At 58.7% G+C, this 57,671-nt stretch carries 39 protein-coding genes and 7 pseudogenes (2 of these 46 only partly in view); 18 read left to right on the top strand and 28 right to left on the bottom strand.

The window, feature by feature from the left end; translation table 11 throughout:
- Positions 1 to 1,146, top strand: partial view of an NAD(P)/FAD-dependent oxidoreductase gene (locus ACNJX8_RS09185; RefSeq protein ID WP_439360343.1) — the 3' portion only. The gene continues 120 nt to the left of window position 1, outside the view; only the last 1,146 of its 1,266 coding nucleotides appear in the window; the start codon falls outside the window, past its left edge; it ends in the stop codon at positions 1,144 to 1,146.
- 879 nt (positions 1,147 to 2,025) lie between these two features.
- Here the strand turns inward: ACNJX8_RS09185 and ACNJX8_RS09180 are convergent.
- The 3 genes from ACNJX8_RS09180 to ACNJX8_RS09170 all read right to left on the bottom strand — a co-directional run bounded on the left by ACNJX8_RS09180 (position 2,026) and on the right by ACNJX8_RS09170 (position 3,956).
- Positions 2,026 to 2,784 (bottom strand): amino acid ABC transporter ATP-binding protein, encoded by a 759-nt coding sequence (locus ACNJX8_RS09180; protein WP_439361857.1) that lies wholly within the window; start codon positions 2,782 to 2,784, stop codon positions 2,026 to 2,028.
- An 85-nt stretch (positions 2,785 to 2,869) separates the two neighbouring features.
- Positions 2,870 to 3,532, bottom strand: coding sequence for an amino acid ABC transporter permease (locus ACNJX8_RS09175; protein ID WP_439360342.1), 663 nt, complete (start codon positions 3,530 to 3,532; stop codon positions 2,870 to 2,872).
- 199 nt (positions 3,533 to 3,731) lie between these two features.
- Positions 3,732 to 3,956 (bottom strand): hypothetical protein, encoded by a 225-nt coding sequence (locus ACNJX8_RS09170; RefSeq protein ID WP_439360341.1) that lies wholly within the window; start codon positions 3,954 to 3,956, stop codon positions 3,732 to 3,734.
- 636 nt (positions 3,957 to 4,592) lie between these two features.
- Between ACNJX8_RS09170 and ACNJX8_RS09165 the strand changes: the two are divergent.
- Positions 4,593 to 5,260 (top strand): annotated as a pseudogene (locus ACNJX8_RS09165) (IS5 family transposase).
- Positions 5,261 to 6,587: 1,327 nt separating this feature from the next.
- Here the strand turns inward: ACNJX8_RS09165 and tnpC (ACNJX8_RS09160) are convergent.
- The 4 genes and pseudogenes from tnpC (ACNJX8_RS09160) to ACNJX8_RS09145 form a co-directional block, all read right to left on the bottom strand.
- Positions 6,588 to 7,543 (bottom strand): annotated as a pseudogene (gene tnpC / locus ACNJX8_RS09160) (IS66 family transposase); the annotation flags it as partial.
- Between the two features lie 134 nt (positions 7,544 to 7,677).
- Positions 7,678 to 9,330, bottom strand: coding sequence for a class I adenylate-forming enzyme family protein (locus ACNJX8_RS09155; protein ID WP_439360340.1), 1,653 nt, complete (start codon positions 9,328 to 9,330; stop codon positions 7,678 to 7,680).
- A 638-nt stretch (positions 9,331 to 9,968) separates the two neighbouring features.
- Positions 9,969 to 10,280 carry a hypothetical protein gene (locus ACNJX8_RS09150; RefSeq protein ID WP_439360339.1) on the bottom strand — a complete coding sequence of 104 codons (312 nt, stop codon included), beginning with the start codon at positions 10,278 to 10,280 and terminating at the stop codon, positions 9,969 to 9,971.
- Positions 10,281 to 10,526: 246 nt separating this feature from the next.
- The gene (locus ACNJX8_RS09145; protein WP_439361856.1) at positions 10,527 to 10,778 is read right to left on the bottom strand and encodes an acyl-CoA dehydrogenase family protein; all 252 of its coding nucleotides are present in this window, start codon (positions 10,776 to 10,778) and stop codon (positions 10,527 to 10,529) included.
- Between the two features lie 435 nt (positions 10,779 to 11,213).
- Here ACNJX8_RS09145 and tnpB point away from each other — a divergent pair, with 435 nt between their 5' ends.
- The gene (gene tnpB / locus ACNJX8_RS09140) at positions 11,214 to 11,567 is read left to right on the top strand and encodes an IS66 family insertion sequence element accessory protein TnpB (protein ID WP_439360338.1); all 354 of its coding nucleotides are present in this window, start codon (positions 11,214 to 11,216) and stop codon (positions 11,565 to 11,567) included.
- Positions 11,568 to 11,618: 51 nt separating this feature from the next.
- Positions 11,619 to 13,026 (top strand): annotated as a pseudogene (gene tnpC / locus ACNJX8_RS09135) (IS66 family transposase); the annotation flags it as partial.
- A gap of 139 nt (positions 13,027 to 13,165) precedes the next feature.
- Here the strand turns inward: tnpC (ACNJX8_RS09135) and ACNJX8_RS09130 are convergent.
- Genes ACNJX8_RS09130 through ACNJX8_RS09120 form a run of 3 tightly spaced genes read right to left on the bottom strand, consistent with a single transcriptional unit; the run spans position 13,166 to position 16,328 of the window.
- Positions 13,166 to 14,167: a tyrosine-type recombinase/integrase gene (locus ACNJX8_RS09130; protein WP_439360337.1), complete on the bottom strand. Its 1,002-nt coding sequence runs from the start codon at positions 14,165 to 14,167 to the stop codon at positions 13,166 to 13,168.
- Entirely contained in the window at positions 14,164 to 15,090 is a 927-nt protein-coding gene (locus tag ACNJX8_RS09125; protein WP_439360336.1) for a tyrosine-type recombinase/integrase, read from the bottom strand. Before ACNJX8_RS09125 ends, ACNJX8_RS09130 begins: the two co-directional genes overlap by 4 nt.
- A complete protein-coding gene (locus tag ACNJX8_RS09120; protein WP_439360335.1) occupies positions 15,087 to 16,328 on the bottom strand; it encodes a tyrosine-type recombinase/integrase in 1,242 nt (413 codons plus the stop codon). The genes ACNJX8_RS09125 and ACNJX8_RS09120 overlap by 4 nt, the downstream gene beginning before the upstream one ends.
- A 123-nt stretch (positions 16,329 to 16,451) precedes the next feature.
- Here ACNJX8_RS09120 and ACNJX8_RS09115 point away from each other — a divergent pair.
- A pseudogene (locus ACNJX8_RS09115) lies at positions 16,452 to 16,604 on the top strand (transposase domain-containing protein); the annotation flags it as partial.
- Positions 16,601 to 17,413: a plasmid pRiA4b ORF-3 family protein gene (locus ACNJX8_RS09110; protein ID WP_439360334.1), complete on the top strand. Its 813-nt coding sequence runs from the start codon at positions 16,601 to 16,603 to the stop codon at positions 17,411 to 17,413. The pseudogene ACNJX8_RS09115 and the gene ACNJX8_RS09110, both read left to right, overlap by 4 nt.
- A gap of 28 nt (positions 17,414 to 17,441) precedes the next feature.
- Here the strand turns inward: ACNJX8_RS09110 and ACNJX8_RS09105 are convergent.
- The 5 genes and pseudogenes from ACNJX8_RS09105 to ACNJX8_RS09085 all read right to left on the bottom strand — a co-directional run.
- A pseudogene (locus ACNJX8_RS09105) lies at positions 17,442 to 17,576 on the bottom strand (acyl-CoA dehydrogenase family protein); the annotation flags it as partial.
- A gap of 146 nt (positions 17,577 to 17,722) precedes the next feature.
- Positions 17,723 to 18,862 (bottom strand): annotated as a pseudogene (locus tag ACNJX8_RS09100) (acyl-CoA dehydrogenase family protein).
- Positions 18,863 to 19,319: 457 nt separating this feature from the next.
- Positions 19,320 to 19,607 (bottom strand): DUF3892 domain-containing protein, encoded by a 288-nt coding sequence (locus tag ACNJX8_RS09095; protein ID WP_439360333.1) that lies wholly within the window; start codon positions 19,605 to 19,607, stop codon positions 19,320 to 19,322.
- Positions 19,608 to 21,154: 1,547 nt separating this feature from the next.
- The gene (ectB, locus tag ACNJX8_RS09090; protein ID WP_439361855.1) at positions 21,155 to 22,426 is read right to left on the bottom strand and encodes a diaminobutyrate--2-oxoglutarate transaminase; all 1,272 of its coding nucleotides are present in this window, start codon (positions 22,424 to 22,426) and stop codon (positions 21,155 to 21,157) included.
- Between the two features lie 551 nt (positions 22,427 to 22,977).
- A complete protein-coding gene (locus ACNJX8_RS09085; protein WP_439360332.1) occupies positions 22,978 to 24,276 on the bottom strand; it encodes an MATE family efflux transporter in 1,299 nt (432 codons plus the stop codon).
- A gap of 2,016 nt (positions 24,277 to 26,292) precedes the next feature.
- Between ACNJX8_RS09085 and ACNJX8_RS09080 the strand changes: the two genes are divergently transcribed.
- Positions 26,293 to 26,718: a GNAT family N-acetyltransferase gene (locus tag ACNJX8_RS09080; RefSeq protein WP_439360331.1), complete on the top strand. Its 426-nt coding sequence runs from the start codon at positions 26,293 to 26,295 to the stop codon at positions 26,716 to 26,718.
- Between the two features lie 223 nt (positions 26,719 to 26,941).
- Here ACNJX8_RS09080 and ACNJX8_RS09075 read toward each other — a convergent pair whose 3' ends face one another.
- The gene (locus tag ACNJX8_RS09075; protein WP_439362069.1) at positions 26,942 to 27,262 is read right to left on the bottom strand and encodes a hypothetical protein; all 321 of its coding nucleotides are present in this window, start codon (positions 27,260 to 27,262) and stop codon (positions 26,942 to 26,944) included.
- On the opposite strand from ACNJX8_RS09075, the gene modC reads away from it, so the two are divergent.
- The 3 genes from modC (at position 27,144) to ACNJX8_RS09060 (ending at position 32,732) form a co-directional block, all read left to right on the top strand.
- Positions 27,144 to 28,316, top strand: a complete 1,173-nt coding sequence (gene modC, locus ACNJX8_RS09070) for a molybdenum ABC transporter ATP-binding protein (protein ID WP_439361854.1) — start codon at positions 27,144 to 27,146, stop codon at positions 28,314 to 28,316. The two genes, ACNJX8_RS09075 and modC, sit on opposite strands and share 119 nt — an antisense overlap.
- A gap of 825 nt (positions 28,317 to 29,141) precedes the next feature.
- A complete protein-coding gene (locus ACNJX8_RS09065) occupies positions 29,142 to 30,416 on the top strand; it encodes an acyl-CoA dehydrogenase family protein (protein WP_439360330.1) in 1,275 nt (424 codons plus the stop codon).
- A gap of 1,878 nt (positions 30,417 to 32,294) precedes the next feature.
- On the top strand, positions 32,295 to 32,732 hold the full coding sequence (locus ACNJX8_RS09060; RefSeq protein WP_439360329.1) for a hypothetical protein: 438 nt from the start codon (positions 32,295 to 32,297) through the stop codon (positions 32,730 to 32,732).
- Between the two features lie 341 nt (positions 32,733 to 33,073).
- On the opposite strand, the pseudogene ACNJX8_RS09055 reads toward ACNJX8_RS09060, so the two are convergent.
- The 3 genes and pseudogenes from ACNJX8_RS09055 to ACNJX8_RS09045 all read right to left on the bottom strand — a co-directional run.
- Positions 33,074 to 33,216 (bottom strand): annotated as a pseudogene (locus ACNJX8_RS09055) (porin); the annotation flags it as partial.
- Positions 33,217 to 33,843: 627 nt separating this feature from the next.
- Positions 33,844 to 35,244: an aminotransferase gene (locus tag ACNJX8_RS09050; RefSeq protein WP_439360328.1), complete on the bottom strand. Its 1,401-nt coding sequence runs from the start codon at positions 35,242 to 35,244 to the stop codon at positions 33,844 to 33,846.
- Between the two features lie 10 nt (positions 35,245 to 35,254).
- Positions 35,255 to 36,733, bottom strand: a complete 1,479-nt coding sequence (locus ACNJX8_RS09045; RefSeq protein ID WP_439361853.1) for an NAD-dependent succinate-semialdehyde dehydrogenase — start codon at positions 36,731 to 36,733, stop codon at positions 35,255 to 35,257.
- A 190-nt stretch (positions 36,734 to 36,923) separates the two neighbouring features.
- Here ACNJX8_RS09045 and ACNJX8_RS09040 point away from each other — a divergent pair, with 190 nt between their 5' ends.
- Entirely contained in the window at positions 36,924 to 37,400 is a 477-nt protein-coding gene (locus tag ACNJX8_RS09040) for an Lrp/AsnC family transcriptional regulator (RefSeq protein WP_439361852.1), read from the top strand.
- 413 nt (positions 37,401 to 37,813) lie between these two features.
- On the opposite strand, the gene ACNJX8_RS09035 is transcribed toward ACNJX8_RS09040, so the two are convergent.
- The gene (locus ACNJX8_RS09035) at positions 37,814 to 38,641 is read right to left on the bottom strand and encodes a Crp/Fnr family transcriptional regulator (RefSeq protein WP_439360327.1); all 828 of its coding nucleotides are present in this window, start codon (positions 38,639 to 38,641) and stop codon (positions 37,814 to 37,816) included.
- A 713-nt stretch (positions 38,642 to 39,354) separates the two neighbouring features.
- On the opposite strand from ACNJX8_RS09035, the gene ACNJX8_RS09030 reads away from it, so the two are divergent.
- The 3 genes from ACNJX8_RS09030 (at position 39,355) to ACNJX8_RS09020 (ending at position 43,821) form a co-directional block, all read left to right on the top strand.
- Positions 39,355 to 40,224: a MurR/RpiR family transcriptional regulator gene (locus ACNJX8_RS09030; RefSeq protein ID WP_439360326.1), complete on the top strand. Its 870-nt coding sequence runs from the start codon at positions 39,355 to 39,357 to the stop codon at positions 40,222 to 40,224.
- Positions 40,214 to 41,524 carry a glutamine synthetase gene (locus tag ACNJX8_RS09025; RefSeq protein WP_439360325.1) on the top strand — a complete coding sequence of 437 codons (1,311 nt, stop codon included), beginning with the start codon at positions 40,214 to 40,216 and terminating at the stop codon, positions 41,522 to 41,524. The genes ACNJX8_RS09030 and ACNJX8_RS09025 overlap by 11 nt, the downstream gene beginning before the upstream one ends.
- Before the next feature lie 1,292 nt (positions 41,525 to 42,816).
- Positions 42,817 to 43,821, top strand: coding sequence for a phosphotriesterase family protein (locus ACNJX8_RS09020; protein WP_439360324.1), 1,005 nt, complete (start codon positions 42,817 to 42,819; stop codon positions 43,819 to 43,821).
- Positions 43,822 to 44,680: 859 nt separating this feature from the next.
- Here the strand turns inward: ACNJX8_RS09020 and ACNJX8_RS09015 are convergent.
- From ACNJX8_RS09015 to ACNJX8_RS08990, 6 genes are all read right to left on the bottom strand, one after another.
- Positions 44,681 to 45,211, bottom strand: a complete 531-nt coding sequence (locus ACNJX8_RS09015; protein WP_439360323.1) for a hypothetical protein — start codon at positions 45,209 to 45,211, stop codon at positions 44,681 to 44,683.
- Between the two features lie 178 nt (positions 45,212 to 45,389).
- Positions 45,390 to 46,049 carry an isochorismatase family cysteine hydrolase gene (locus tag ACNJX8_RS09010; RefSeq protein ID WP_439360322.1) on the bottom strand — a complete coding sequence of 220 codons (660 nt, stop codon included), beginning with the start codon at positions 46,047 to 46,049 and terminating at the stop codon, positions 45,390 to 45,392.
- Between the two features lie 247 nt (positions 46,050 to 46,296).
- Positions 46,297 to 47,007: a hypothetical protein gene (locus tag ACNJX8_RS09005; RefSeq protein ID WP_439360321.1), complete on the bottom strand. Its 711-nt coding sequence runs from the start codon at positions 47,005 to 47,007 to the stop codon at positions 46,297 to 46,299.
- 1,071 nt (positions 47,008 to 48,078) lie between these two features.
- Positions 48,079 to 48,513 carry a hypothetical protein gene (locus ACNJX8_RS09000; protein ID WP_439360319.1) on the bottom strand — a complete coding sequence of 145 codons (435 nt, stop codon included), beginning with the start codon at positions 48,511 to 48,513 and terminating at the stop codon, positions 48,079 to 48,081.
- Positions 48,514 to 48,953: 440 nt separating this feature from the next.
- Positions 48,954 to 49,382: a hypothetical protein gene (locus tag ACNJX8_RS08995; protein ID WP_439360318.1), complete on the bottom strand. Its 429-nt coding sequence runs from the start codon at positions 49,380 to 49,382 to the stop codon at positions 48,954 to 48,956.
- A gap of 9 nt (positions 49,383 to 49,391) precedes the next feature.
- Entirely contained in the window at positions 49,392 to 49,880 is a 489-nt protein-coding gene (locus tag ACNJX8_RS08990) for a S1/P1 nuclease (protein WP_439360317.1), read from the bottom strand.
- 441 nt (positions 49,881 to 50,321) lie between these two features.
- On the opposite strand from ACNJX8_RS08990, the gene ACNJX8_RS08985 reads away from it, so the two are divergent.
- From ACNJX8_RS08985 to ACNJX8_RS08970, 4 genes are all read left to right on the top strand, one after another.
- Positions 50,322 to 51,485, top strand: coding sequence for a hypothetical protein (locus ACNJX8_RS08985; protein ID WP_439360316.1), 1,164 nt, complete (start codon positions 50,322 to 50,324; stop codon positions 51,483 to 51,485).
- A gap of 663 nt (positions 51,486 to 52,148) precedes the next feature.
- Entirely contained in the window at positions 52,149 to 52,931 is a 783-nt protein-coding gene (locus tag ACNJX8_RS08980; RefSeq protein ID WP_439360315.1) for a TIGR04255 family protein, read from the top strand.
- Positions 52,932 to 52,935: 4 nt separating this feature from the next.
- Positions 52,936 to 53,517 (top strand): helix-turn-helix domain-containing protein, encoded by a 582-nt coding sequence (locus ACNJX8_RS08975; protein WP_439360314.1) that lies wholly within the window; start codon positions 52,936 to 52,938, stop codon positions 53,515 to 53,517.
- A gap of 3 nt (positions 53,518 to 53,520) precedes the next feature.
- Positions 53,521 to 54,336: a hypothetical protein gene (locus tag ACNJX8_RS08970; RefSeq protein WP_439360313.1), complete on the top strand. Its 816-nt coding sequence runs from the start codon at positions 53,521 to 53,523 to the stop codon at positions 54,334 to 54,336.
- Positions 54,337 to 55,170: 834 nt separating this feature from the next.
- Here ACNJX8_RS08970 and ACNJX8_RS08965 read toward each other — a convergent pair.
- Both ACNJX8_RS08965 and ACNJX8_RS08960 read right to left on the bottom strand, forming a co-directional pair.
- The gene (locus tag ACNJX8_RS08965) at positions 55,171 to 57,228 is read right to left on the bottom strand and encodes a hydantoinase/oxoprolinase family protein (protein WP_439360312.1); all 2,058 of its coding nucleotides are present in this window, start codon (positions 57,226 to 57,228) and stop codon (positions 55,171 to 55,173) included.
- A 2-nt stretch (positions 57,229 to 57,230) separates the two neighbouring features.
- On the bottom strand, positions 57,231 to 57,671 hold the 3' portion of the coding sequence (locus ACNJX8_RS08960) for a hydantoinase B/oxoprolinase family protein (protein WP_439360311.1). It continues 1,230 nt past the right edge of the window; only the last 441 of its 1,671 coding nucleotides appear in the window; its start codon lies beyond the right edge, outside the window; its stop codon occupies positions 57,231 to 57,233.

Genomic DNA, 57,671 nt, shown 5'->3' with positions numbered 1-57,671 from the left:
CTGGACGGCGCACAATCTGTCGGACAGGGATGTAGCTTTGGCAACGCAGGCGTGATCGCATCAAGCGCATTTCCCTTCAGCGCTCATTATCGCATGGCCGACCTTCCAGCAATGTTTTTAAAGCCGAGTTCACCTGCCGCCCTCGATTGGGCCTCAGCTCCGCGCCTCCTGCCATGGGCTATCCAATATGCCAAGGCAACTCGACCGGACATTGTTCGGCGCGACACGGGCCTACTTCATGAACTCTGCAGGGACGCGCTGAAGTCGTACGAACAGCTACTTGGCGCTGATCTACCGCCCATCAATAGATGCGGCTACCTCATCGTGCATCATGCTCCTTCCGAACTTTACGTAGCAGCGCGTCTCAACTCAATTCGTGCGTCCCTAGGCGTGGACGTCCGAATAGTTGCTGGCCCAGATCTTGTCGAGCTGGAGCCTGCCGTCAGCAACGTAGCGGTCGGTGCTACTTTTTTCGACGGCGCGGTTCACGTCCAAGATCCAGCAGCATTCGTTACCAGTCTCGCGGACGTGTTCACGCAACGCGGCGGTCGCATCCGGTGCGATCGAGTCGAAGGCCTGGAAAGCGGGGGAAAAGGAAAGGTGAACGTCAGAGGTGCTCGCGCGCACTACTCGCCGGCGGCCGTGGTCCTCGCGGCCGGAGCGCACACAAACCAACTTCTGGCTGGGTGCGGTCATCGCATTCCGCTCGCTGCCGAAAGAGGGTACCATTTGGAGCTGGACATCGAGCCTGAATTTATCTTTCGGCCAATTGCACTACAAAACTTGGGCGTGATACTTGCGCCCAGTCAACTCGGAGCCCGAATTGTTGGCATCAGTCACTTCGGCTCGCCAGGTTTGCGAGCGCGGCCAGGACTGCTATCTTCGGGGCTACAACGTCTGCGCAGACTGTTTCCCATGCTCAGACCCCGGCCCGGGTTCGAGGTTTGGAGTGGAGAGCGTCCGACTACACCTGACTCCTTGCCGATCGTCGAGCGGGTCCCGGGACATCGCTCTATTTTCGTGTCCTGTGGTCACGGACACCTAGGACTGACGTTAGCTGCCGTTACAGCGCGGGTCACTGCCAACATAGTTACTGGCATTTCGTCCAACTATTCGAGCCAGCTCAGCTCAAGGCGCTTCGCTTGAAGTGAAAGAGGCCGTAAACGGTAACGCAAGACACATGACAGACCTTGCAAACAATGGCCGTGGCCGCACGCTCGAGGGTAACATTGTGGCTTAGACGACGAGAAGCGCAGCCGCTTTTCCGACAACCAGTACTCGGAGTTTCCGGAGAATCACTAGGCAGATATTTCGATCGTCGATCTATGCCGCAATGATTTGATTTAAGTGGAAAGCGAAGTTCGGCGGAATGCTGCGGGATCTTACGTACGCCGCACGCAACCCTCACGGGCCGCCACCTTCACATCGTCCCGAGCATCTCCCTTGATCACATCAGCTCTCTTCGCGGCAACCATGATCGTGGCCGCATAGGTGTTGGCTGATGGCACACTCGGCATGATTGAGGTGTTGATTACCCACAGACCGGATTGATGGCGGAGTGTTGCATGATCTTACGCGCGATCTGCATGCTGGCCACCGCTCAGTCGCGGTCGGCTTGTGTCGAGAGGAAATCCGGCCCGATAGAACCGATGAGTTGATATGAATTGATCGCGCGGCAGCCCGGCATCGGTCACGATGTACCGGTGCCGACCAGCGCAATGGCATTGAACGCCCCCTACGATTTTGAGGCATTCAGATGCCTCCGCGTTTGCACGCTTGAGCGCAACCTGCCACTCGAGCTAAGAGTCGATCTGCCGCACACTAAGAGCGCAAGCTGCATGCCTTTCTAAAAAGTCAGGCAAATTGACTCATTGCGCAGTCAGGGGTCCGAGGTGATTCTTAGGACTGCCGCAAGCCCCCAAGGACGTGCAAGCTGGCTTTGCGCACTATCGCACGAACTACAACCAAGGCCCATATCAGACCCTATCAGATGGACAGTTTAGTTATCCAGGCACGTAGCCAGCCTCAGGGGTTCAACGCAGACCGTAGAAATGACCGCGTGCGCGCGGATTCGGGATTGCGGAAGATCTTGTCCGGGGAACCATGTTCGATAATGCAGCCCGAATCGAAGACAGCAATGCAGTCGGAGACCTCACGTGCGAACCGCATCTCGTGCGTAACAATCAGCAGAGTCACCTTGCTCTCGTGCGCTATGTTGCGGACCACATCGAGAACTTCCCTGGCAAGTTCAGGGTCCAGCGCTGAGGTGATCTCGTCAAGGAGGAGTATCTCGGGATTCAGAATCAGCGCTCGCGCGATCGCGATGCGTTGTTGCTGGCCCCCAGAAAGCTGGGCAGGATACGCGTGCACTTTGCTGTCTAAGCCCACCATCCGGAGGTAATCAAGGGCGCTCTTCTCAGCATGTTCTCTGGAGTTCTTCAACACGGTCATTGGCGCCAAGACCAAGTTCTGCAGCACGGTCAGATGCGGAAACAAATTGAATTGCTGGAACACCATGCCGCACCGGCGGCGGATACGCTCCTCCTGCGCGCTCGAGATCGGTCTACCAGCCGCATCGAGGAGGATGCTCTCACCGAAAATCCTTATGTCGCCACTGGTAGGCTTATCGAGAGCCATCGCCAGACGTAATACCGTCGTCTTTCCTGAACCGCTCGGGCCAATCAGGCCAACCTTCTCGCCGGACCGCACTTTCAGGTCGAGATCGACCAGCGCGCGGTGAGCTCCGAAGGATTTAGAGACTTTTTCGAATTCGATAGCCCACATCGCCTGCTGCGATTGGGATGCGGATTCATCTGCCGCTACTCCGTCCGACGCTCCAGCGGTTATCAGCGCGAAGTGTTCTGCACTATTAGATTCCATATTGCTCGACATGTACGTCCTTGAATCGTGAAAGGAGATAAAGCAACGGCAGATTCATGCCAAAATAGATGAGACCTGCTAGGGTGAAGGGCTCAAGGTAGCGGAAGCTCTCGTAGCCGAGCACGTTGGCTTGGCCCATTAGTACCGGTACCCCAATCGCAAAAAGCACTGCCGTTTCCCGAAACATGCCGAGTACATAGTTGAGAAGGGCGGGGATGGAACGCTTGATCATCAAAGGAACAAGCACACGTTGCCATGTAGTATAGGGGCTTAAATGGAGCGCCACACACGCATCGCGCAGTTCAGGCGGGATCGTAATCAGACCGCCTCGGTACGCCTCTGAGCAATACGCGGCGTAGACAATGCCTAATACGCCAATTCCAATAGGTATTGCCGGAAGGGTAATTCCCACCTGCGGCAGGGCATAGAAGACAAAATACAGCATCACAAGGCTTGGCACACCCCGGAAAAGCTCGAGCCAAAAGCGCACCAAGCTCCGAGTAAGCCTGTTACTCGCACTCTCCAGGATAGCAATGAGCAATCCAACTGTGAGTGCAATCGCCGAGCTCGCGAGCGTCACCACCACGGTGTACCAAACTCCTTCCAAGAGGCTCGGCAGAATCTTCAGGACAAAGCCCCAGTCCCATGTCATGCGACGATTCCTGCACTGGCATCCGTTCCAAGAACGGCGTGGACCGAGAGGCGCGCGGCTCGCAACGTACGGTTCAGGGGCAGAACCCACTCACGCGCGCTAAAAGCGGCGCCGCAAAGAACGGTCAACACATCACCAGCCTTGGTGAGTTTCGCGGGCAGTTGGACCATATTAACTCCGTTCCTAATCCTGTACTTCTCTAGAGCTTCTGCAGCGTTCGCCGAGGTTGAGCTGATCCGAATGAATCGCGAAAGGCGCCGTCCTTCCTTTCGAGGTAAGACCCAAATACCGGTAATTGTTTGTGAACCACTATCTCGCCGCCTTTCTGCTCCGGATCACGGATGCTGAATTGACCAACGATTAACGCTTCCGCCCGACCGATGACCGTCGCAACGCCCGCCGAATGGACAGGAACGATCATCATTGGGCTGGGTTTTACCTCCCCTAACTAGTGTAGGCGGACTCACCCGGCGGCACCGCGACGTTGATATCGCGACGGGCGACATCTGCAAGGCTCGTAAGATGCTTCGGATTTGCGGCAGGAGGTATAGTCCGATTTGGCGTAAATAGGGCATCGAAAGCAACGCTACCTTACAGCGTTCTTCCGTGATGTGAGGCCGACGCCATCAAACTGTATGCCGGCCGTCCAGGCACCGAGGTGACAACAGGTCTCTCCGGTTCTGCAAGCGTTGGGAACGAATACCCGGCCAATATGAACAGCAGGACCAACAACAAGGACCTCGGTGCGAGGGCACAACGCCTACCTCGCCTTTCGATCAGGATCATTTTCTGCCTTCGATGCTAGCATATTCTCAAGGCATCATTCTCAATTGAAATGAACATGCACAACCCACCAATTCTGCCAGCAAGCATCTTCCTGATCCTTGGCATCGATGACACTCTTACGACTAGCGATTGCAGGCTTGTCGATTCTAAACCGCGCGGCTGACGAGTTTTAGCTGCGTGTCAGGAGGGGTAGGGGTTAGGTGTTGTGGATTCTAGCGATTCCCTTTTTGAGGCCAATCAGATCTAAGACTTCTTTTGGGAGGTGGCCTTAGGTGTGACGGATCGTTTGCTGCTGAGCGCGGCGGCCTGAAAGCGCATGGCGCCACCATTATAGGCCCGGCCTGCCCCGAAGGTTCGACCGGGCGCGGCAACGGATGTTCGTGGACGGGGTGCTTTGGATCGTTCGTACTTGCTCTCCTTGACGTGATCTTCCGGAGGCGTTTGGGACTGGAACAGCGTGTTCCGGCGCTTCGGTCGATGGAGCATCAAGGCTGTCTGGTGGCAGATCTTCGAGGCGATGTCCGACGATACGGACTTCGAATATCTGACCATCGTTTCCGCAATCGCCCGCGCGCATCAGCACGCCCCCGGGGCGAAAAAAGGGAGTCTGAAGATCAAGCTTGGGCGCTCGCGCGGTGGCTTGAGCACCAAGATACATATGGCCGTTCGCGGCTTGGACTTCCCGGTGCCCTTTGCACTCACCGTAGACCAAAAGGGCGATGCACGGCGGGGCGCCAAATTGTCGAGGGATTGCCTGCCGCGATCGCCGACGCCGCCCATGGCACCAACCAGCTGCGCCAAACCATTGCTCGCCCAAGGCGCACTCGCTGTCATGCCAATAAAGCTCGAACAATTCCGCAGCGTCGCAACCCGTTTCGAAAGACTAGCCGGCACTACCCTGCAGTCGCCACTCTCACAGAATCATTCCTATGGACGCGATAACTGGTCCACACAGCGTGGTCCGGGTCGGTTCGGTGCGGGAAGACGAGCGACTACTCTTGACTACCCGCCTTCTCTTTCAGTCCTAAGCTAGACGCCTTGCCGGCCGTCGCAATGGCTCGTACCTTTCATCCGACTATGCGGGCATCCGACCGATATCGGGCTCGTGACACTCCGCCTTCCCTGATCTCCTCGAAGAGCCGAGTTCCCGACGATATCGACTTCGTGGCTCATGTGCTCGAAGTGATAGACCCGGATAAACCCATCCTCGATCAACATTTCATCGAGATGTCGCACAGCCAATCGTCGTCTTTACGATAGCGTTCGCGCCTCGGTGAACGGTGGTGACATGATGGTGATGTGCATGGCCGCTCGGGCGGAGCTCGCTGATGTCAGCGTACAATTTCCAGTGAAGAAGCTCGTCGAGCCGACATGCCGGTAGGTGGCGATGCAAGCACGGACAATCGGCTTGCGGCTCGACGCCGCTATTTTGCTGTTTGTGCTGACTGTTGAACAGTGCGGAATGATTCTAGCCAGTTTTCGGTAGGCCTACTGACGCAGCGATCGTCGTCCTAGTTTCATTCGGCGTAGCCTAGCGTCTCACCACGTCTTAATGAAGGGCGAGTAGCGTGCTCATTTGGCTGAGGACCGATTTGACCATAAAGCCGATCACTTCGTTGGCAATCACGGTCGCAGGAGGCAGTTTACCACGGCAGCCTGGGCGGTGATGCGCGGCCGGCGGACGTCCGTCCGGGACCACCAGATAATCTGCACCGCCGCCAATACGCCAAACGGAATGATGTCCTGCAGCGCGCGAAAGGTGAGCCTACCTAGCGGCAGACTATATCTCCTTAAGGATGTTTCCGGCAAGATAGTTGCCACTCATCCTCCAAAATGCCTCTCGAAGCGCCGCTGTTCCTCGCTCGCAGCCTGGCAGGAAGTCGCTCGCCTTCTCATACTGCCGAGCAGCCGGACCCTCACATCGCCGTTCGCGACCCCGCCAGTTCCTACAGCAACTCGGGCAGTCCCAGGAATGATTGGCACTGGCAATCGCATCAGCGGAAACCGTTTTTCAGACGCGAACGGTATCACGTGGCGATCATCCGAACGAACATGTATCGGCAGATCAGTCCGCCGCGCTCCCACGGCTCATGACCCAGCCAAATTACATTCTTGCATGCGATCCAGCCGCAAGCCTCCGAGGAGAGACGCCTTGCGGTGGGACCTGATGGTTGAGAATTGTACGTTTGGACGTACGCATACGACGAAGGCCCCCTGGTTGCCGCGTACGCGCGGGCGTGGCGAGCTGTATGATAGCGTTGGGTGAAGGTCAGGCGGCTTGCTGATCGTCGGGCTTGCCGGCTTGGCACAGAAGCTTCCATTCCCAGGGAAGCAGTTCGTGCAAACGCGAAGCGGGAAGATCGGCGATCCGGGCGAGGACGTCGGCGAGGCAGGCTCAGGGGTCGACATCGTTAAGACGACAGGTCGTGATCATCGTCAGCATGATGGCAGCGCGGTCGGCGCCGCGTAGGCTGCCGGCGAAGGTCCAGTTGCGCCTTCCCAAGGCGCGCAACGCTCTTACGGCGGCGTTGTTGCTGAGGCAGATCCTGCCATCGTCGAGGAAGCGGGCAAAGTCGGCCCAGGGCCTGAGCATGTAATTCATGGGTTTCAGGACCTCGGAGGAGCGCGAGAGGGTTTCTCGCTCGCGCAGCAGCCAGTCGTGCATGTCATCGAGCAGCGGCTTACTTCTCTCCTGGCGCACGGCACGCCGCTCGTCGGCGCTGCGGCCGTTAATGGCGCGCTCGATCTCGAACAACACATCGAGGCGTCTGACAGCCTCCAGTGCGATCGGGGAGACCGGCTTGCCCTTGCGACCTTCCCTGGCATTCTTCTCGATGTCGGCCAGGTCGAAGAAGCCCCGCCGCGCATGGGCGAAGCAGAATGCCGGCGTGATCGGCATCGCTTTCTTTGCGGGTCGAACAACGGCTCGAAGCCGCTATAGCAATCGGCTTGCAGGATGCCGGCGAAGGCAGCCAGATGCTTCTGGGGATGCTCGCTCCGTCGGTCGCTCGAGGCGCAATAGACCGCCGCCGGCGGCGCTGGCCCACCATAGGGCCGGTCATCCCGCACATAGGTCCAGATCCGGCCGGTCGTGCACTTGCCCTTCCAAGATGCGGATGGTGGTGTCGTCGCCATAAGGCGCTCGGCTGCGAGTACATGACGCTCGATCAGCTGGAAGAGCGGCATGACGGCGAAGGTTCCGTGGCCGACCTGGTCGGCCAGCGTCTGCCGAGCCCCCCGCACGCGGGTATATGGCGAGCCACCTCACTTCCCAACCGCTGATGTCGAATGGATCGCGGGGACTCGACGGCGGTGGTCATGCTGGACCTGTTCATCGCGTTCCGAGCTGAGGGGCAGCCTCAGCGCCAGCGCTTCTCCTTACTGTCATAGGAGCCGGAAACCGGATCGCTGACGTTGACTAACTCACGTTTAGTAACTTTATTGCTTGAGGTGGTTCTCGGAAGTGCCGTAGTGAAAGCGATGTATCGGGGCACCTTGAATGCAGCGAGGCGAGTACGAGCATGCTCGAGAACTCGCTCCACCGGCAAATCGGCTGGAGTGAGACCTTCCTTCAGCTCCACGTAGATCTTGACCTCCTCGCCACACTCGTCATCGGGAACGGGCACTGCGGCCACATCGGCGATCTCAGGGATATCGCGTATGATGGCCTCCACCTCGTGCGCGGAGATGTTCTCGTCAGGCGCGCGCCGAATCATGTCCTTCTTGCGCCCCATGAACCAGTAAAAGCCCAGTTCGTCCCGACGCAAAAGATCACCCGTCTTGAACCATTCGCCTTCGAAGGCGGCAGCATTCGCTTCCGGTCTATTCCAGTACCCTTTGAAGATCGCACGTCCCTTCACCCACAGCTCGCCGACTTCGCCGGGCGGCGTGGGGCCACCATCCTCGTTTATCAATCGTAGCACTCGAAAAGGCGAGCGAATCCCGACCGAACCGGAGTCGTCCATCTCTTCGATGTCGGGCATCATAATACCGTACCCGATTTCGGTCATGCCGAACCCGCCCATGCTACGCACTCCACATTGCTTCCGGAATTTCCGTACCGTCTCAGGACTCCAGCTGTAGGGTTGTCCGACCTGCTTGAGGCTCGTGAACGACCGGACAGCCACCGCTGGACGGCGAGCTATCGACTCGGGAAAAAGACACGACTCGATGCCGTACTTCTCGATCCAGCTGATGAATTGTGAGGCGTTGGGTTGCTGAGCTAAGTACAGCGTGCCGCCTTGTCGATAAGCCTTCAGAAGATGCCCTCGCGCATTGCCATAGAAGAAAGGCGATGCAGAAAGATACCTGCTGTATGGCTGAAAGTCGCAGTTAGCCGCCGTGTACGAGGTAACGCTCAGATAGTCATGCGTCAACATGCAACCCTTCGGAAAGCCAGTCGTACCCGATGTGTAAGCGATGATCAGTAGGTCATCGGGTCGAACATCCTCGTCCACCGGCAGGTGCTCCACGCCCTCGACCAATTGGTCGAGAGTAGTAGCGCCCCAGGTGGAGGGTTGTCCGACAAGAATCACTCGCTCCTTGGCGAGGTCCTGAGGCCACGGATCCATCGCGGAGAACACTGCCCATGCCGACTCATCGACGATCGCGAATTTCGCCCGCGTGTCACTCATAACGTATTCGATCTCCCGCGGCGTATAGAGCATGTTGACCGGGACCATCACCGCACCGAGCTTTGCAAGCGCGAACCACAAGATCGGAAACTCGAGTCGATTGGGGAGTACCACGCCAACTCGATCGCCCTTGCGCACTCCGAATGCGCGCAACGCATGCGCGTATTTGTTGGAGCTGCAGTCCATCTCGGAGTAGGTCGCGCGTTCGCCACGCTCGAAGACGTCGAGAACCACCGTTGATGCGTGCGTTCGCGCACGCATTGAAACCAATTGCCCAACTGTGGTGCTTTCAAATGCGGATTCCAGCGCTTCGATCCTGCGCAAAGCATTTGCTACGCGGTCGTGTAGTTGGCTTCGTGAGGAGTTTGCACGGGCCATCGTAGGACTCCTTGGGAGTTCAGGGGAAGGACGAGTCAGCACGCAGGCGCAACTCTTGAGAGCCCGCTGCGACAGCAGAACCAGCACCGGCCTCGCGCCTGCCTTACTGGCACGCTTAAGGACGGCACGACCGCGAATCACGCGCGCCGGAACTTGTGTCAAGGCGCAACTGTTTGGGTGTCTCGCGCAAAGGACCGACTATGGCTGCCATTGCTCTTATCCTGTCGTTTATGAGGTTCTACACAGTCCTATCGTTTATGAGCTTCTGCACAAGCTACACAGCTAACAAGGATCAAGACACTACCTATTCTGATAAGGGACTATTGCATCGACTACCGGGATAAGCGGCGTTGGCGTGATATCAGCTCCCCAACGACGGCAGCGCTATGAGCGGCAGTGGGCTCGATGTGGACTGCGGCTTACAACTGATGATGTTGCCGGCCAGCCGACGAGCTGGCAACCGTACGACCTTTCTTTTACCGAGCATCAGTAATAGCATGGTTCGCCACTCGCGACTAGAAACCTACTTCCATGTTGGTCATGACGGAGGCTATTGCTTCACCGATATTGGCGCCTCAGCGTGGCTTGCCACATCTCGGCGAACGGAACCTCAATCTGTCTATGACCCAGTCAGCAACCTAAGGGGCGTCGTCACTCATGTCCCTCACGGATGAGGCCGCCGAGGGCGGTGAGTCGACGCAGGTGATGGTCGGCATCGCCGAACGTGAGTCGATCATGGTGACGCGATTGAATAGTGCCCGATGCGGTACTCCATCGTCATCCCGACCCCGCATGGAGCTGGATCGACTCACAGCCGATCGTCTTGCCGACTGGCCGATCTGCGCCTTCGCCGCTGACAGCGCCGGCTCCCGCGCTATCTGGTCATTTGCGCCCGCCATCATCGTGGCGTACATGGCCATCGAGCGCGATTGCTCCAGTTCGACGAACATGTCGACGGCCCGGTGCTGCAGTACCTGGAACGAGGCGGATCGTCGCGCCGAACTGCCTGCGGGTCTTGAAATAGGCAGGGGTGATCACCTGCATTTTCAGCGAAGCAGCCGATCGCTTCAGCGCAAAGGGCCACAACGGCCTCGTCTGCTACCCGAGCAATGACCGGAGAGGCACTCGCCGGATGGCCAATAACGTGGTCTGCTTCGGCACGCACGTTATCCATCGTGATCTCGGCTGCACGTAGCCTATCTTGGGTCTGATAGCCGCGGCGTAACGCCAGGTGCATTGCCTTTAATCAGGAAAAGCCCGACTCCGTCCTTATCGCGCGCTGTACCGGCCGTCCACGCCGACACGACGATCTTGTCGGCTGCCGCGCCGTGGAGCACGAGGCTTTTCATGTCGTTGAGTGTCCACCCGTCACCATCTTTCGTAAGCGTGGCGTTGAGGCCCTTGAGAATTTTTGTACTCAGTCCTGAGAGCACCGCTAGAAGAGTCATCTTCTGCAAGGGTGCTCACAATGGACGACCATTCGGACGACATAAGACGACCGTTGTCACCGCGTATCGAAGTGTACGCAGGCGCAGGTCGAAAGCGCTGGCCGGACGATTTGAAGGCACAGATTGCCTCGGAAAGCCTCGAGCCGGGGCGATTGTCACAGATGTCGCGCGTCGCCATGGGTGCCGGCCCCAGCAGGTGCACGACTGGCGGCGCCGGGCGCGTTTGGGCCAGTTGGTGCTGCCGGCTTCGGCGGACACGCTGTCGTTCGTACCGGTGGTGTCGGAATCGGCGCTACCGGCGGCCGCAGAGCCCACCGGGTCGCCGGAAGCAGCCGTAGTTACGGTTGAGCTCCAGGGTGCACGAGTGGAGGTGCGGGGGACGCCTGGCCTTGCTGTGTTGAGCGATGTGCTCCTGGCACTGCGACGGACACGTTCATGCTGACGATGCCCGCGAGCCTCATGATCTATGTGGCGACGCAACCTGTCGACTTCAGGAAGGGTGCGGAGGGCTTGGCGCTGCTGGCTAAGGAGACGCTGGGCCATGACCCGATGAAGGGCGTGGCGGTGGTGTTCCGTGCGAAGCGCGCCGATCGGGTGAAGATTGTCGTCTGGGATGGCAGCGGCCTTGTGATGTACTGGAAGCGGCTTGATGGCAGTAGCTTCAAATGGCCTCCCATCGTGGCCGGCGTGATGCGGATGAATGCGGCCCAGCTGTTAGCACTTCTGGCCGGCATGGATTGGACGCGCATGCACGCGCCTCGAATCCCGCAGCCAAAGGCGCTTGCGTAAAAAAACAAATCATCGCTGCATCGAGGCGCGAAGCATGGCAAGCTCGGGTCAATGAGTGATTTGCCCGATGAGCTGCCAAGCGATCCAGCCGAGTTGCGTGTCTTTGCCGCGGCTCTGCTGGATCGCTGCGCCAGGCTCGAGCGGTTGCTCAAGCTTGCGAAAGATGCGCAGTTCGGTCGGTCCTCGGAAAAGCTGGACGCTGATCAGCTACAGCTTGTTCTGGAGGACATCGAAGAAGCCGTCGCGGCTCTCGAAGCAACCGAGGATCGCGCCAATCCCAGAGTTTGCGAGAAGAGGACCGCCGCGCGCAGGGTCAATCGTGGCAAGCTGCCCGAGCATTTGCCGCGCATCATCGAAACCCTGATGCCCGCTGCAACCTGCTGCCCGTGCTGCGCAGGCGTCCTTTTTGAGATCGGTCACGATGAGAGCCAGAGGCTGGACGTCGTTCCGGCCCAGTATCGCGTCATCGTCACCCGCCGGGCCAAGCTGGCCTGCCGCGCCTGTCACGGCGTCGTCCTCCAGCACGCCGCGCCCGAGCGACTGATCAGGGGAGGATTGCCCACCGAGGCGCATGTGATCGACGCGAAGTATCATTGGCATTTGCCGCTTTACCGCCAGGCGCAGATGCTTGCGACGCACGGAATAGCGCTGGACCGTTCCACGCTCGCCTTCTGGGTCAGCTATGCCGCCCAGGAATTGAAGCCCCTATGGCATCGTCTGCGCGAGCTTCTGCTCACCTCCTCGAAGCTCTGTGTCGATGAGACCCCCGCACCGGTGTTGGATCCGGGACGCGGCAGGACCAAAACCGGCTACTTCTGGGCGCTCTCGCGCGATGACAGGCCCTGGGCCGGACCTGACCCACCTGGGGTGGTCTATGCCTATGCACCGGGCTACGGCGCCCTGACTTGCGCTTGCTCGAGGGCTATCGCGGCATCATCCACTGCGACGGCTATCAGGCTTACAAGACCATGACCCGAGAGACGCGTGCGGACGCCCTCTCCGGGACGCTCGCCTTCTGCTGGTCGCATCTGCGGCGCCAGTTTGTGAAGATCGAGCGGGAGGCTGCGCTGGCGCCAGCTCCGGTTGCCCGCGAGGCCCTCGAGCGCATCGCCCAGCTTTACGCGGTCGAGAAAGCGCTCCGCGGCCGAGCGGATACCGAGCGCCGTGCTGGCAGGCAGGCGCATGCCCGACTCTGGCTACAGCCTCGAAGCAGTGGTTTGAGGCCAAGCTTGATCACCTTGCGCAGAAGAGCGACACGGCGAAGGCTTTGCGCTATGCGCTGCGGCATTGGGAGGGGCTGACGCCCTACCTTGATGATGGTGGGCGCATCGAGATGGACACCAAGGCTGTCGAGCGTGCGACGCGGCTGATCAAGCTCAACGCCAAGAACTCTCTTTCTGCCGGTTGCGACGAAGGCGCCGAGAATTGGGCGTTGCTGGCTTCGCTCATTGAGACCTGTCTATGCCGCACTCGGCATAAGGCCGTTTATGCCGCCCGCCGAACTATGCCGAACGGATTTGGTCTGGCACGCCGTTGTCACGCTGGCACCGTCGATCGCGTGCAGGGCAGCCCCATTCCATTCGGCATAGTCTGGTCGTTCAGAGCGCCTCGAGGAAGGCGAGTAGGCGGTCGTTCGGCTGGAAGCGGGTTCGCTTGCCGCGCTCGTACGGCTTGAGCTTCGCCAGGGCAGCTTCCTTGAGGGCGAGGTGGGCGTGCAGGTACATCTGCGTCGTCTCGACCGATTCTTGACCGAGCCACAGCGCGATCACGGAGCAGTCGACGCCGGCTTGCAGCAGTTCCATCGCAGCGCTGTGCCTCAGCACGTGCGGTGACACGTTCTTGGCCTTCAAAGACGGGCAACTCTTGTGAGCGACACGAACATGCTTTCCCAGCAGGGACTGGACGCTGTCGGCACTGAGCCGGCCCCCATGCACGTTGGGGAACAACGCTGTTGCTCCTTTCCGCAACGGCTCCTTGAGCCATGCCTGGAGCGCACACCGAGCCAGCGTGGTCAGCGGAGTGGTCCGCTCCTTCCGCCCTTTACCGACGCATCGTACGTGTGCACCAGACCCGAGGTGGACGGCATCTCGGTCAAGGCCAGTCAGCTCTGAGAGGCGCAAGCCCGTCTGGGCTGCGACCAGCAGCAAGGTGTGATCGCGGCGACCAAGCCACGTCGTTCGATCGGGCGCGGCGAGAACCGCCTCGATCTCGGGGCGCGTCAGGAAGTGCACCTGTCGCTTGTCATGGCGCTTGCTCGGTATGGCGAGCACGCGCTGGATCAGCGCACTGTGTGCCGGTTCCTCGAAGGACACGAACCTGAAGAAGGATCTGATGGCGGTAAGACGCAGGTTACGCGTCTTCGCGCTGGCGCCGCGCTTTACCTCGAGATCGGTGAGGAACGCGCTTATGAACGTTGCATCCAGATCGGCGAGCGTCAGGGCCGATGGAGACTTCCGCAGCCGCTCCTGTGCGAACATGAACAGCAGCCGGAACGTGTCTCTGTAGGAGGCGATCGTGTTGCCGCTAACATTGCGCTGGCGCATGAGGCGCTCGGTGAAGAAGCGCTCGATCAACGTGGCGACGTTGCAGGCGGGCTTCATGGCGTCACCTCCCATCGCCGATCGAGACGCCGCGCCGCTTCTTCCATCAACTCGGGGCAGGCCGAGAGATACCAGTAGGTATCGCGCACGCAGGCGTGGCCGAGGTAAGTGGAGAGTACTGGGAGCTGTTGCTCGACGTCCTTGCCTTCGCGATACCAGTCGAGCAGCGTCCGGATGGCGAAGCGATGACGGAAGTCGTGCACGCGTGGCCCGGTACGATCACCTGGGCGCCGCAGCCCGATCTCTCTGGACAATCGCCAGAAGACGCGATGAACGTACTGGTGCAGCAATCGGCCTCCTTGTTCGGCAACGAAGAAGGTCGAGCCGCAGCGTGATCCGAGCAGCGCATCACGCCGCTGGGCGTAGTCGCGCAGCGCGGTTCTCGTCGTCGGATGCAATGGCACGAGCCGCGACTTGCCGAACTTGGTCAGCCGGACCGTCAGCACGCCGGCGTCGAGGTCGACGTCATCACGCTCCAGGCCCATCGCCTCGGATATACGCATGCCTGTCACCGCGATCAGCCCGAACAAGGTATGGTAGGTCCATCGGCGCAGCCCGTCCGCTGGCGGCAGAGCCAGCGCTGCCGTCAGCAGCGCATCGATCTCCGCGTCGCTGTAGACATATGGCTTGGCGCGCTTCCATCCGGGCAGCATGCCGACGGGCGACACCTCCGTTCTCGGATCAAAGTTGGCGACATGGCGCGCGAACCCGCGCACGTCGCTCAATCGCAGCGTCCAGGATGCATGACGATCGGGCGGCAGCGTTGCCCATTCCAGTGCCAGCTTCGTCGTGATGACCCTGGCTTTGCGCTTCTCCATGAAGGCGACGAAGTCGGCGAGCCGACGGGTCTGGTGCTCGTACTTGTATCCCAACCCCTTGCGCATGCTCAGGTACTTATCGAGTGCGGAGCGCAGATCAGTCATTGCACACCTCCCGGCCAGGGCAGGCTCAATGTTCTCAGCGCATCGATGTCGACCTTCGCGTAAATCCGGGTGGTGTCGTGGTTCTCGTGCCGCAGCAACTGTCCGATCTCCGACAAGGTCGCGCCAGATCGGAGAAGCTCGGTAGCGAGACTGTGTCGGAAGATATGGGCGCCGCGGTGGGCGCAACCTTCGATTCCAACGCGATCGAGAGCGACCTTGGCGATCATGGTGATCGCGCATCCGGAAGCAAAGCCGACGTGTGGTGCGAGTGTGCGGACGAACAGCCGTCGGCACGACGACTTTGGGCGGCCATTGCGCAGATATGCAACGATAGCCGCGCCAATGTCGGGCGGTATCGGCATTCGTGCACGCTGTCGGCCCTTGGCGCGAACGAGTATCTCGCTGGCGCGCCAGTCGATATCGTCGAGGGTGAGCGTCGCGACCTCGTCGGCCCGCAGGCCGAGCTTGGCCAGCAACAACAGAATGGCGTAGTCGCGCCGTCCCATCACCGTCTCTCGGTCGCAACCGTCGAGAGCCTTCCGCACCTGAGCGGCAGGCAGATAGGTCGGTAGAGTTGCGAGCTTCCATCGGCGCATCGATGGAACGCAATCCGCCAACGGGCGCGAGTTCAGCCCCCGATGGTGGAGGTAACGGAGAAAGGCACGCAACGACCAGCACATCGCCTTGCCTGTTCCTGGGCTCCAATCCTGGGCGTGGCGCTCAACGTAGCGGATCACGTCCTCTTGGCTGATCTTGCACACGGCGCCGGCGCCGCCGGAGCACACCTCGTGCAGGAACCTGCGGATGACTGGGAGATGGCGGACGATGGACCTCGGGGCCAAGCCGCGCTCTGATCGCAGGTAGGCATCGAACTCCTTGAAGATCCGTTCGTGCGGGGTGAGAGGCGGCAGCACCAACGGCGCGATCGCGCCTTCCTCGCGCAGCACCGACAGCCATCGCTTGAGCGCAGCTCGGTCACCGGGTTGGATAGACCGCCTCCCGCCTCGATGTCGGAGGTACCGCTCAACGACCTGCTCATCGAGATCGACCAGCTTGTAGCGACGGCCCGCGATCCAACTCAGGAGCCCGCCAACCACGTTAAGGCAACGCCACGTACCGCGCCGAACGAGCCTCTCTTCGACGAGACGAGCGGCGTAGCGCTCGACGAACTGTCCGTGCGGCCCGCTTCTGAGAAGCCGGTACAGCCGGCTTCTGCGCAAGTACTCTTCAACTTCCATCTTCCTGTTCTCCGCTGTTGAAAGCGGAGGCACAGAACGAACTATGCCGAACCGACCAAACGCCGGTCAGCGAGAAATCTGGGGAAAACGACCCGACTCGGCATAGTTCGGCGGGCGGCATAAACCTGTAAGCTCAATGGCGTCAGTGCCGAGCACTGGCTCGCTGACGTTCTCGCCAAGCTCGTCAATGGTTGGCCTGCGGCGCGACTGGACGAGCTGCTCCCTTTGGCGTCGATCTACACGATGCATGCACACGATCCGAGGCTGGCGGCATGAGCCTGAACACGACCGCGGTCCGGATCAAGGTGACCCTCAAGGACGTGAAACCGGAGGTGATGCGTCGCCTTGTCGTACCCGTCACCCTGCGCCTTGATCGGCTGCATCTGACGCTTCAGGAGGCATTCGGCTTGACGAACAGTCACCTTTTCGAGTTCTTCGCTGGTGAGGTCCATTGGGGGATTCCCGACACCGACAATGATTACGGCCACCAGCCCATGGATGCCAGCAAAGCGCGGCTTTGCGATATCGTTCGCGAGACCGGCGCCAAGACGATCCACTATCTCTATGACTTCGGCGACAGCTGGGGCCATGTGATCAAGCTCGAAAAATGGTTCGACAACACGACAACGGGGGGACTTCCCCTCTTGCTCGAGGCCACCGGCCGTTGTCCTCCGGAAGATGTCGGCGGTGCGTCAGGCTATGCCGAATACCTCGACGCCGTCAGCGACCCACCCATCCGGAGCACGAACAAAGGCGCCTCTGGGGCCCCGAGCAGTTCGATCCCACGTCGTCGACCGGAAGGCGCTCGAGGCCGCCGTCAACGCATTGTCGGAAATATGGAAGCCGCGTCGGCGCACCATACGCTCAAAATAGACGTCAAGCGCCAATCAAATGGGCCTCAGAGCTACGCTTACCATCTTTCTCCGCCCGCTCTCGACAACAGAGAGATCGTAGCGGGACTGCGGCTCGACACAGGCGAATGCGAGCTTCAAACGGCCTTCTGCGATCGCCGGGATCAGTCCAGCCATTTGCGCTTCGCTTGCGCCGTGTCGCAGAACGCCGCGCCCTGCCAAATGCCTCCATGACGATCATCGACTCGACCGCGGTCCTGCCGAACCCACCGTATTGCTCGGGAAAGGGCAGCGCCAGAAGCCCGAGCTCGGCATGGCGCGCCCACATCCTCTCGCTGAGGCCCGGGCCCTCGGCCTGGTACTTCCGTCGGTCGTCGTAACCGTAGCTGTCGAGCATCAGCCGCTCGACGCTTTCCTTCAGGAGCCGTTGCTCCTCGGAGAGATCAAAGTCCATGTCACGGATGCTCTTGAAAACAATGCTATCCCTGTGATCGTCGCTTCGCAGAGCGGCCGTTCCCGTGTTCGCGAACTGATGTGCGAGCGTCAGAGGCCGAGGGCCGCCCTTGCGATGATGTTCTTCTGGATCTCATCGGAACCGCCATAAATCGATACTTTTCGCGCATTGAAATAGGAGGGTGCGATCCGGCTCGTACGGCAGGGCATAAGGACCGACCACGTCCATCAGAAGCTCCGACGTCGCCTGCTGAATCTCCGCTCCCTTGATCTTGAGAATGGAGCTTGCCGGATCCTGTGTGCCATTTTGCCGTTTCGATTCGTTTGCGAGCACGCGAAGCTGTGTGATCTCGAGCGCCTTCAGCCGGATCTCGACTGCGGCGAGCTTTTCGCGGAAGTGGACCTGGTCGATCAGCCGCCCGCCTCCTGCACGAACGCGTGAGGCGAGGTCCTTGATGCGCCGGATGCGCTCCTTGGAAACGCCGACGGCGGCGATGTGGAAGCGCTCATTGCCGAGCAGATATTTCGCATAGTCCCAGCCACGGTTCTCGTCACCAAAAGATTCTCGGCCGGCACCCGCACGTCGCCAAAGAAGACTTCATTGACTTCGTCGCTGCCGTCAATCAGCTGGATCGGACGAACGGTGATACCAGGCGACTTCATATCGATCAGGAGGAATGAAATGCCCAGCTGCTTCTTCGCCTTCGGATCCGTCCTCACCAGGCAGAAAATCCAGTCCGCATATTGTGCGTGCGTTGTCCAGGTCTTCTGGCCGTTGATGACGTAGTGGTCGCCGTGTCGCACAGCCCGCGTCGTGAGCGAAGCGAGATCGGAGCCGGACCCGGGCTCGGAGAAGCCCTGGCACCACCAGTATTCCAGCGTGATCATGCGCGGCAGGAAGCGCTTTTTCTGGACATCGTTACCGAAAGTGTAGATGACCGGTCCCACCATGTTCATGCCGAAGGCGAGCGGGGCCGGCGCCGGAGTCTGGCTCATCTCTTCGGTAAAAATGTACTGCTTGACCGCGCTCCAGCCGGTGCCGCCATGTTCGACCGGCCAATGCGGCACGCCCCAGCCCTTGTCGGCAAGTATCGGCGTCCAGCGCACCAGATCGTCCTTGCTCGGGTGGGCGACAAGCTTTTCGCGAATATCAACCGGAACGGCGGCGCGGAAGAATGCCCGGACCGTCTTATGGAAAACCAGTTCGTCGGCAGTTAAATTCAGATCCATCGTTGCTGCCGCGTTAAAGGGTTTCTTAAAGATACCTGCAGCACCCATGCCGCCGCCGATTACATTCCGATCGGATACGTTGCAGCATCCAGACCTGCCTTGCCCTTGGCAGAGTTTTCGGTCGACATAGATATGGCGAGCCGAAATCGCTTCGATGTTGGCAGTTATCAGGAAGGGCCAAAAACGTGGTCACGACAAGATGATGCCTAGGGAATGGCGCCTGCGCCTTCGCTTGCGAACCCGACACTGATCTGCAGCCCGATCAACACAAGACGCGACGTGATTCTCTTGCTGAAACAGCCGCGTCAGATCGTGAACACCGCGCCTAGCTTGCCGAGCAATGACATTCTGAAGCGCGACGATCGAATGCTCTGTTCACCAAATCCCCCGCTTCTGAGCTCTCGTCCCGCGGTCCGATCGGCAGTCCGCCGTCGATGATCACCAGTCAGAAAGCCGGTCACCCACATCCCTTCAGCGCAAGCAGATTGTCCTTCCATATACCATCCGCGTGGGTTTGCAGAAATTTATTACCAGCAGCGCTGGTACGCACGCCGACCCAGGCTGCCGCCCCACCTTCCGCCGTGTAGAAGCGGTGCGAGCCCTCCTCGATGAACCGAACCACGTTCGGAACCGTATCCTTCCAACGCCCTAAGCTGTCCGGCCTGGGACCTCCCACATGCGTGATGTGCTCGTGTGGGCTGTTACGGTCCGGCTTATTGACACAATCAATCCTGTAGTCAGCCATTGCTTGTCCTCTTTCATAAACACCCGTCGGAAGCACGGGGCTAGTGATTTCCATGCGGTCACTGGACCGCAGTACTCCGGGCTGAATGGCGGGGGCTCGACCCTAAGCTGCAAACCGTTTCACGCCGCCGCCTGGACAGGCTGTCCCGCCCATCGAAATGCACAGCCGAGCATTGCTGCACTCCTGCCCAAAGCCTGAATCTCAATGAAAAGGCGGCAGAGCGCCTGACCCAGCCGCCCCGCTCGACCACTGCGCCGGACACGCAGCAGTGTCTCGATTCGGCGAGCATCGGCCCAGAACAGCTGAATGCGCCCAACCGGACAAAGAACCGGCACGCAGCAGCCGGACAGAGAAAGTCGTCATGGCGAGAGACATATCATCCGATGCATTCGCCAAGCTTTCGCTTGGACGGCCATTGATTTCGTGCCGCGCCGTCGTTCGATTCAGCCGACGCACATTTTGTCTGCATCTCAGCTAGTCGAGCTCGACGACCCGGCAAAGGGACAGGCTGCACGTAACGTACAGGCCCGTTTCTTGTCTCGTGATCTGTATCGTAAATGCACCGTTTTCGTCCGATACGCACCAACGCCAGATCCTGAACCCCTCCGGCGGCTTGTCTCCTCAAAAGGCGACGCGAGCCGAGGCATGTCAGTCACGCGCTGCACCGTTCCCCAGAAGCACTGGCCGTTGCTCTGCGCGAGTGGATTGTCGAGCGAGCCCGACTGATGCAGCGCCTGCTATCGCGCAAAGAGATGCGGTTCGGTTGGCGAGAATGCGTGCGGCAGCGTTAAGGCCTGCCTGTCTTGGCGGAGGCCTCATGGTCCAGTCCCATCGCGCCGGCGAACCGATTGCCGTGATCATCCAGGCATTCTCATAAGAGAGCAACAGCATCGAGCTGCCGGGCTCTGAAAAAGGTATCACGCGTACCGAGTAGTCAACGCGCACAAGTCAACATACGTAGCCACGAGCCAACGTCGCAAAGCAGATGCCGAATACCAGTCCCGCCATGATCCTCGGCATACCGCTCCACTATGATCGCCTCGCGCCGAGATCCCTAACAGGCGACCTTCGCGGTCAGCTTCCTCGCGCTAGTACGATCCAACTGCAATGTCATGAGGACGGGTATGTACGGCCGGGTCAACACGTAGAACGTTTTGGGATTAGAGACGTTCGGCAAAGTTGCTGCGCGAATATCATACAACGAACAGCCTGCAGAGCCGTTACCTCTTTTCCCGTCGAGGCTGTCATTCAGACGTCATAACCTGACCTGATTGGCGACCTCGGCGGCCCAACGTTGGATATTAGTTTCCCGCGAGCGAGGGGTCCAAGATCAACGGGACTTATGAAAGTCACACCTTTCGAACGCCTGGTGACTATTATCGCAGCTTGTTATCGCACTCTTGAAGAAACGGGGGGACTTACAGTGAACCCGCCAGCCACTTCATTGCTGCACGTTATCCTGTGTGAAGGATCGCATCGCCGGCGCGAACGCCAACTGCGGCGGATGGCATGCTCCCCACGTCTTTTCACTACCTGAGGAACACTCACTAGTTGGCTAAGTCTGACCTGGCCTCCCTCAACGCTTCCGCCAAAGACACTTCGAATATGTCAATGCCCTGTTTTAGCGTCTCCAGATCGATCGTGAGCGCAGGCAAGAACTTTATGACCTGATCAATGGGCCCGCATCGCTCGAGCATCAACCCCTTCTCGAAGGCCTTGCGGGTCGTCGCCTCCGCAATTTCGGCTCTTTGACAATCAAATCCAAATGCCATGCCTCGTCCTCGAACAGCAAAACCGCCTGCATGCCGGGATGCAATGGCCTCAAGCCGGCTCCGCACAATTTCCCCCATACGCTGCACTTCCTCCGCGAACGTTTTGCTGCGCCAATAACTGTTGATCGCCGCGGTAGCGGATACAAGCGCAAGGTTGTTTCCCCGGAACGTGCCCGTGTGTTCTCCTGGCCGCCACGCGTCGCGCTCCTCCTTGATCAACAACATCGATAGTGGCAGGCCGTACCCGCTGAGTGATTTCGACATGACGACAAGATCCGGCGAAAGCCCTGCGAACTCAAAGCTGAAGAACTCGCCCGTGCGGCCGCACCCCATCTGGACATCATCAACTATGAAGAGCGCACCAACATCTCTCGCTATGGCCTGAACCGATTGCAACCACTCCTTGCCAGCAACATTCATTCCCCCTTCTCCCTGCACAGTTTCGACGAGAATGGCAGCCGGAGCATCGATACCACTGCTCTCATCGAGCAACACCTTACGTAGGTAGTCTGCCGTATCAAGGGCATGTCCAAGATAGCCGTCATAGGGCATGAAAGTCGCGTCAGCCAAGGAGACGCCACTGGCCCTTCGATAGAAAAGATTGCCCGTCGCGGCCATCGCCCCCAGACTCATGCCATGATATCCACGCGTGAATGAAATGACATTCTTACGTCCCGTGATCTTGCGCGAAAGCTTTAGAGCCGCCTCGACGGCATTGGCACCTGTTGGTCCCGTGAACTGGAAACGGTAGCGCAAGCCCCGTTCGCGAAGTATGGCAGAATTAAAGGTCTCCATAAATTCGCGCTTCGCAGGAGTGGCCATGTCAAGCCCGTGAACGACGGCATCGGACGCCAGATACTCGGTGATGGCAGCCTTGATCAGGTGATTGTTGTGACCGTAATTCAGAGCCCCTGCACCGGAGAGAAAGTCAATGACCTTCCTGCCATCTTCTGTCAGCATGACGGATCCGCGCGCCCGGCTGAAAATGGCTGGTAGCGACAATGGGTATGAACGCACATTCGATTCCAGGGCTTCGAAAGCCCGCATGCCACATGGCTCGCCAGTCACTCGACCCAAGATCGCCTCCGCAAAAGGTTGTTCGTGACAAGCACGCCCCGCGGCTTTCGCGAGCTGCGGACATAGCGAGCCGAACGCGCGCACGTCTGGCAAGACTGATGTTACGCGAAGCGTGTGTCCCGGAACGGGGCCACTCAGATATCTGAACAGCGGGAACAACAAACCTGCCAGTACTGGTAGTTGCTGGTTCTTCAGAATGCTCAATGGTGTCCTGTCATATAGACGCGCGGAGTCCGCCCCGGAAAACTCCGGTTTCGGCGCCTGAATAACGAGTCTCCGAAATATGATATCTGGCGCCTTGAACGCGCAGCTGGTGGCAATCGTCAACGTGGAAGGTATTGAACGCCGCTTGTTGTTGTCCGTCTTCGAAAATCACAGGAATGAGACTGTCCGCGGCGGCCGGTCTGACGGTAACCTCTGTCTGAGGAGGGAAACCAGGCCTTGTTTGAAGGATCGGATTATTGGCCCTGAAGGACGCATCTGTTTGCGAGAATTTGGAAACGCAACACGACGAGTCCCGCTTAGATGGTGGTCCCGGTCGACAGGCCGATCCAGATACCAACAATGCCAAGTCCCATCTTCAAACCAAGCAGGTAACTGAGAGAGAAGCCAATCAGCCAGTAAGCAATCCCAATGAAGAGGAGCGGCACCCGCGTGTCTTTCAATCCACGCAGACTTCCCGTCGCAATGAGCTGCGCGGCATCCGTGATAGAAAAGCTCGCACCGATCAAAAGTAGTTTTGCAGCCAGTCCGATTGTCGTCTCGGCCTCGCCCTGCGATTCATCCAGGAACAATCCGGCAATCTCAAAACGCGCGGCGATCACGCCGAGCGCCAGTATCGCGGCGATCACGACACCAAGCAGAATCGGAGCCAGACCTGCGCGCTTGACGCCGGAAAGGTCGTGGCGGCCAACCGCGTGGCCGACGCGCACGGACGCCGCCATGCTGATACCGAAAGAAATCATGGACAGGATCATGGTCACCTGAAGAGCGATCTGATGAGCAGCGAGTGCGCTGGTACTGGTCAGGCCGGCCAGGAGCGCCGCTGCCGAGAACACCCCGACGCCCATCAACGAGGCCATCGAGATCGGAGCTCCAATCACAACCAGTTGCCGCATGACGGGCCAATCAAATTGCGAAAAATGTGCAAGTAGGTTGTAGTCACGGAAAGGACGACGCATTATCGCGAACCACAGAATGGCTAGGAACGTCACACAGTTCACCAAGGTGGTCGCGAGCCCGGCCCCGAACAACTCAAGACGGGGGAACCCGAGCTTCCCGTTTATCAGCAACCAGGCTAGAAGAGCATTGATGGGAATCGCCGCGAGCGTGATCCATAAGACGGGCTCCGGCCGGTTGACCGCGCCCATGAAACCGCGGAGAGCTAGAAAACCCAGGGTCGGCGTCACGCCCCAGGCCAGTCCGAACAGATATTGCTGGCCGAGCCGCGCCGTATCGGGCGCCTGGCCGAAGGCCAGCAGTATTGGTTCTGCGCGCGACGCAAGCGCCATGATCGGTAACGACAGCATCATCGCTGCCCATAATCCCATGCGTAGCGAGCGGCGTACCACGGCGAGATTATTTGCCCCAAACGCTTGTGCCGCCAATAGAGCAATTGGCGCCAGCAGACCCGAACCGAAGGTGAACGCAAGGACGTAGATTCTGCTGGCCAGCGCTGCCGCGGCGACCGCCTCCGCCCCGAGGTACCCGATGATCGCGAGATCCGTTGTCATCATGACGATCTGGGCGATCTGGGTCAGCCCCATCGGCAATGCCAGTTTTGCGGTCTCGCTGAGCTCGACGGCAACGTGGTGGCTCATCCGTCTTATCCGTAAAAGCGGCGAGGTCGATACCGGCTTTTTTTTCGGCTATCTTGTGCATGGAAACTATTGCTGCCCGGTTTACCTCGAGCGATACCCTTTCTCGAATTCGAAGGTTGCGACTTGCGATACAACCCCGCGAAGTGTTGAGGCAGATGGCGCGTCACGAGGTGCGCCAGAACCCGGACGTGCTGTTGAGCTTAGGTCAGGTGCATCTTCCAAGTGACGAGATATCTCCCTGCTGTTGCCCGGCGCTCATGCCATCGCATCGGCGCATGTCAGGCGCGAGGAATGAGGGTCGCACACTAGGCCAGTCGATCACCGGGATCGCGCCTTGAATCGGGTACGAACCGCGACCCGGAAGTGGGCGATCACGGCAACGGAATCTATGCGGCCACTAACCAGGACGAGAAAGCATTGCGCCGGTCGACTTACCAAGCGATGCGACGAAAACTGACGGGCAATATTCCTATGAACCATCACTTGAACTTCTTGGGCCGCGATGCCGAGTAGCATCTGGATGGCATATTCTCTTCAAAGCTCGTGCCAAATGCGCGAGCCTGAGTTGTCACGACTATTTGCGAGCGGACGTGTCGCGACCCCAACAACGTCGCCAATCCGACTGTCCCGATATTGCAGTGATCACTCGACGGTAGGTTCGGGAGTTCGTCCACTCCGCGCTGATCGTAGATTCTGCAATTGCCGACCAGCCATCCGTGGCGAGCCGATGGCACGGCGGCTGTCGAAAGATCGAGTACCAAAGAGATGTAATCTAACGCGATCGCACCAAGCTGCCGCAGTGCGAGCAGATTCGAAACCGGGGTCGACGGATGACGGCGTGGAGCATTCGCCATCGGCTTCCCCGGTTTTCTATTAGCCAAAATTTTTGGCCGATCGCCACGCCCAGCGTCATGCTAGGTAGTGTGAAACGCGATACTCGACTGCCGCACGGCTGCTATCCTGGATGCTGCCAAAGACATGAAAACTGATGCGCGCGCGCCACACCGGCTGTATCAGTATCACCTGTTTGCCCCCCCCATTTCGCCGGGTCGCATCGCCCTACCCCCTTAGGATCCGGGCTTGGGTTGCGCCGAGCGCTGAGCTCTCGCCAAAATGGTCCAGTGTGCCGGGCCGGCAGGAGGCGATGAGCTCTACAATTTCTTGGAGGAGAATGCGGGCCTCGGCTTGGCAAGAAGCTCGTCAAGACAGAAATCCATTGGAATGGACCTGCACTACGAGGCTGGCAGGAAGGGCCCTATGCCAAGAGATAGCCACCCTGCCAATGGAAGAAGGTTGCCAGCCTTGATGTATTGGGCTTTGCTTGCTCTCTCCGCCGTGACTACAGCAATCCTTTTCGCTCGGCTGCTTGGGCTCCACGTGCAATAGCTGATTGGGACAGCTCCATCTCCTTCCGCAGCCCTGAACCTTGGTACCGGTCCAAGCCTTAGACCAGCCGTGACTGCCGCACCCATGGCTCCTTCCGCAACTACTTTTGTGTGAACCCGATTGCTGACACGAGCCCCCTGACCGGATCAACCAATGTATGGAACACTAGAACTCGCACGCCCATTCCCGTCTAAGCTACCGCTCACGACGCGTGACATCACATCAATCAACTAGCCAAGCCTCCGGTCTAACGGGGTCGACTCCACCAGTCATTCTTCTCTGACCGAATTCGGATTGCGGCGCGGACTCGCACCCTGCAAGCGGTTCCGCCGGCTTGAAGGAACGACCTCTTTCAATGTGCATACGTCCCCAGCAGCGGACACTTGGTCGAGAACTGAATTGTCGGCTTTGCATCCGTCATAGTTCATTTCCAAGCGTCAAATCTGAAACGCGCTCGCGACTCTGCGGACTATTGATCTTGGTAGTTTCAGAGCTTGGCTAGCTCTGTAATCTGCCCAATGTCACTAACCAACATTGATGATGTTCTTCGAAGATCAAGCGTAGTGGAGCGTGATCTTCATGCGGGATAAGCCACGCTCTTAGAAAGGTCGTGACAATGGGGGAGGCGCAATGCCGAACATTCTAGTGACAGACATAGTTCCGCCTTCCATCGTAACGGCAATCGAGGGACGCCTTGACGATCCCGATGTTGTTATCACCAGCACCGGCGACAATCGTCCGCTTGCTGTGGCGTTGCAAGATCCCAAAACTCAACACGTCGTCGGAGGCGCGATCGGACTTTCGTCAGTCGGGTTGCTATTCCTGGATGCACTCTTTTTGCCAAAGCCATTCCGCGGAAAGGGCTTAGGAACGATGGTCTTGAAGGAATTTGAAAACGAAGGCCGACAACGTGGCTGCCGATGGGCTTTCCTCTACACCATCAGTCTTTCAGGTTTTTACTCTCGAAATGGATGGAAGGCTCTCGGGCGAACACCTTGCGACCGACCCGGAGCATTTCGGACTTTCATGACCAAGAGCTTGGAAGCATGTTCATAGGTCATCATCCATGTTCTCCACCAAACTGCCGACTGCTCGACTCGGAGCTCAAGCGCAGTCGGAGCGGGGGCAGCCCGCCTAACGAACGTCGCGGGGAAGACATTTCCTTTAAAGTTCAGTGTAGGCGCGACCTGCGGTTATATCTCAAATGTCCATCTCGTCACTGTTCTACGTCCACTTTTGGGCATCAAATCGTGCACGCCACGCCCCCTCGACAATGTGCCTATTTCATCAGATCAGCAATGCGCACGATATCCTCGAGCGGCTCGCGGATTGCTGGGCTGATTGCGTCTCCGTCGGCAGGGGTGTCGCGCGCTGCAGGGCCGACGGCGATGGTGATATCCGCATTTGATTCGTCCTCCGCGTAATCTGATCGAGTGATAGAGCGCGAGTACGAGCACATGAGAATAGCACGGCCTGGCTTTATTGAAGTCGCCTTTAGAGGTTCCCTCGCGGATACTCCGCTCGATGCCGAATTCAGCGTGCCGGCCAATGGAATAACGGCCATTTCAGGTTGCGGCAACACAATGGTCGCGCGCTGCATTGGCGGTCTCGAGCGTGTGCCAACTGGATTCTGTGCCTTGGATGGGGAGGTTTGGCAGGACGAAGACACTTTCCGCCCGCCGCGTCTGCGTCCCATAGGCCATATTTTCCAACGGCCGATCCTTTTTTCAGATCTATCTGTCAGGCGTAACTTACTTTACGGCGCACCAACATTCGAACCGAATCCGATAGAGCTTGATGCGGTAATTGAACTGCTCGATCTGGCGCCGCTGCTTGACCGTTCTCCCTCACTTATTTCCGACGCCGAGCGGCAGCGTATCGTCATTGGCAACGCGTTATTATCCCAGCCTCGACTACTTGTGATGGAGGAGCCGCTTGCCGGGCTCGATCGCTCTGGCAGGCGCGAGCTTCTGCCATTCCTAGAGCGATTGCATGAGAGACTCACGTTGCCAATAATCTATGTCAGCAATGACATGGCTGAGATAGAACGCCTGGCCGATCATCTAGTCATGATGAAACACGGCATGGTTACAGCGGTTGCGCCGTTGCATGTCCTGCAGAGCGACCTTGCGTTGCCGCTTGCCAGACGCCAAGAAGCCGCCGTCAGTCTTGATGCCGTCGTCAGCGGCTATGACGAGAGCTATGGACTGCTCGTCCTCGTCTTTAAGGGTGCGCGCCTGTTGATCCCAGGCAAGCCACTTGCACCGGGCACGCAGCAACGGCTTCGCATCGCGGCCTGCGACGTTAGCGTCTCGCGTGAGGACCCGCGCGGGAGCTCGATACTCAATGTGTTTCCGGCCCGCATCAAGGCCTCGGTGCCGTTCGGCGGCGCAGAGGTCACGTTACTCCTTGCACTCAAAACCAGTGGCTCCGACGCGCACTTTTTTTTATCGCGTGTTACGCGCCGTTCCTTTGATGTGCTGGAGCTCGAGAATGGAATGGACGTGTTTGCCCAAGTCACGGGCATCTCGCTCGTCCCGACTTCGGAAGGACTACTGCGAGAGCTGCCAACTTACACGAGAGAGGAAGGTCCTGCACCAAAAAGCAAGGGATGGTTGAGTCCATCAACATCTGAGGGCGGCATAGCCTTCTAAGATGAGCGGATAGATGAAATACGCCACCGTTCCCGCGTGGACGGCGTCCGGACGTGGCGGATCCAGTAGCCGGATCTCAGGCCGAACTTCAGTACTTAGATGAGAGCTGTGGTCCGGCCTACCAAGGCCGGCAGTATCGCTGAGGAATGCAGTGGCGGTAGACTCCGCGACCAGAACAGGACATGGCCCGTCTATCGCGATGGTGCGGCGAAACGCTCAAGCCCGACTCAATTCGATCGGCGCGGCTACCAATTGCGATTCATCCGAGCCTCCAAACAGAATTAGAATTCCGACAGTGAGTGGATACTGGCCTGTCTCGTATCCTTGGTCCGTCAGATGTGATCGAGGTCCCATCATTGTTGGCGGGCTCGCTCCGGCGTATCCAGGCGAGCTTCAGGTCCGCAATCCATCGCCCCTGCGGATACCGCTGCCGCAGGCGGATACCAGTGCTGAACGGGCGCCATCAATGGGCGCCTTCGATGGCGGCTCTCCAATGGCCGCCTTGCTACGCGCATTAGGAGTCCTGTGCTCGTGCAACGTCCCACTGCCGGCTGCAGCACGAAACGCACGTTCAAGGTGCGGCAAATACGTTGCCGGGCACGCACCCTCTCTGGTGGCTTCAGGGGTTTCCCTTCCAAGATTGAACGCAATGCATCGAATCGAAGATGCTGGGACAGAGCAGTGCAGACCGGAATGTCAAGGGATTAACCCGTCAGCTGTCGTTTCGGCGGCTACCATGAATATTGATATAGCGGCTTTCCAGGCGGGAGCCCGAGCGTCCCCCTCGCCTCCCGGCAGGCCCTATTCGAGATGAGGAGCTGAATCATGACCATCGCCGCACCGATCCGTTGCACCAACTACAGCCTCAACCCGGGTGACGAGCTGAACGACCTTCGCATGTCCGAGGGCGTGCGGCCATTGTACGAGCGCGTGCGCAAGTTCATCCGCGAAACCGTGGAACCGATTTCCGCCGAGCTCGAGAAGCTTTCCGAGGAGACAGCCGACCGCTGGAGCTTCACGCCGACGCAGCTCGAGATGATTGAAAAAGCGAAATCGAGGGCGAGGGCGGAGGGCTTGTGGAATTTCTTTCTGCCCAATGCACACACTGGCGAGGGAATGAAGAATCTCGACTTCGCGTACATCGCCGCCGAGCTTGGCAAGGACCTGCTTGCACCTGAGACCCTGAACTGCGCGGCGCCCGATACCGGCAACATGGAGGTGCTGGAGCGTGTCGGCACGCCGGAGCAGAAGGAGAAGTGGCTGAAGCCGCTGCTCAACGGCGAAATTCGGTCGGCTTATGCCATGACCGAGCCAGACGTGGCCTCATCGGACGCCAGGAACATCTCGACAAGCGCAAGGCTTGTCGGTGACGAGTGGGTGATCAACGGCGAGAAATACTTCATCTCCGGCGTAGGCGATCCGCGCTGCAAGATCATGATCGTGATGGCGAGGACCAACCAGGATGCACCGCCCAGCAGGCAGCATTCGCAGATTCTTGTGCCGAAGGACACGCCCGGCGTCGAGATCCTCGGACCCATGCACGTCTTCGGGCAGGACCACGCGCCGCGCGGCCACATGCACCTGCGCTTCAACAATGTCCGGGTACCGAAGGTAAATATCCTGCTCGAGGAGGGCCGCGGCTTCGAGATCTCGCAGATCCGCCTCGGTCCGGGCCGTATCCATCACTGCATGCGCGTCATCGGCAAGGCTGAGAAAGCACTCGACATGATGGTGCGCCGCGGGCTCACCCGCGAGGCCTTCGGCAGGAAGATTGCCCGTCTCGGCGGCAATCTGCAAATCATCGCGCAGGCCCGATGCGAAATCGAGGCCATGCGGCTGATGGTCCTGAAGGCCGCGAGGGCCATGGATGTGCTCGGCAACAAGGAGGCGCGTGTCTGGGTCAGCATGATCAAGGCCATGGTACCGGAGCGTGCCTCCCGAATTATCGATCAGGCGATCCAGATGCACGGCGCAACCGGCATTTCGAACTGGACGCCGCTCGCCGAGATGTACACGGATGTCCGCCAGTTGCGCATGACCGACGGTCCCGACGAAGTCCACTGGATGGTCGTGGGCCGGCACGAACTGAGCATGGAGTAAAGGACGACGCGCGGACGAATCTGACCTGCCACGCACGATTCTTTCGGGATGCTGTCTTGGCGGGCGCAAGGAAGCCGCCTCACTCAACGCCTGTCAGGCACCAGACCTGCCCTTTGTGGGCGAAGGGTGGTTCAGGTCAGCGCCTTTCGGCTTTAGCGGTATGAGAACGCGTTCGCGCGTCGGGAGCAAAGCTTCAAGAGCTCCAGGTCGACAAGAAAGCTCGCGAAGGTGAGCGGATGCGGCTTTACCGCTCTTGGAAAGGCATCCTGGACAGTTGAACGTCCGCATCCTGCACCTCGCGGAATTGGGCTTCCGCCACGCGTTCCTGCGTAATCAGATGCTTCACTCTGAAGCAGTCTGCTTAACGATGATTTGCCCGCCAGCGGTCCTTGCAGGTCGTATTCGCAAGCATCCCGTTGCCCTTTTGCGCAGGAAACGCCCTGTCGCCAATAAGCAGCGCATGAGGGAAATATAAAACCGCGCCGGTTGTTCGCTTCGATGCAGACCTGGGCAGTGCTCGCCCTCAAAGATATCTTTCTCAAACTCGTCGCGGCAAACCCCGCTGTGGCAGCACTAAGCTGTTGCGCCTTCGTCTTCGAGCACGAAGGTAAATACGGCGAGCGCGCCCGTACAATCGGGATCAATCAGCACCGACTACGAACCACCGGGCCGATCAGGCGGCATTTGCTCCGCGTGCCGTCCGCGCCCCGTTGTTGTACCAGACCGCGCGAAATGCCCGGTGCGCCGAATGCGAGTCGATGCACAGCTCGAAACGCTGGTCCGAAATTTCCGCTTCGCTCTGTGAACGTACGCAAACATCCGGGACCGAAATTGCCTCGGAATGCACGGGCCGGCCTGATGCGAATGCGTTCCCCACGTATAAAGCCCGCGATAGTGCGTACGGGCAAATGGCCATTAGCCGTTATGGGCCGAGACGAGGTTAGCGCGGGTCGGGGCGCGTTAGCGACCAGAACGTGGCCAGCGCACCGGCCGCCCCCAACCCTGCCCGGCCCTCGATCTTTGTGGGTCCTTGACAGCCCGCGTTCTGGAAACGAGCTTTTTCCTATTTGAAGGCTGAAGGATGACCGTTCCGTTCGCCAAACCGACGTAAAGCCCGACCGTCCCAAAGATGGAGGAGCCGCGCCCGTTCTCCGAATTCTGGATGGCGCGCGGCCTCGTCCTATTGGACGATCTGGTGATCACAAGGAAAGCGCGGATGTGATGGAGCGGGTCCTCTCGGCCCCAGCATCGATGCTCGCCGGACAGTCGCATTTTACGGCGGCTGGATGAGAAACGGGCGAAGCGACCGCGATACCGTCGAAATGTTTGGGGGCCAAGGTGTTCGAGGTGAACCCAGTCAAAGTGCGAATTTCGTGCCGGGATGGTCTAGAGAGCGAATGCGGCCCTACGTCGATTAGCGCGACGAACCCCCGGTGCTGCTGCTGGAGAGCCTTTCCCGGTAAGAGCGGGCACGGGAACGGTGCCTTGCTCAAGCTGGGCGACAATCGGGTCGCTCCCGCGCTGGCGAATGTAGTGACGGGATCGGGATGATGAAGTCATGGTCTGCCCTTTCTCAAAGGCCGCAGGGGATGTGCGGCCTCAAGTTAATCTGCCGGAGCGGAAGCGAGCCGTTTGTCGCAGGCTGGGCGGGAGCGCACCGGCGAAGCCGGCGCGGCGCTCCACGAGCAAAAAAAGGTCGTGAGGAAGCGGGCGGCTCCGGACAAGCCACGGCGCTCCGACAGATTAACTTTGAAGTCGCTCCATGAGGCCATGCCAGATGCACTTCCCCACAATCGCGCGACTGAAATATCGCACGGGATTTGATCGCGCTAACAGGCGGGGGTATCTTAAGGCAAAGCAAGCAATAGGAGACGCTCGATGGAGCACGAAGAATGTCCCTTTAAATGGGGAGACCGGGTCAGCCACAAGCTGTTCGGCTTTGCCACCGTGAACGGCGAGCCAACAGCCGTTAGTGGGACTGATGCCACGCTCCGCAGAACGGTGCCCAGGGGCTGGACTGTTCCGGTTGAGTGGGATGACAAGGGCCGGGCGCCCACTCGTATAGTCAGTGACCACCTCACCAAAATTTCCTCGCCCGATGCCAAGGGTGTTCAGTACTGGCACCACGAATGGCAAAAACGCGTGAACGTGCTCGCGGAACTGCGGCGCAAGACCGACGCGGCTATGAGCAAGAGCTTTCGCTCAACCCCATCGATAACCTGCGACGATCTGACCGAGTTGTTTGCCCAGGAGCAAACGGCATCGAAGGACCTGCTGGAATTCCTGCGCCAAGATGCTGACGGCGAGCACCAATAACTCAATCGCAAACGTCTAAGCCGTTGGAACTAAACCATGCTGCCCGCGACAGAGGAAGAAAAAGAATACGTGACTTCGTATCACCTGTCGCAATCGCCTGATGGCGCGACCGTTCACGTGAGTGACGGGCGTTGGTGGATCATCACCAACCCGATCAGTCCTCATTCGCAAGAGCGGTTTCCGTTTGCGGATCGGCAGGCATTCCGGCTCGGTGGCCGAGCGCGAAGACTACGATGACAACCCTTTAGTTTACGCGCATCGCGATCGAGCATGTACTACCGAAGGTGCCGCTCACGAGGCCAGAAAGAGCGCGTTCGTGGCCAAGCCCCGCCTGGACATGCGAGGTAACCACCTAGCTTGATGCAGGTATCTGTGCAAGAAATATAGTAGAAGCCGGTTGCATACAGGGAGCACGTCTTCACCTACTCGATCGCTTTGCCTTCACCGGAAGATCGGCGGCTTGCGCTCCAGCGCTGGCGAACATTGCCGCAGAACAAGACTCTTCGTCAGTTTCATTGATGGACCTCCAGGTTGCGAAAACATGCGCCCCGCTCCGTACGATCCGCCGTGCGCCCTCATTGCAACGGGTGCTTGACGGAACGAAACTCGGCCCGTCGCCGATGTCTGGCGAAAACGCTAACCTAATGTATCGAAATCGAGGTTTATCAATCTGGCCCCTCGCAGCTGCCAAACTCTGCGCGTAAGCCGGAACATTCGCAGTTTTTGTGCGATCAGGCCATTAAGTCTGAGCTCTACAGTGGCTGGTCGACTTTGGACTTTGCCGGCGGCATGTCCGCACGGTCGTTGTTTCAGAACGTCAGCTGTCCTGAATGGCGTGATCAATGGCGCAATGCGGACAGGTGCTGGGCAAAAGCTGGCGGAGGCAAGCTCATCTATGCCCCCCTCTCCTACGCGTTTTTCCCATCAGGAGATGGAACGCCGCGGTCTCACCAGCGGGTTGCCTGTTGCTCTCGAGAAGTACCCGCATCATCTTAAACGCACGCCAGTATTGGGCTGCGCGCCTGACGCGCAACCAACCTTCAGCGCGAGCCAATTGAAGGCGAAACGCCTCGTGAGAGCTCGCAGCGATCAGTTCGACGCTGGAATAGCTTCAGGCAATCGCCGATTCCCTCGAGAGCTCATCGAACACCTGCCGTATCGCCCCGTGCGCCAGTTCGACAATCTCGTCTATTTCGGCTTCGGAGACAACGAGAGGCGGAGCAAAACCAAGAATGTCGCCATGCGGCATCGCGCGCGCAATGAGCCCGCGATCACGTGCAGCTTTCGAGATGCGGGCACCGATCTTGAGCTGCGGATCAAATCGCCGTTTCGTATGGCGATCTGCAACGAACTCGATCGCGCCGAGCAAGCCGACGCCTCGCACTTCCCCGACATTCTCGAGCTGCGCGAACCGCTCTCTGAGTCTGTTCTGGAAATGCACGCCAACGATTCTGGCACGGTCGCTTAGTTGCTCCCTTTCGACGATATCAAGAACCGCGTTGGCGGCCGCGGCGGCAATCGGGTGGCCTGAATAGGTATATCCGTGCGAAAATGCCCCCACTCTGTCCGCACCTTCCTCCATGACGGCGTAAACCTTTTCACCGACGATGGCTGCCGAGAGCGGCACGTAGCCAGAGGTCAGGCCTTTGGCCACGGTCACGAGGTCAGGCTCGATTTCGTAAAGCGTGCTGCCGAAGTCCGCTCCAGTTCGCCCGAACCCACAAATCACCTCATCGGCGATCAGCAGCACGTCGTGACGACGAAGCACGGCCTGGATTTCGCGCCAGTAGGCCGCCGGCGGCGGGGTGATACCGCCCGTCCCCAGCACCGGCTCGCCGATGAAGGCGCCAACCGTTTCGGGCCCCTCCCGCAGGATCAGCTGCTCGAGCTCGGCAGCACGCCGGCGAGAGAAGGCCTCCTCGCTCTCGCCTTGCTCGGCGCCCCAATAATGGTGGGGTGCACCGGTATGCAGGATGCCCGGAAAGGGAAGGTCCATATGATCATGGTAGAACGACATTCCGGTCATCGAGCCGGAAACCACCGAACAGCCATGGTAGCCGCGGTTGCGAGAGATGATCTTTTTCTTCTTCGGCTTGCCACGCAGGTTGTTGTAGTACCAGACGAGCTTAGCCTGGGTTTCATTGGCGTCCGATCCTGACAAGCCGAAGAACACCTTGGCTGGCTTGCCCGGCGCCATTCGCGCGAGACGATCCGCTAGCCTTGCTAGTTCCTCAGTCGTGTGGGCGGCATATGTGTGGTAGTACGCCAGCTTATGAGCCTGCCGCGCGATGGCGTCAGCCACTTCGGTCCGGCCGTAGCCAATGTTTACGCAGTAGAGGCCGGCAAAGGCATCGATGTAGCTGCGTCCACCGGCATCTTCGATGCGGATGCCTTGACCGCCCGTGACGATCGTCGGATCACCGATCTTGCCTGTGGCGAATTCCTTGAGCTGGGTGAATGGATGCAGGACACTTGAGCGATCCCGTTCGGCGATGGTTTTCATATCGATCATTCCAGTTCTCCTAAGCCACCAGATCGCCGAAGCAGACGTATTTGAGTTCCATGTATTCCGCCAAACCGTGCCGCGAGCCCTCGCGGCCGAGGCCGGACTGCTTCCACCCGCCAAACGGAATCGGCGGCCCAGCGAACGAGGCCGTATTGATACCGAGCATGCCGCACTCGATCTGCTCGGAAAGGCGAAGCGCCCGACGCAGATCGTTCGTGTAGATGTACCCGGCCAGCCCCATTTCGTTGGCATTGGCTCGGGCCACGACCTCTTCTTCCGATTCGAACGGAAGTACGGCAGCTACTGGTCCAAACGTCTCCTCACGCGCAATCAGCATTTCTTCAGTGACATCGCCCAGCAATGTCGGCGGAACGAAGTTCGAACCCAGACTGGCACCTTGATGAGTAAAGAGAATGCGGGCGCCCTTTTTCACGGCATCATCGATCTGGGCCCTGCACTTGTTGGCGACCGACAACCTGGTCATTGGTCCAATGTCTGTTGCAGCTTCGAGACCATGACCGACTTTCAGTTTAGCCATCGCCGCAGCAAAAGCCTCGGCGAAGGCGGTGTAGATGCCTTGTTGAACATAGATGCGGTTGGCGGCCAGGCAGTCCTGGCCTGACGTAGCGAACTTCGCGGCCATCGCCCCGTTGACGGCCTTCTCGAGGTCAACGTCATCAAAGATGAGGAAAGGGGCATGCCCGCCCAGCTCCAGCGAGACCTTCTTGATCGTGTCGGCCGCCCCCTCGAGAAGCAGACGGCCGACCTCGGTAGAACCGGTGAATGAAAGGGTGCGTATCCTCGAATCGCGCAACAGCGGCGTCGACAGTTCGACCGGATGACCAATCACCACCTGAAACACGCCGCGCGGGATGCCGGCCTCTTCAGCCAGCCTGGCCACGGCAAGCGCAGAAAGCGGCGTCTCCGGCGCGGGCTTCACAATGGCTGGACAACCGGCCGCAAGAGCGGCCCCGGCCTTTCGAGTAATCATCGCGACAGGAAAATTCCACGGAGTAATCGCCGCCGCCACGCCGATTGGCTGCATTCGCACCTGAAGCAGGCTTCCTGCCTTGTGGCTCGGAATTGTCTCGCCGTATGCACGCTCGCCCTCTGCGGCAAACCAGTCGAGAAACCCAGCGCCGTATGCAATTTCCTGGCGCGCCTCCTGGAGTGGCTTGCCCTGCTCGCTCGTCACCAGGACGGCGAGCTCTTCCGAATGGTCGAGCATCAATGACGCCCAGGACCTGAGGAGCGCTCCACGCTTTGCTGGCAACAACCTTCGCCACGCAGCAAACGATCGATCAGCTGCCGCGATCGCGAGACTCATATCCGAAGCTGAGCAACGAGCCACATCCGCGATCTCTTCCCCGGTCGCCGGATCGACCACCACGTCCCTCTGGTCGCTCGCAACCCAGCGGCCATCGATCAGCGCGTCTCCTGCCAGAAAATCGCGACGACGCAGGTCCTGCAGGTAGCTGGCTGCAAGACCGAGCAAATTAGGGCTTTTGTGCCGGGTGGTTTCAAGGGCCATTCGACGGTCCGAATCGGACATGTTGTTGAAGTTTCCTGTGCATTCAGGATACTGGTGCAGCATGAGACTTTGCGTCGCATTTCCTGACGCTAGGATGATTTCCTGCATCGCGCAGGCATTTTGCGACGAAACTCACCTCAAGGCTGGAGACGACATGCAGTACGATCGGATAGACGCTCGAATCCTGGAGATCGTGCAGAAGAACAATCGTTTGACATCCGAGGTGATCGGCGAAATGGCGGGCCTTTCCGCGACCGCCTGTCAGCGACGACTGAAGAGGCTCCGTTCGGAAGGTATCATCGAGGCCGACGTCTCGATCGTTTCTGCGAAGGCGGTGGGAAGGCCCATTCAAATGCTCGTGCTGGTCAACCTGGAGCGGGAGCGTTCGGATATCATCGACAGGTTCAAGAAGGCGATCAAGTCGTCTGTTGACGTCGTCAATGGCTTCTACGTCACCGGCGAGGCCGACTTTGTCCTGTATGTCACCGCCCCTACCATGGAAGAGTATGAGCAGTTCACCCGGCGGTTCTTCTATGAGAACCCGGACATCAAGGGCTTCAAGACGATGGTCATCATGGACCGCGTCAAGGTAGGCTTTGCTGTTCCAATTGCGGCTCCGCGCGAGGATTGATGTAGCTGCCCCCTCTCGCGATCCGTGCATCGGGTGTTCTTCATCCGGTGCGTGCCGATCCCTGGACAAGCCGCAGACATTTGGACGCGACAACTCAGCTTGCCTTGACTTGTCGGTATGACCCGCGGAGATCAGTGACAAACCGGGCTGCGCCTCCAGCCTGACGAGATAGCAAGCGTGTACACGTGAGGAGTGCTCAGCTGGTCGTCATGCAGGACGCACTTCGTACGTTGCGTACGGATTAATGCCGTCGAAAATAATGCTGCCCGACCATCCGGAAATGTTCGGACGTCCGGAGCTATCAGGGAAGGCATATAACGTCACGCACCAATCGGCTGCGCGCAGGTGACGCCGCCACGAGGCAGTTTCGTCAAGAGTCGAAAGGCTGGAGCAGAACGTCTGCAGTGACTTTTTCAGTCGGCTGCCCCCTCCCCTGAGATCACGGACCCGGACGAAGAATAAGCCTCCGAAACAAGCTTGTAACAGCCACATGCCCTCCGTTCGAGATCGCTGCGTTCATCGATGCGCAAGACGCCGCGCATCTTGCGAATCAATCCCTGTTCTTCGAACCGGATCAGGGTTTCCGTTACGGTGGCGCGGCGCAATCCCAGGACAGACGAAAGGTACTCATGGGTAACTGGAAGTACATGAGTGCCAGCAGCGTTACTCGCCAGACATAGCCAGCTCGCAAGCCGCTCTTCGCGACGGTGCCGAACGGCGCATAATGCTGTCTGGGCGCAATGCAAGGCTAGCGCCTGAGCGTAGCGAAAAAGGCTTCCCCCGATTTCAGGACGCTCGTTCATCATTCGATGCAAGTCCTCGACACGAATTCTGTGCCCGCTTCCACGAAAGAGAACAACAGCTTCAACCGTCGAAAGATGTCCTCCCGTGAAGTACGAGGCACCGACCGCCCCCTGATATCCGATCACTGCAGTTTCAAGGATGCTTCCCGCTGCGACAATTCTTAGCGAGACGAGCCCTGACTCGACGAAGTAAACATACTCAGGAGGCTTTTTCCGCTCCTGCAGAACCATGCGCTCGTTGAGGACGACCGGCTCGAGGAACTTCGCTATTGCCGCGAGATCCTGAAGGGAGACTCTCGCCAGCACCGCATTTCTGACACAGGGGTACGTCCCGGGACCAGGCCGCTGAAGCAACCGGTGCGTGCTGCGCCCCGGCTTGAGAGCTGCATCTGCGGAGCGATCACGCACGTCGAGCCCGGCGGGCACGCGGTCAGCCATGGTACGTCCGTCTCCTGGCATCTCGATCCTTGCGAGCTAAGCTCGCCAAGTATCGCAATGTCTGAATCTTGATAATGCAAAGAGCCTCCCGTCGACACTCAAATCCCGCTTTTTGGGCGCTCTTTTCGACGGATTTCGACAAGCCGACCCTTTGCTGTATCTGGCTTGGAGCAGGCGCCGCCAACTTGCCTGGACGGAGGCAAAGCGTCTATTTGCGAAACCGGTTGTCGTGCACGCCAGGCTTGCCTGTGATGGTTTTGCCATTGAAGACAAGCTGTCTCGGGGGCATGTTCACCAGTTACTCTGCTTGTTTGATCCTGCTCTGGACCAGGCAAACGCCGTCTGCTGCCTCCCGAGCAAAGTCAGGCAGTGATCCTGTCGTTTTTGCCGCGTGGCACTCCGCTGATGAAGTGACTGCGCCGCAGCACGGAAGTCGAATGGGCGACTTGGACGCACGATCGGCAAACGATGATACCTACCTGTTGGTCTTCGTGACAAATGCCTCGCCCGCGACACGTCGACCGCGCACGTGCAAAGATCTCGGATACACCCGCGGCAATAACACCGAAGCGGATCTCCCGCCATAAACGGTGCACGCATGAACAAAAATTCTCAATCAAAGTCAAACTATTTTTTTTGTTTGACTATTTTTTTTCATAATCGATAGTGTCGGTGCGCATCCCATTCTCCGCCAATCAGCTTCTGCAGCCATCATGACCGTGCGTGAAACAATAAGGCGTGAAAGCGCCAATTTGACTGCCAGCGAGCGCAAGATTTCCAATGCCGTGCTCGCGGACTATCCATTCGGCGCTCTCCAGACCATCCAGGAGCTGGCCGAGCGTACAGGCGTCAGTGCGCCGTCGATCACACGCTTCGTCACCAAGATTGGCTTTGCCGGCTATCAGGAGTTTCAGCGCCAGTTGATAGCAGAATTGCGCGAAAGCCGACGCTCGCCCCTGGAGCTCAAGGCCACTGAAAAGCCGGGCAGCCGTCGTGCCTTTCTGGCCGACTACGCCCGGCGGGCTTCCGACCGGCTAAATGAGATGAGCGCCAGCGTTCCGCAGGAGCAGTTCGACCGGATCCTTGGGCTCATTGCCGATCCCGCCCGGGCAGTTTTCGTGCTTGGCGGGCGGGTCAGTGACAACATCGCCCGCTTCCTGTCGGTGCACCTCAAGCAGATTCGACCGAAGGTCTATCATCTTCCACCCAATCCCGAGCACTGGCCCGACCAGCTGCTGGCGATCCGCAGGCAGGATGTCCTCGTCCTGTTCGACTTTCGCCGCTATCAGCCCGACCTGCAGACGCTTGCCGACATCGTCGCAAGGGAATGCCGGCCGTCGATTGTGCTGATCACTGACAAGTGGATGTCGCCAATAGCCCGCCATAGCGACCATGTTGTTGCCCTGCCGATCGAAATTGAAACAGCGTGGGACACGCTCGTCTGCGCACTGACCCTCGTCGAGGCCTTGATCGTCAAGGTATCGGAATCGAACTGGTCGACGACGAAGAAACGGCTGGAGGCCTGGGACAGACTTCGTCTGGTGCCGCCGGGTCAGCCTTCGGAGGAAAAAGATGATCGCTGAGGAAATGCTGATCGCTTGCTGCACGGATCTTGCCGGCAAGGTTCGTGGCAAGGCGTTCCCCGCTTCGCAGCTCGACAAGCGGGCAAAGCGGGGCATTGGCTGGACGCCGACGAACGCCCAGATCACCTGTTTCGACACCATTGCGGAAAGCCCGTTTGGCTCGCTTGGTGATCTCGTCCTCATTCCCGATGAAGCTGCAAGGGTGCGCGTACAACTGAGCGAGGATTTGCCGGCGGAGCATTTCGCGCTGGGTGACATTCGTCACACTGATGGCAGGCCGTGGGAATTCTGCACCCGTTCGATCCTGAGGGGTGCTCTCGATCGCCTCGATCGAGTGACAGGCCTGACGCTGTTCGGGGCCTTCGAACACGAATTCCAGTTCCGGAATGATGCAGGTCGCATTGGGGAGGCCTACAGCGTTAACGGCTTCCGCATCGAGCGACGCCTGGCCGAAGCACTTGTGGCAGCGATGCGCGCCGCAGGGCTGGAGCCGGACACATTCATGAAAGAATTTGGCGCGGGGCAGTATGAAGTCACGATGGGACCGTCGCGGGGGATCGCCATAGCGGATCAGTCTGCGATACTGCGCGAGCTCGTCCGCCTGGTTGCCAACGCATTCGGGAAGGACGTCACATTCACCCCGATCAGGGACCCGGCCGGCGTGGGTAACGGCGTTCACATCCATCTCAGCTTCCTCGATGACGACAGGCCGGCAACGTGGGATCCAAACGGCAAACATGAGCTTTCCAGGACCGCAGGCCAATTTGTTGCTGGCATCCTCAAGTATCTTCCCGCGATCGTCGCGATTACAGCGCCGAGCGTCGTGTCCTACCTGCGGCTCACACCACATCGCTGGAGCGCGGCCTTCAATAACCTCGGCTTCCGCGACCGTGAGGCTTCAGTCCGGATCTGCCCCGTTTCTGACCTGAGTGATGTTTCCAAGGCAGCTCAATTCAATTTTGAATTTCGCGCTGCCGACGCCACGGCGAGCCCGCACCTGCAACTCGCCGCCATCGTACACGCTGGCGTCCAGGGCATTGAAGACGAACTGCCGACACCGGACGCAACCACCGAGGACCTCTCACTTCTCGATCCATCAGCTTTGGCGACACGTGGATACTGCCGCCTGCCCACATCGTTGCCCGAAGCGCTTGATCTCTTGCTGGCGAATCCCATGGTAACCGCGTGGTTTCCGGTCGGGTTCGCCGAGACATACGCAAAGCACAAGAAGGGAGAGATGGCGTTCGTGGAGGGAAAAACTCAACAGGAGATCTGTAGCTTGTATGAGCAAGTCTACTGAAGGACCAAAGGCTCCATCAGCAATCCGATCGGGGATTCCCGCATCAGCAATTTTTGGCACGGGAATGATAATTGGCAACGTTGTATGAGAGTAGCTGGAGCGGTCGTCTACTTGAAAGTTGCAGCCAGTGTAGGGCTCGCCGGCGACGCGTTCGCCCTCACGATTGAGCCCATTAAGAGATGATCGGGAGGACGCCAGGCCGAAGCACCACATGGCCTCCCGCGAGAGCGGCCCGTGCACGTCTGTTACCGCACGGCCAGTACACGGCGCATGACGGCCGAGAACTCTTCCAGGAATTTTCTGCACCTTGGCCATCGCGCTCCATCGCTCATTCGATCGAGCTGGCCATCGAGGGGCTGGTACGGCCGTCTTTCCAGTCCGAGCGGACATACCCTGATCAAGCCATGCATGGACATGATCTCGAAGGGTTAGCGCTGCCGCAGCTGAAAGGAGAGGAGCCGGGCCAAAGGCGAGCAGAACTGCCGCAACGATGGGAGCCGGGCGACCGCATTCTCGATACTGCGGCTTATCTGGAGCTCGCGCGGCACGCCGGTGCCTTCTGTTCGGAAACAGACCTTTGACCGTCAGGAATCTGACAAGTCGTTGCAAACGCGACAATTACCTCGACGTTTCGCAGCAGTCTTCGTCGACAGGATCTGGCCCAACTCATGCACGTGGGTAACTCAGGTCAATTCGTCATCGGGAGCGCCGCAGCCATTGAGCCTTTTCGCTGAAACCGGATCTACATTCGGGCCCTTGTCGATGCAGTCCTCTCCAGGCATCTGCGCTCGTGATGCGAGCCGAGTCTGCCAGATGCCGTGGAACGAACACTCCCTCTTCGCTTCGCAACGGCGATCGCCGGGTCCATGTCGTGTTGCGTCACGAGGGATGGCGGCAAGGGCAGACCAAAACAAGCGCGTTCTGCAGTTTCTGTCCGCAACTGCAGCAAAAGGACAAGCAGGGATGGCGTTAGGGCCAGGCTGCGCCACCGTAACAAGGTCGCGACGCGCCCCAACGAGACCGGGCGATGGACGTCGTCCTTGATCAGCTGGCGAGGCGGCGTTTTTCGGCAGGACCGCCGGCTCAATTGCGAGTCGCCCATGGGGGCCGCTCTTCAATTGGTATCTGCACCAATCCTCCATTTTTCCCGGCATCCGAATGTCGAGGCAAAGAGAGACATGGGGCGCATGGACGCCATCGGGCAGAACAGCAGCCCAAAACGATCGAGTGCCTGCTTCCGGGAAGCAACCGATATGCGGGCGAAAAAAAGCACGTAAGGAGAAGTGGTGCCCATGATGATTGAGACGGTTACGGGGGCGATCCCGGTCGAGAGCCTCGGACGCACCCTGATGCATGAGCACCTGTTCATCGCCTTTCCAGGCGCCTGGTTCGATCCGCTCGCCAGATTCAGCCGTGCGGACTTGATTGCGGAGGCTGTCCGGCGGCTGGTGCAACTGCGTACTGACCATGACGTACGTACTTTCGTCGACCCCTGTCCAATCGAGCTCGGCCGCGACGTCACCCTGATGAAAGAAGTTTCTGAAAAAGCCGGCATGCAGATCATTTGCACCACCGGATTCTACTACGAGGAAAGGGGGCTGCCGTTCTACTGGCGCGCCCGGACCGAAGATGAGATCGCGGAGCTCTATATCCGCGAGATCACCCATGGGATCGGCGAGACTGGCGTGAAGGCGGGCGCCCTCAAGGTCTCAACGAGCGCGCCGGCTGTCACCGATCAAGAGAAGAAATTCCTCGCCGCCGCCTGTATAGCACAGAGGGTGACGGGAGTGCCGATCATTACCCATACCACGGATGGGTGCGCGGGGCCCGAACAGCTGAAGCTGTTCGCGATCGGCGGCGTTGCCGCCCATCGATGCCTCATCGGTCATTCCTGCAGCAACGCCGATCACCTTTACCATCGACGGATCGTCGATCGTGGTTCTTACATCGGGTTCGATCAAATCGGGGCAAACCACTTCCAGCCTGACGAGGTTCGCGCCAGCAATGTGGCGAAGCTCGTGCGCGATGGCTTTCGCTCGCAGGTGATGTTGAGCATGGATCGCCTCTGCGGTTACCTTGGCAAGCCTTCGGCGCTCCGGCTGACTTCCGAGGAGATCGCCAGAATCGAAGAATTGAAGTCACGAAGGCTTTGGAAAGAGCACACCTACATGTTCACCGACTTCATCCCGATGCTACGTGCCCGCGGCGTCAGCAAAACGGATATCGTCTCAATCCTGGAGGACAATCCTCGACGTTTCTTTGCCGGTACGGTTTTGCCGGAAAGTGCTGAAAACTAGAGCGCGCACCACTTTGCATCAGGTGAGGACGGACCGTTATCGCCGGCACTTTTGGCTTGATGATTGCAGTGCAGCTGCACGAAGGCATCATTCCAATGGTTTCTGCTTACGGCCAACTGGTGGCCGATGTCGACGCCGGCAAATGGGTCGACGAGTCACCGCGCGTGGCAGGTCCCTGTTTGCAGTCAGCCTCACCTGGAGTTTGACAGCGCGGCCAGGCTTCCCTCGAACAGCAGATCAGCGACATCTCTCAGAATGGGGCTCGCCTCCCCACTGAGCGAACACCGCAGATCGCATCGTCCCCTTGATACAGAGCGTTCCAGCGCCGTGCAGTTCATGCCGGCGTCTGCAAGGCGCATCGGAAAACGATACTCACGCCGTGACCCTCCTGAGAACGCCCATGGACCCGAAAGTCAACCCGATTGACGTGGACTTCATTCCTGCTCAAAGCCGCGCTGACTACCATCGGCGGTCATTACTCAGGCTATGGCACAGGGCAATCCGACATCCTGGCACGCGCCATCAATTCCCGGCAGGGTTCGCGCAACCGACGTTGGCCAACATCGATCTGTCTTGGGAAACGGTGGGCGTGAGCGACGCTTACGATCACCTCCAGCATCTGCATTCGTCCGTTCCGCCGGAAGCCGGCCGATCATGCCCTGGCTCTGACGTTGTCCTTTTCACAGAAGGGTCGCCGAGGAAACCAAGGCCCCTCATCGGAACGCATGAAGAGATGTTGTACAATGCATGCTTCGATGGAAAGGCGTACCATCTTTCAGGCATCACCTGTGACGACAGGGTGCTCGTACTATCGCGGAGCGGGACATCTCAGGCGGATTATTGCAACCTGTACGCCTTGTCACGAACGGCGTGCACGATCATACCCGTCGAGGACTGCAAGAGAGGACGAGAGAATGTTGAAATCATGCGAGCGGTGTGGGCAACCGCAATCCTTGGATCTGTGAGCGCTCTCCTTCCACTGCTGTCGTACATGGAAGTTGGCGGTCTGGCTTACGACGGGATCAGGCACATTGTTCGAGGCCGCGAGCCCTTGTCCGGGCAGCTTCGATCGAGACTCGTGCAGCGATTCGGGGAAGATCTGTCGTTCCACTCGGTATTTGGGACACCAGATCACGGTGCGCTGGGCTTCCAATGCTCCTCGTGCGGCCCTGGCGAGTACCACCTTCATGAAGGCCTTGTCTACGCGGAGCTCAATCCGCGGAATGATGAGAGAGCGACAGAGCTCGTTATTTCGAACCTGCACCGCTCCCGCATGCCCGTTGTCCGGCTCCGGACCGGCGATTACGCCGAATGGGCTGATCCGGAGGGATGCTGTCCGTGCGGGCTGACCTCCAGAAAAATACGAATTCTGGAAAGGATCGGTGATCACGCGCCATAACTTGCTGCGTGCGCAGCTGATTGCAACTCCGACAAACCGTCTTGATGGTAGCGTCGATTCTGGTCGAGTGCTGCGGCAGCAGTCGTCACCATCGAGAGCATCGCACGCGTAAGCGTCGCCTGGAACTCCTTATTCCTGATCGTGAGCGCCTGTTGCCGGGCGCCGCAGGTCAGCAAGCCGCACCGACTTCCTCAATCAGCGCGTTCGTGTAGACCTGACGGCAATACCCCTCGGTCACTCGCAAACTGTTGTCATGCCGCTCCTGGCTGTAGGTGGCGCAGGCATCTGGCACGAGCGTCACGAGATAGCCAAGGTCGCAAGCGTCACGCACGGCAGATTCGACGCACTCGTCCGTAACGACGCCCGCCAAAACCAGCTGTTTGACGCCCAGATTGCGCAGCAAGTAATCGATGTTGGTGGATACGAAGACGCTCGAAGACGATTTCGGCAACACGATTTCGTCATCGCCAGGCGCAATCTCGTCAATGACTTTGGCATCCCATGAACCTCTTGGGACGTTGAAGCCCACGATCTTGTAGTTCAGACCACGATCACGACCATCCTTTGTGAGATTCTCGATCGTCGTATAAAGTACCTCCATGCCCGCCACACGGAACGCCGCTTGCAAGCGCTGCATGTTGGGAATGGCAACGCTTTTCAATCGATCAAAATAATAGCCGTACCTGCCGGCAATCTCGGCGCCCGGCACATCCTTGAACTCGCCGCCATCACGTCGAACGCAAAAGTTCTGTACGTCAATGAACAACAACGCCGATTCCGTCGGCTTGAGTGGCACCTCGCGTGTTGTCGGGCGTTCAGCCGTTGACATCTTTTTTTCTCGCACGTCGGTCAGCTGGGTTCGCGATCAAGTCCGCATCTGCGCTGTCCTCCCAGATCACCGACCAAGAAGTTAGCCGTTATACAGCAGGTGCGGCAACTTGCATGCTCAGCATCGTTGGTAAGACTAACGAAGGCTACGAGTTCTCTCATCCGAGACCTGCAATGCGAATGGTCCTGCCCTGGGCGCGAGGGCTGGTCAGAATTGACTTTTATGGATGCCGATGCGCCGCCGAAGGTCACGACGCCAGCAAGAGCCCGGCCTTCTCCGGGCTAACAACACGGCTCCTTAACTCGTCGCCGGTCAGCCAGATCAGCCAATCATCGTCGATGATTTCCTCTTCCACCAGCCGCAATATCGACCCGCCTCTCTCATGGTGCAGATATCCGTATTGTGAAATGACGCCCTTATCGATTATCCAGCGCGCGACCAGTCCACATATGAAGTCAGGAGCCCACATGGCAAAGGACACTCCGAATGCTATTGCTGCCATGATCCTGGACACCCCCTTTCCTCTATAGTCCTGTCGAACCCAGCCGTCGCCGTGATAAGCCACTTTACCGGACATCGTCTTCGCACTCGGTGCAACACAACTGCACACGTCCTGACGATGGGCATGTTTGGCCGGGTCTGCGTAGAACGCTTTTAGCGATTCGAGATGCTCTGCAAAGTTGCTGCGCGAAAGATCATAAAGTCGAACAGCCTGCAAAACCGCTACTTGGTTATTCTTGTCAACGCCGGCCATCCAGAAGCCCTCGCCTGATCTGATTGGCGAGCGGTCCGGTCGGAAATTGGGATATGTGGGCCCCTTCGTTGGAGTCGCCTGCGTAATCGAGATATACTCGTGAAAGTCGGCTCCCAACGAAAGCCTGATGCCTTTTTGGGCGGCAGCGGCGTCATAGCTGCGAATGAAGCGCGAGACGTCCAGCAGGTCCGCTACGTTCATCATTCTGCACCTCTCCATTGTAGTGCACCGAGCGCCTTAGGCTATTACAGCATTGACGAGGTTCGAGACACTATCAATTCTGGTAGAGAAGAACGGCGCGAACTTCGATGAAGTGGCATTCGCCAGTCAGCGGCGCCATCGCCCGATATGACAATCAGCGCGTAAAGTACTATCGAGATATCATCAATTTCGTGAAGATCAGCCTCTCGCTCTGTCACAATCTGATCCATCGCTCTGCGCGCGTATGGATCAGATTGTGCGAAAGGCCTGTTCGACCGCGACGATCTTCTGAGCATGTCTAATCGTCTTCGCCCGAGTGTCTGCGTCAGACACTTCACAGCAAAGTCGACGTTCTGGTTTGACATTTACAAAACGCTTGAGCGAAACTCGGGGGCGAGGTTGCATTCATCGCGCGTGACTAGGCTCCACGTGGCGATGCAAGCGGCTGGAGCAGACTATAATCGGGCTGGCCGGCCGTCCCTCTCGGGCCGCGAATTCGGCTTCCGGTAGAAATTCGGATGTGCCCTGGCAGCCCGCCCTGCTGTGACTGCGCAATCCGGGCGCAAAGGAGGGATAGACCGGGTCATTCGAAGCGAACCGGCAGGTCAATTCTCCTCGTGCTCAGGGGATGGCCGCGCTCGGTCATCCGCGGCGACGGTCACCGAATGCCCGAGCGCGAGGGGAACGGTTGTGCGGTCCCGGGGACGAAGCCCGGCCTGGTTCCGGCCGCAAGGGGCAGCGCGAAGCAGTTCCGAACGAGTTGAGAACCCACCAGGAGACGGGGACTGGCCGAACACCTAGGAGGCTCATTAACCTCTTGAAAACTAGCCGAAAAAATCCCATGTTACGAAAGGAACCTAACCTCGCAGGGCTATCAAAAAATTCCCTTGGAAGAACCAGGATGACCCTGTAGGGTTATGTGTGTGGGAAGTGATTTTGAGGTGAGAACGGCCTCCTCACGCGCCTCGCGGTTGCGAGGCAAAGTAGCCGAAAGGTGAAGAGATCCAGGTTGGCATCTGGCAAGCTCATTTCCCGAACTTCTAACGATCTGGGGCTCCGCCGAATGGCGGGGCCCTAGACGTTTGGGGCAACCGTTAGAAAACCCTTCTGCCGCCGGCTTTCGATTTTCTCGGCCTTCACCGGATAGAAGCTCAAGACGTGGTAGCGACCGTGCTCGTCCCGGTCGAGGTTGATCGCCACGAGAACCATGCTATCGGCCGCAACAACTCGGCTGATCAGCTCGATTCCAGGGTTCTTGTGATCATCCCCGATATAGAGCGGGTCGGTCACGATCCCCGATAGATATGGCAAGCAGAGTAGAAACTCCTTGGGATGACGACGCTCGGCGTGAACCTGAGCACCGACGCTGAAGACCACGTCTCCCGTCGCCAGTTCCATCTCTAAGGCTGCGTTGATCTTGGCGACGGGCAACGGCCCCAGAGAAAGCTCCTTCCGCTTCTCGCGCGTCGGCTTATTTCCGCGGTCCTCGAGCTTTACCTCCTGCTTCATACTGCGAAACGACGTCCATTCATTTCGGGGGCTGAGCGTGTTTCCCTGTTACGTCAGAAACACAATCACTCGTTTAAGCCGACGAGCCACCCTATTCCAACCTGCTCAGGAATCGAGTTGCATTTCCTCGACCAGAAAGCCGCGATCGCGATCATCGATCGAAAAGCCTGCTCAAGTGTTTCAGCCTACCTCACGCGTATCGCGTCCAAGGTCTATCAAATGCTGCCATCGCCTTCTGCGGAGGTAGCTCGGTCGCATGACTGACTCGCGCATCCTCTCAACGCAGGGACTTCTGCCGGAAGTCACTGCAGCGACTTAGGCTTTCGCGCCACGCGATGAACTATCCATCTCTAGCGTGCACGACAAGGAGAGAAGGGCGAACTCTCAAGCGGCTCTTTCACGATGCCAATGATCCTCCCGATCACTTCGAAATACCTGATCTACGGCCAGATTGCGTTCAGCACCTCAGCCAACCTTGCCCCCGCCTTGGCCAATTGCCGCCGCTTCACACCGTCAGCTCGGCGCAAATAGGCGTCTCGATCCGGGAAGGTAACGGTCCATTTGCTGCCGCTAGGCGCATAGCTCGCGCTTGAAAACATTTCTTGCGCAATGAGAAGCGTGTCCGTTGCCCAGCTCGCCGACCAGTTTTCAAGTCGGCCATGATCTGCCGGCACCCCCCTAGCCGTGGCAAGAAGCTCAGGGGTCGCTGCCTCACCGAGATCTCCGGGGATGTCGTCCCACTCTGCGTGGAAGTTCTTGCGATCATCAGTGATCAGGTTACCACCCGCCGTTTCCGTTGCCGGATCCACAGTGTGCGTCACGTCCGGGTCGACAACGTGACCAGCACTGTCCAGATAAACGGCTCCCAAGCAGCACGGCTATCGCAGCATTCGTCGCTGCAACCAGATCGTGGGCTTTCGGTCGAAGCGATCACGCTGCACGGCGACATCATCAAAATGATAGGTGTTGTGGCATCCGCGCTCCACGCCAGACGTCATATAGCTGCATTGTATCCAGTTGCGCGCGACGTAGTCTTCCATCCGTTGCTGCTCATCCGGCGTCCTGAAGGACGTGCACGACACTTCGTATTCCGGATGATTGGGGTCGATCGTGTAGGAAAAAGTACCGTCGGCTTTGCGCATGACGCTCTTTACGCAGTCAAGCCATGGGCCTGCAGTTTTCAAGTCGAACCCGAGGATCTGCGCGACATGCTGGTTGGCATTGTCGGTCAACAGCTGATCAGCGATTGATCCGACCACGCGATGACCCTTGTATCCCCAAGCAAACGAGGAAATTGGGTGCAGGACAGTCCAAAGCAGTGCAAGCAGGCAAAAGTACCTGCAGGCGGACGAGAGGGAGCTGAGCATGATGAACACTCACAATGCGAGCAAAGAAGCGGACGATGAGGAAAAGTACGTATCGGACAATAATTCTACTTGAACTGGTGCCATGGCTTTATAACTTGAGGCGGAGCACAGCACAATCTTGATGTCAGCAAAGCTGTTGCATCAGTCTAGCGCATCCGGGTGTTCGTGTTGTTGTTTCGACGACGAGAGGGGTGGGTACGCAGATTTTTTGCGGGGCCAGAATATGTCGAGGGTCTTTCGCGCAAATCGTTGAGTAAACGGTCCGTCGCACTTGGCACTGTTTGCTCAATTCGGTTTTGAATGTTGGGTTCGGCTCCGCCGACAAGCGGATCGGCCCTGCCGCTGTCTGCCGTCCAAATCCAGGCCACGAGCGCGAGCATTATCTGTACGCGTCCTTGATAGTTTCGCGAGTGTTGTTTCAAATTTTTGCAGGAGTCGATCATGCGCTGCACGTTCATATTACTGGGCTCAATTGCCGCACTGGCCGGTTACTCTACCGCCGCGATTGCTCAGGTCGACCCGAATCTACAGGTTCGCATCGAGAATTTGACGCCTCCCAAGGATCGTAAGCCAGACCTTCCGCAGACCGAAGTCGTAACGAAAACGAGGGTTCAGACCTACACGACGACGGAGACCGTTGCCGTGCCTCCTGCGGAGCGACGCCGTCGCCTTCAAAAGATCCTCGCCGAGAAGCAGCTGATGCTACCGGCGGACGCTGAGGCGGTTCAAAGGGCGTACGAAACGTACGGTATCAAGGACCGCGAAACCCGCAAAGTCCAGAAGAAGAAGGTGATTACTGAGCACGTCGTAACGACCAAGCCCCGAGAAACCACCGTCACGGCATCCGTTTCGACGCAGTCAGTGTTCGACAACAATGCGAGCAAGACCCCTATCCACGTGGGCGACACAGTTTTTGGCACCACGGGCCTACTTACCGTCAATATTCCTGTCGGTCTTGCCGATAGCTTCATCCTGCAGAGCGGCGTGAGCGACCAGCGTTATGCACGCTTGTTCACAAAGAACGTCGACATCCTGGTGAACAACGCCACTTACAACCAAGTTCTCGGTCTCGTCGTCCCCGGCAAGACGAGCGGCACGACGACGTCCGACGTAATGAGCTATTCGGTTGCCTCCAGCACCGTCTACGGGTCTGGATTTAGTCCCTACCAAGTGGAGCTTTTCACGCCTTCAGTCGCCTGGGCTCGCAACAATCAGAATCTGGCCGGGACAATCTGCGGTCCGAAAGGCCAGGAAGCTTTTTGCGTCGCGGGTACTTTCGTCGCAGAGGGCGAATTCACGTTCTCGGATATCGCCAGCCAGCAAAATTTCTCCTCCAGGCTGTCTGGGAGCGTGACTTGGCAAACGCCGGTAACTGGCCTGACCACGTCAGCCGGCGGCTACATTCAAGGGCGGCATTTCACAGATTTTCCCGGCGGTCGTGACGATCTTATCTTACAGGCGTCAGCTCGAGCAGACTGGACGCCAAACAGCTACGTCCAACTCAGCGGCGTCCTGCAGGGCACACAACAGTTTTCCACTGTGAAGATCCTGAGATGGAACGGCTTTGCAGTCTATCCGTACGTAAGGCTAAAGGTCACATTTTGAGAGGCTAAGAGGGGTTTGAGCATACATACAGTGGCTTCGCACTGCGGTCGAATAGCCGCCAAAGCCGCCTTACTGCTGCGCCACCCGTCGCCGGTTGTACGTCCGCAGCCAGCTCGCGGTGCCGGCGAATGGGGTCCCAATCCCCCAGCCCACGAAAACCGGACTTGTCCAGCAGTGCCAGCGGCCGGCTGAACAGCCTTGCCGGTGATTCGAGACCCCCTCGATGAGAGCAGACCGGTTGATCACCTTTACCAAGCCAAGCCCGACGGATTTATCACGGATCATCGACCCGGATTTGCCGATAGGACGGAGAACTAGCTGTCGGCCGCCACGGCCTCGAGGTCTGCCCTTACGCCGGCCCCTGCGGAAGGATTCTGCGAGTGACCGAGCACGAAACTTTCGCCCGCGGCGCGGCTAGAGCAAGCAACTCGGCCCGCGAGGGCAACGTTCCTGGCTGCCAGGAGAGGATTTGGTCGACCACTCCTTTAGCGCATTGAAATCATTTGCATTTTTCAGAGGATGTGTCCCATCTCCTTCGCCCGATTAAGCTCAGCGCTGTTCCTTGGCCAAAAGGATTCAGAAAAATTGGCTTCTCAACTGTAAAGTAACTTGTAAAGTGACAATCGAAGCGTCAACTAACGGTGGAACAGTGGAGCGGTGGCCGTGGGCAAGAAGATGGAAAATGCGCCGATCTATTTCGCGCTTGCTCAAGTCAGGTTCAACCCCTTGGCGGCTCTCGACACTTATATTCCTACTATCCAAGAGAGCTTGCGAAAGGCCGGCTATCCCGACTTTCAAAAGGTCCAGATAGCACATCTGGAGCTGGGAGCGGCTGTGCCGAAAACTGCGGTTGTTACGCGCTATCTGTTCGGGAACGCCCGGAAGACCTCAGCCTTCGTTCTCGACCAGTCTTGGCTAACCTTTCAAACAACTGACTACGACACTTTCGCTCCATTCCTAGCGGCTCTTCTTAGTGGTCTTCAGATTGTTCATAAGGAAGCCGTTCTAAGTTACTCCGAGAGGATTGGCATACGTGTATTGGACGCTGTGCTTCCTCGGTCCGGGGAGACCGTCTCCGAATATCTTCGCCCCTGTGTTTTAGGTCTAAGTAGCAGCTTTCCAGATCGGCAACTTGCCCATTCACTCTCTGAAACAAGAACGGTGAACGGTAATTCGACACTGGTAAGTAGATCGATCGTGATTAGCCAAAAAGAGGGAGGGCTGGCCTTCCCAGAAGACCTGCAGCCTCTCCAGTTGCAGCTGCCCGACCGCTTCTCGCATCAAATTTCCGGACAGTACGCCGTGATTGATACCGATAGCTGGACTGAAGAGCGTGACGATTTTGAGTTGAATCGGATAGAAAAAGCACTCGATTCGCTGCACACTGATATCGGGCGATCTTTTGAACAGACGGTAACACCCTATGCCCTCAGCGTTTGGGATTGAAAAAGTGGACCGCACGACTCCCAATCATTGGAATGGGAGCGTTTTGGTCCCTCTCGTAACCTTCTCGATGCTGCTAAGTGTCGGGACGGGCGGTGACTACACGCCAGCTTACCATGCGCTTCGCGAGAGCAAGAACATCTTTAGCAAGCCGCGCGACACCCAGCCCGAAGAGGTACCGGCGATCACCTCCGACATTGAGAACATTAGATCGACGCTAGACCTGTCGATGGCAGATTTAGCTCGATGCTTAGGAGTGTCTCGCCAAGCCTTATATAATTGGTTAGACGGCGGCGCCATCAAGCCTGAGAACCTGGCGAAAGTGATGGAGCTGAAGTCAGCATCGGACGTGATCGCGGCTGCAAATTTGCCAGAGCGCGCGCTCTTCCTCAGGCGCAAAATGGCCGGTGGCAAAACGCTTTTGGACGTAATTGCCGGGGGAGGCAGTGGAGTTGCAGCAGCGCACGCCCTTGTCGAGCTGGCTCGGTTGGAGGCCGAACAGAGGAGCGCACTGGCCAAAATGTTTGCTGATCGAAAATCACAGAACCTGCTCGGGCACGGAATTCCGAGGTTGGTCGATAAGTCATGACGAATGCAAGAAACTCGGAATGATACTGCTTGGGAGCAAGGCTGCGTCTTAAGCGCATCGAGTGCTGCAAAGCTTGGGCTGCTCGCTTCGGATGCTGATGACGCAATTGCCATGCTCATCTCACACGACTGCGACGTGCTGGAGAGTGCGGCCGTAGAGCCGGTGTGCGAAATCCTTATCGGCCGCAAGATAGACGCTGTCGACGGCCATTACACAAATGGCAAAAGCCCTCGCCGGCTGCATCTAACCTTCTCGGCTGGTGCGGCTTCAATGATTGCTGATTTTCTTGCGAGTGATAAGAAGACCATCAAGAAGGAATTGTTGCTGGCCGAGGCCCCTCAGCAGGACGTGAGGCTAACCCAGGACGAGCATTTCACGCTCCAATCTTGGTTATCGTCGCGTTATCATCGGTCTATCTTTCCAGATGAGTTTGACCGTCGGCTCAAGGAACGGCCTGCCGAAACGCATAAGAAGATTGCTAACGCCATTAAGGGCACCGGAACCGATCTGTTGGCGGTGCTGTTCGACATCGACACAGGCAAAGCTGTAGTTCACGAGGGACCGGATGACCCGTACGCGCTCTCCATTTTACTCGTGTATAATGTTTCGGAAGATCCTGTTCGAGCCGCCGCAACAGCAACTAAGGCTGCGAGCTTGGTCAAGAGCCTCTTCAGACAATATTATTTCAAGGATAGGAAATGGAGAAACATCGAGCTGAGAGAATGTATTGCGGTCTCGGCCGATGCTATCTCGCTCTATCAGCTCCGCGCCACGAAACCTTGGCACTTTGACTATCTTGAGGTTGTAACTGCCAACTGACTGGGCGGCACCGCATTGCTTTAGGCGCTACTGCTGGCCCTGCGAGGCGTTGCGGTAGATCCACGAGAGCGCGTCGGCCAAGTCGTCAGCCTTTTCCATCGAAAGACCAGTGAGGGTGACGTTGTCTCGGCATGCTACCCGCCCCGTCAGGGTATCAACCACCGTCCATCCGAGCGCGTCGCGTCGGATCGTGAAGCGAGCTAGCTTCGGTTCATCTGAAGGCCGCATAACGTCGTAGTGTACGGCAAGCCGCCATCATCGGCCAGCGGAAGGCTCCGCTCAGCCTGAACTTGACAGCTATAAGCCGTACGCCATGGGGGCATCCGGGCAACCCTTCCGCTGCCCGCACGGGAGCCACGTGCCTATTAGCTAGCCAACCTTCTCGGCGGCGGTCTATTACGCCTCGAGCGACCGACGAGGCGAGCATCCCCAGAAGCATCTGGCCGCCTTCGCCGGCATCCTGCTCCAATTGCGGACATCGCGCCGGTCCGCTGGGTAGAGCACATAAAGATGACCGCTGTCCCGACGGACGCAGCGTACAATTGCAGACGTCCGCATATTCTCTGGTTCTGGCGTGCGATAGGCTGCGGCGTCATCGCGCCACGGCGAAAGACGTCTTCGTCGGCCGTGGCGCGCTTTGCGCGGCCCGTGAACACGTCGATTGATGCAGGTATCCTGCCGACCAACCGGCCCAATCCTAAATCCATCGCCCCGGGGCGATGCGCTCAGCTTCAGGTCCGCAAAATCCGAGAATCCCTAGCAGAATGACGTGCGGGGCAGACCACCGGATCTAGAAACAGCAGTTACCAACACTGTCAGATCCGCAGTTGGCGCCTACACTTTCGCACACCTAAGGTCAACGTCGAGCCATCCCAGCGCATTAATCGTCGCACGATCCCCACCATTGATCACAATTGTCGTCGTCTCCGCTTCGATGATCGCGGGGCCTTCCAGCACGTGCCCGGAACGCAACTTCTCCAGTGCATAGACCGGCACTTCGCGCCAAGCACCGAAGAAGACTTGACGTTTGCCTGCAGGGGATAAAGTTGGTTCGGACATGGGCATTGGCTTATCGGATCGTTCAATTCGAGGAACGGCCCCAACAGCGGCAAGCCGTGCGTTGACGAATACGACCTCCTGATCGCGCGAGGCGTAAGTATAAAGTTCCTCATGACGATGATGAAAGCGCTCTTCGAGCTCGGCGATCAAGGATGGCGCGTTAAAGTCGACGTCGCTGAGTGGTACATCGATCTCGAACACCTGCTCGCCATAGCGCATCTCGGCGGACCGCTCCGTCATAATGGGCCCGTCGAACCAGCTACGGAGCCGTTCGGTTGCCTGCACGTCCAGATCGGCAAAGATGTTTCGAATCTCAGTGGCGGTCGTCCGGGCGCCTGTCTCGAGGTGAGTGCGGCTGACCTCATACCGCAAGTCGCTGGTAAGCATCCCCCACGCCGAGAGTACGGAGGCTGCCGTAGGCACTATGATGCGCGTGATCTCGAGCTCGCGCGCGACCTCGGCTGCGTGAAGGCCTGCGGCGCCTCCGAAGCTCAGAAGCGCGAACTTGCGCGGATCAACGCCGCGACGCAGGGTCATCAGTCGGATGCCGTCTGCCATTTTTAGATTGACGAGCCGATAGATGCCGGCAGCCGCCTCGATGCGTGTCACGCCAAGCGAAGCTGCGAGGCGATCGATTGCTGCTTCCGCCGCCGCACGATCGAGCGGACGCCGTCCCCCCATGAAGGCGGTCGCATCGAGATAACCCAGCACGATATTTGCATCGGTCACGGTCGGCTGCGTACCACCGTTGCCATAACAGGCTGGGCCCGGCACCGCGCCGGCACTTTCGGGGCCGACATGGAAATTGCCGCCGGCGTCGACACTGGCGATCGAGCCCCCGCCCGCCGCAATGCTGGCGATATCCAGACTGCGCAGCGCGATGCGCTGGTCCGCCAGCCCGCCATCAGCCGACAGCGTCGCGCGTCCGTCCGCGATCAAGGAGATATCGGTGCTCGTGCCCCCCATATCGAAGGGCACTAGATCCGGCAATCCCAGCAGCTCCGCACACCTGCGGGAACCGGAGATGCCGCCTGCAGGACCTGACAGCACGGTCGCCGCCGCGAGACGCCCGGCTTCCTCGATCGGCGCCATGCCGCCATGCGAGAGAATGATGAACAAGCTCCCCTTGAACCCCGCTTCGAACAAGCGTTGCTCAAGCCGTGTCAGATAGTGCCGCACGGCAGGACCGACATAGGCATTCACGACCGTGGTGGATACGCGCTCGTACTCTTTGATCTGTGGCAACACGTCACTGGAGCGCGACACGCTCAATCCGGGCAGTTCGCGTGCAATCCGCTCTGCTGCCGTGATCTCATGGGAGGGATTACGATAGGCATGCAGGAAGCAGATCGCGACCGAAGTGGCGCCAGAGGCGCGGATGGCAGCGATGGCCTCACTGAGTGATCCCTCGTCCAGTTTCAGCAGCACGTCGCCATTCGGCCGCAGCCGCTCGCGAATGCCGAAGCGGAGTTCGCGCGGCACCAGCGGCACCGGGGGTGGCGTCCGCAGATCATAGCGATCGCCCTTCAAACCCTCCCGCATCTCAATGACGTCGCGGTGACCCTCCGTGGTCAGCAGTGCGACTTTTGCGCCTTTGCGTTCGAGCAGCGCGTTCGTCGCGACTGTGGTGCCATGCACCAGCCGCTGCGTCGTCGCCAACATCTCGGCGCGCGACATATCGAGGCGTCGCGCGAGCTCGTTGAGCCCGGTCATTACGCCGATCGACTGGTCCTGTGGCGTGGAAGGAGATTTCGCGAACACGGTGGTCCCGTTCGCGCCTATCGCGACCAGATCGGTGAAGGTGCCGCCAACATCAATGCCAATCGTCAACATCGTTACTGAACCACTTCTGTCGTTGTTCCTGGACCAACGAGGCCCTGTACCTCATCGCGCAGGCGCGCCTGCTGCGTGCGTCGCTCGGGTGGACCCCACCCTCCGCCACCGGACGAGCGCACTTCGAGGCAATCTCCCGGATGGATCTCGATGCCGACTTCCTTGGTTCGCAGCACATGCGGCGGCCGATCCGCCGAGAGCAGGCGATAGTGATGCGGAGCACCGTCCTTGCCGCCCAGCATGCCGCAGGCACCATGCCTGGCACCATCACCCGCGGTGTTGCCGAGCGCCGGCTTGCTGGTTTCGAAGATGAGATGGAGTTCGACGCCGAGACCGCCGCGGAATTGACCATCGCCGCCTGAATTGGGACGATATTCATGATGGCGGAAGTGAAGGGGAAAACGTGCCTCCGCGACTTCGATGCTGCCGAACTTGAGGCCACC

The organism is Bradyrhizobium sp. SPXBL-04 (assembly GCF_051853035.1).
GTDB lineage: Bacteria > Pseudomonadota > Alphaproteobacteria > Rhizobiales > Xanthobacteraceae > Bradyrhizobium > Bradyrhizobium zhanjiangense.
Note: the sequence above shows the minus strand (reverse complement) of the source record. Positions and strands in the feature narration are given on the sequence as shown.

Excerpts from the sequence above, each read along its gene's own strand:
- ACNJX8_RS09180 (WP_439361857.1), bottom strand. The coding sequence starts at position 2,784 with ATGTGGGCTATCGAATTCGAAAAAGTCTCTAAATCCTTCGGAGCTCAC.
- ACNJX8_RS09175 (WP_439360342.1), bottom strand. The coding sequence starts at position 3,532 with ATGACATGGGACTGGGGCTTTGTCCTGAAGATTCTGCCGAGCCTCTTG.
- ACNJX8_RS09170 (WP_439360341.1), bottom strand. The coding sequence starts at position 3,956 with ATGATGATCGTTCCTGTCCATTCGGCGGGCGTTGCGACGGTCATCGGT.
- ACNJX8_RS09155 (WP_439360340.1), bottom strand. The coding sequence starts at position 9,330 with ATGGCCCGTGCAAACTCCTCACGAAGCCAACTACACGACCGCGTAGCA.
- ACNJX8_RS09150 (WP_439360339.1), bottom strand. The coding sequence starts at position 10,280 with ATGTTCGTCGAACTGGAGCAATCGCGCTCGATGGCCATGTACGCCACG.
- ACNJX8_RS09145 (WP_439361856.1), bottom strand. The coding sequence starts at position 10,778 with ATGACTCTTCTAGCGGTGCTCTCAGGACTGAGTACAAAAATTCTCAAG.
- tnpB (WP_439360338.1), top strand. The coding sequence starts at position 11,214 with ATGCTGACGATGCCCGCGAGCCTCATGATCTATGTGGCGACGCAACCT.
- ACNJX8_RS09130 (WP_439360337.1), bottom strand. The coding sequence starts at position 14,167 with ATGAAGCCCGCCTGCAACGTCGCCACGTTGATCGAGCGCTTCTTCACC.
- ACNJX8_RS09125 (WP_439360336.1), bottom strand. The coding sequence starts at position 15,090 with ATGACTGATCTGCGCTCCGCACTCGATAAGTACCTGAGCATGCGCAAG.
- ACNJX8_RS09120 (WP_439360335.1), bottom strand. The coding sequence starts at position 16,328 with ATGGAAGTTGAAGAGTACTTGCGCAGAAGCCGGCTGTACCGGCTTCTC.
- ACNJX8_RS09110 (WP_439360334.1), top strand. The coding sequence starts at position 16,601 with ATGAGCCTGAACACGACCGCGGTCCGGATCAAGGTGACCCTCAAGGAC.
- ACNJX8_RS09095 (WP_439360333.1), bottom strand. The coding sequence starts at position 19,607 with ATGGCTGACTACAGGATTGATTGTGTCAATAAGCCGGACCGTAACAGC.
- ectB (WP_439361855.1), bottom strand. The coding sequence starts at position 22,426 with ATGCGGGCTTTCGAAGCCCTGGAATCGAATGTGCGTTCATACCCATTG.
- ACNJX8_RS09085 (WP_439360332.1), bottom strand. The coding sequence starts at position 24,276 with ATGAGCCACCACGTTGCCGTCGAGCTCAGCGAGACCGCAAAACTGGCA.
- ACNJX8_RS09080 (WP_439360331.1), top strand. The coding sequence starts at position 26,293 with ATGCCGAACATTCTAGTGACAGACATAGTTCCGCCTTCCATCGTAACG.
- ACNJX8_RS09075 (WP_439362069.1), bottom strand. The coding sequence starts at position 27,262 with ATGCAGCGCGCGACCATTGTGTTGCCGCAACCTGAAATGGCCGTTATT.
- ACNJX8_RS09065 (WP_439360330.1), top strand. The coding sequence starts at position 29,142 with ATGACCATCGCCGCACCGATCCGTTGCACCAACTACAGCCTCAACCCG.
- ACNJX8_RS09060 (WP_439360329.1), top strand. The coding sequence starts at position 32,295 with ATGGAGCACGAAGAATGTCCCTTTAAATGGGGAGACCGGGTCAGCCAC.
- ACNJX8_RS09050 (WP_439360328.1), bottom strand. The coding sequence starts at position 35,244 with ATGATCGATATGAAAACCATCGCCGAACGGGATCGCTCAAGTGTCCTG.
- ACNJX8_RS09040 (WP_439361852.1), top strand. The coding sequence starts at position 36,924 with ATGCAGTACGATCGGATAGACGCTCGAATCCTGGAGATCGTGCAGAAG.
- ACNJX8_RS09035 (WP_439360327.1), bottom strand. The coding sequence starts at position 38,641 with ATGGCTGACCGCGTGCCCGCCGGGCTCGACGTGCGTGATCGCTCCGCA.
- ACNJX8_RS09030 (WP_439360326.1), top strand. The coding sequence starts at position 39,355 with ATGACCGTGCGTGAAACAATAAGGCGTGAAAGCGCCAATTTGACTGCC.
- ACNJX8_RS09025 (WP_439360325.1), top strand. The coding sequence starts at position 40,214 with ATGATCGCTGAGGAAATGCTGATCGCTTGCTGCACGGATCTTGCCGGC.
- ACNJX8_RS09020 (WP_439360324.1), top strand. The coding sequence starts at position 42,817 with ATGATGATTGAGACGGTTACGGGGGCGATCCCGGTCGAGAGCCTCGGA.
- ACNJX8_RS09010 (WP_439360322.1), bottom strand. The coding sequence starts at position 46,049 with ATGTCAACGGCTGAACGCCCGACAACACGCGAGGTGCCACTCAAGCCG.
- ACNJX8_RS09005 (WP_439360321.1), bottom strand. The coding sequence starts at position 47,007 with ATGATGAACGTAGCGGACCTGCTGGACGTCTCGCGCTTCATTCGCAGC.
- ACNJX8_RS09000 (WP_439360319.1), bottom strand. The coding sequence starts at position 48,513 with ATGAAGCAGGAGGTAAAGCTCGAGGACCGCGGAAATAAGCCGACGCGC.
- ACNJX8_RS08990 (WP_439360317.1), bottom strand. The coding sequence starts at position 49,880 with ATGCTCAGCTCCCTCTCGTCCGCCTGCAGGTACTTTTGCCTGCTTGCA.
- ACNJX8_RS08985 (WP_439360316.1), top strand. The coding sequence starts at position 50,322 with ATGCGCTGCACGTTCATATTACTGGGCTCAATTGCCGCACTGGCCGGT.
- ACNJX8_RS08970 (WP_439360313.1), top strand. The coding sequence starts at position 53,521 with ATGCAAGAAACTCGGAATGATACTGCTTGGGAGCAAGGCTGCGTCTTA.
- ACNJX8_RS08965 (WP_439360312.1), bottom strand. The coding sequence starts at position 57,228 with ATGTTGACGATTGGCATTGATGTTGGCGGCACCTTCACCGATCTGGTC.